Annotated in this window: 52 protein-coding genes and 2 other RNA genes (2 of these 54 cut by a window edge); 37 read left to right on the forward strand and 17 right to left on the reverse strand. The window is 71.0% G+C overall.

What is annotated here, in order from left to right; genetic code table 11:
• Window positions 1-269 carry the beginning of a tRNA (adenosine(37)-N6)-dimethylallyltransferase MiaA gene (gene miaA / locus ACTIF1_RS15545; RefSeq protein WP_439597348.1) on the reverse strand. It extends 712 nt beyond the left edge of the window, so 269 of the gene's 981 nt are visible here — the first part of the coding sequence; its start codon is at window positions 267-269; its stop codon lies off the left edge, out of view.
• A gap of 23 nt (window positions 270-292) precedes the next feature.
• Here miaA and serB point away from each other — a divergent pair, with 23 nt between their 5' ends.
• Window positions 293-1186, forward strand: coding sequence for a phosphoserine phosphatase SerB (serB, locus tag ACTIF1_RS15550; protein WP_439597349.1), 894 nt, complete (start codon window positions 293-295; stop codon window positions 1184-1186).
• Between the two features lie 62 nt (window positions 1187-1248).
• Here the strand turns inward: serB and ACTIF1_RS15555 are convergent, their stop codons facing one another.
• From ACTIF1_RS15555 to hflK, 4 genes are all read right to left on the reverse strand, one after another.
• On the reverse strand, window positions 1249-2769 hold the full coding sequence (locus tag ACTIF1_RS15555; protein WP_439597350.1) for a DegQ family serine endoprotease: 1521 nt from the start codon (window positions 2767-2769) through the stop codon (window positions 1249-1251).
• Window positions 2770-2947: 178 nt separating this feature from the next.
• Entirely contained in the window at window positions 2948-3145 is a 198-nt protein-coding gene (locus tag ACTIF1_RS15560) for a DUF2065 family protein (protein WP_439597351.1), read from the reverse strand.
• Window positions 3146-3148: 3 nt separating this feature from the next.
• The gene (hflC, locus tag ACTIF1_RS15565; RefSeq protein ID WP_439597352.1) at window positions 3149-4141 is read right to left on the reverse strand and encodes a protease modulator HflC; all 993 of its coding nucleotides are present in this window, start codon (window positions 4139-4141) and stop codon (window positions 3149-3151) included.
• Window positions 4138-5205 carry an FtsH protease activity modulator HflK gene (gene hflK / locus ACTIF1_RS15570; protein ID WP_439597353.1) on the reverse strand — a complete coding sequence of 356 codons (1068 nt, stop codon included), beginning with the start codon at window positions 5203-5205 and terminating at the stop codon, window positions 4138-4140. Before hflK ends, hflC begins: the two co-directional genes overlap by 4 nt.
• A gap of 408 nt (window positions 5206-5613) precedes the next feature.
• On the opposite strand from hflK, the gene ACTIF1_RS15575 reads away from it, so the two are divergent.
• Window positions 5614-6732 (forward strand): P-loop NTPase, encoded by a 1119-nt coding sequence (locus ACTIF1_RS15575; protein WP_439597354.1) that lies wholly within the window; start codon window positions 5614-5616, stop codon window positions 6730-6732.
• On the opposite strand, the gene ACTIF1_RS15580 is transcribed toward ACTIF1_RS15575, so the two are convergent.
• The 4 genes from ACTIF1_RS15580 to thyX form a co-directional block, all read right to left on the reverse strand.
• Complete coding sequence (locus ACTIF1_RS15580) at window positions 6722-7612, reverse strand: PfkB family carbohydrate kinase (protein WP_439597355.1); 891 nt, start codon at window positions 7610-7612, stop codon at window positions 6722-6724. The genes ACTIF1_RS15575 and ACTIF1_RS15580 overlap by 11 nt on opposite strands.
• The gene (locus ACTIF1_RS15585) at window positions 7609-8205 is read right to left on the reverse strand and encodes an HD domain-containing protein (protein ID WP_439597356.1); all 597 of its coding nucleotides are present in this window, start codon (window positions 8203-8205) and stop codon (window positions 7609-7611) included. The genes ACTIF1_RS15580 and ACTIF1_RS15585 overlap by 4 nt, the downstream gene beginning before the upstream one ends.
• The gene (locus tag ACTIF1_RS15590; protein WP_439597357.1) at window positions 8202-8351 is read right to left on the reverse strand and encodes a hypothetical protein; all 150 of its coding nucleotides are present in this window, start codon (window positions 8349-8351) and stop codon (window positions 8202-8204) included. The genes ACTIF1_RS15585 and ACTIF1_RS15590 overlap by 4 nt, the downstream gene beginning before the upstream one ends.
• A gap of 85 nt (window positions 8352-8436) precedes the next feature.
• Entirely contained in the window at window positions 8437-9375 is a 939-nt protein-coding gene (gene thyX / locus ACTIF1_RS15595) for an FAD-dependent thymidylate synthase (protein WP_439597358.1), read from the reverse strand.
• Between the two features lie 59 nt (window positions 9376-9434).
• On the opposite strand from thyX, the gene ssrA reads away from it, so the two are divergent.
• The 4 genes from ssrA (at window position 9435) to ACTIF1_RS15615 (ending at window position 12335) form a co-directional block, all read left to right on the forward strand.
• Window positions 9435-9747: a transfer-messenger RNA gene (gene ssrA / locus ACTIF1_RS15600) on the forward strand.
• A gap of 59 nt (window positions 9748-9806) precedes the next feature.
• Window positions 9807-10328 (forward strand): SspB family protein, encoded by a 522-nt coding sequence (locus ACTIF1_RS15605; RefSeq protein WP_439597359.1) that lies wholly within the window; start codon window positions 9807-9809, stop codon window positions 10326-10328.
• A 151-nt stretch (window positions 10329-10479) separates the two neighbouring features.
• On the forward strand, window positions 10480-12081 hold the full coding sequence (locus tag ACTIF1_RS15610; protein ID WP_439597422.1) for a fumarate hydratase: 1602 nt from the start codon (window positions 10480-10482) through the stop codon (window positions 12079-12081).
• Between the two features lie 2 nt (window positions 12082-12083).
• Window positions 12084-12335 carry a DUF1272 domain-containing protein gene (locus ACTIF1_RS15615; RefSeq protein ID WP_439597360.1) on the forward strand — a complete coding sequence of 84 codons (252 nt, stop codon included), beginning with the start codon at window positions 12084-12086 and terminating at the stop codon, window positions 12333-12335.
• Window positions 12336-12343: 8 nt separating this feature from the next.
• Here the strand turns inward: ACTIF1_RS15615 and ACTIF1_RS15620 are convergent, their stop codons facing one another.
• Together ACTIF1_RS15620 and ACTIF1_RS15625 are read right to left on the reverse strand one after the other, a co-directional pair.
• Window positions 12344-12817, reverse strand: a complete 474-nt coding sequence (locus ACTIF1_RS15620; RefSeq protein WP_439597361.1) for a hypothetical protein — start codon at window positions 12815-12817, stop codon at window positions 12344-12346.
• Window positions 12818-12832: 15 nt separating this feature from the next.
• Window positions 12833-14371 (reverse strand): ABC transporter substrate-binding protein, encoded by a 1539-nt coding sequence (locus ACTIF1_RS15625; RefSeq protein WP_439597362.1) that lies wholly within the window; start codon window positions 14369-14371, stop codon window positions 12833-12835.
• Window positions 14372-14566: 195 nt separating this feature from the next.
• Here ACTIF1_RS15625 and ACTIF1_RS15630 point away from each other — a divergent pair, with 195 nt between their 5' ends.
• From ACTIF1_RS15630 to ACTIF1_RS15645, 4 genes are read left to right on the forward strand one after another with little or no spacing between them, the layout of a single operon-like run.
• Window positions 14567-14965 (forward strand): RidA family protein, encoded by a 399-nt coding sequence (locus ACTIF1_RS15630; RefSeq protein WP_439597363.1) that lies wholly within the window; start codon window positions 14567-14569, stop codon window positions 14963-14965.
• 4 nt (window positions 14966-14969) lie between these two features.
• Window positions 14970-15380 carry a VOC family protein gene (locus tag ACTIF1_RS15635; RefSeq protein WP_439597364.1) on the forward strand — a complete coding sequence of 137 codons (411 nt, stop codon included), beginning with the start codon at window positions 14970-14972 and terminating at the stop codon, window positions 15378-15380.
• A gap of 59 nt (window positions 15381-15439) precedes the next feature.
• Complete coding sequence (gene fumC, locus ACTIF1_RS15640) at window positions 15440-16855, forward strand: class II fumarate hydratase (protein ID WP_439597365.1); 1416 nt, start codon at window positions 15440-15442, stop codon at window positions 16853-16855.
• Window positions 16852-17073, forward strand: a complete 222-nt coding sequence (locus ACTIF1_RS15645; protein WP_439597366.1) for a ribbon-helix-helix domain-containing protein — start codon at window positions 16852-16854, stop codon at window positions 17071-17073. Before fumC ends, ACTIF1_RS15645 begins: the two co-directional genes overlap by 4 nt.
• 3 nt (window positions 17074-17076) lie before the next feature.
• Here ACTIF1_RS15645 and ACTIF1_RS15650 read toward each other — a convergent pair whose 3' ends face one another.
• From ACTIF1_RS15650 to ACTIF1_RS15660, 3 genes are all read right to left on the reverse strand, one after another.
• Entirely contained in the window at window positions 17077-17352 is a 276-nt protein-coding gene (locus ACTIF1_RS15650; RefSeq protein ID WP_439597367.1) for a hypothetical protein, read from the reverse strand.
• A 125-nt stretch (window positions 17353-17477) separates the two neighbouring features.
• A complete protein-coding gene (locus ACTIF1_RS15655) occupies window positions 17478-20324 on the reverse strand; it encodes an AsmA family protein (protein ID WP_439597368.1) in 2847 nt (948 codons plus the stop codon).
• On the reverse strand, window positions 20321-23941 hold the full coding sequence (locus ACTIF1_RS15660; RefSeq protein WP_439597369.1) for a hydantoinase B/oxoprolinase family protein: 3621 nt from the start codon (window positions 23939-23941) through the stop codon (window positions 20321-20323). The genes ACTIF1_RS15655 and ACTIF1_RS15660 overlap by 4 nt, the downstream gene beginning before the upstream one ends.
• A 131-nt stretch (window positions 23942-24072) precedes the next feature.
• On the opposite strand from ACTIF1_RS15660, the gene ACTIF1_RS15665 reads away from it, so the two are divergent.
• The 26 genes from ACTIF1_RS15665 (at window position 24073) to ACTIF1_RS15790 (ending at window position 53502) form a co-directional block, all read left to right on the forward strand.
• Entirely contained in the window at window positions 24073-24579 is a 507-nt protein-coding gene (locus tag ACTIF1_RS15665) for a winged helix DNA-binding protein (protein WP_439597370.1), read from the forward strand.
• Between the two features lie 71 nt (window positions 24580-24650).
• Window positions 24651-25424, forward strand: coding sequence for a TerB family tellurite resistance protein (locus ACTIF1_RS15670; RefSeq protein ID WP_439597371.1), 774 nt, complete (start codon window positions 24651-24653; stop codon window positions 25422-25424).
• Window positions 25421-26125 (forward strand): N-acetylmuramoyl-L-alanine amidase, encoded by a 705-nt coding sequence (locus tag ACTIF1_RS15675; RefSeq protein WP_439597372.1) that lies wholly within the window; start codon window positions 25421-25423, stop codon window positions 26123-26125. Before ACTIF1_RS15670 ends, ACTIF1_RS15675 begins: the two co-directional genes overlap by 4 nt.
• 35 nt (window positions 26126-26160) lie before the next feature.
• Window positions 26161-26572, forward strand: an RNA gene (rnpB, locus tag ACTIF1_RS15680) — RNase P RNA component class A.
• A 357-nt stretch (window positions 26573-26929) separates the two neighbouring features.
• Complete coding sequence (locus ACTIF1_RS15685; RefSeq protein ID WP_439597373.1) at window positions 26930-27406, forward strand: division/cell wall cluster transcriptional repressor MraZ; 477 nt, start codon at window positions 26930-26932, stop codon at window positions 27404-27406.
• Window positions 27403-28353, forward strand: coding sequence for a 16S rRNA (cytosine(1402)-N(4))-methyltransferase RsmH (rsmH, locus tag ACTIF1_RS15690; RefSeq protein WP_439597374.1), 951 nt, complete (start codon window positions 27403-27405; stop codon window positions 28351-28353). Before ACTIF1_RS15685 ends, rsmH begins: the two co-directional genes overlap by 4 nt.
• Complete coding sequence (gene ftsL, locus ACTIF1_RS15695) at window positions 28350-29246, forward strand: cell division protein FtsL (protein WP_439597375.1); 897 nt, start codon at window positions 28350-28352, stop codon at window positions 29244-29246. The genes rsmH and ftsL overlap by 4 nt, the downstream gene beginning before the upstream one ends.
• A gap of 8 nt (window positions 29247-29254) precedes the next feature.
• On the forward strand, window positions 29255-31198 hold the full coding sequence (locus tag ACTIF1_RS15700) for a peptidoglycan D,D-transpeptidase FtsI family protein (RefSeq protein WP_439597376.1): 1944 nt from the start codon (window positions 29255-29257) through the stop codon (window positions 31196-31198).
• Window positions 31185-32678 carry a UDP-N-acetylmuramoyl-L-alanyl-D-glutamate--2,6-diaminopimelate ligase gene (locus ACTIF1_RS15705; protein WP_439597377.1) on the forward strand — a complete coding sequence of 498 codons (1494 nt, stop codon included), beginning with the start codon at window positions 31185-31187 and terminating at the stop codon, window positions 32676-32678. Before ACTIF1_RS15700 ends, ACTIF1_RS15705 begins: the two co-directional genes overlap by 14 nt.
• The gene (locus ACTIF1_RS15710) at window positions 32675-34045 is read left to right on the forward strand and encodes a UDP-N-acetylmuramoyl-tripeptide--D-alanyl-D-alanine ligase (protein WP_439597378.1); all 1371 of its coding nucleotides are present in this window, start codon (window positions 32675-32677) and stop codon (window positions 34043-34045) included. Before ACTIF1_RS15705 ends, ACTIF1_RS15710 begins: the two co-directional genes overlap by 4 nt.
• Window positions 34042-35130: a phospho-N-acetylmuramoyl-pentapeptide-transferase gene (gene mraY, locus ACTIF1_RS15715; RefSeq protein ID WP_439597379.1), complete on the forward strand. Its 1089-nt coding sequence runs from the start codon at window positions 34042-34044 to the stop codon at window positions 35128-35130. Before ACTIF1_RS15710 ends, mraY begins: the two co-directional genes overlap by 4 nt.
• A 2-nt stretch (window positions 35131-35132) precedes the next feature.
• Window positions 35133-36527, forward strand: a complete 1395-nt coding sequence (gene murD, locus ACTIF1_RS15720) for a UDP-N-acetylmuramoyl-L-alanine--D-glutamate ligase (RefSeq protein ID WP_439597380.1) — start codon at window positions 35133-35135, stop codon at window positions 36525-36527.
• Complete coding sequence (locus tag ACTIF1_RS15725; protein ID WP_439597381.1) at window positions 36524-37654, forward strand: FtsW/RodA/SpoVE family cell cycle protein; 1131 nt, start codon at window positions 36524-36526, stop codon at window positions 37652-37654. Before murD ends, ACTIF1_RS15725 begins: the two co-directional genes overlap by 4 nt.
• The gene (gene murG / locus ACTIF1_RS15730) at window positions 37654-38793 is read left to right on the forward strand and encodes an undecaprenyldiphospho-muramoylpentapeptide beta-N-acetylglucosaminyltransferase (protein ID WP_439597382.1); all 1140 of its coding nucleotides are present in this window, start codon (window positions 37654-37656) and stop codon (window positions 38791-38793) included. The genes ACTIF1_RS15725 and murG overlap by 1 nt, the downstream gene beginning before the upstream one ends.
• Complete coding sequence (gene murC, locus ACTIF1_RS15735) at window positions 38793-40235, forward strand: UDP-N-acetylmuramate--L-alanine ligase (protein ID WP_439597383.1); 1443 nt, start codon at window positions 38793-38795, stop codon at window positions 40233-40235. The genes murG and murC overlap by 1 nt, the downstream gene beginning before the upstream one ends.
• A gap of 14 nt (window positions 40236-40249) precedes the next feature.
• The gene (gene murB / locus ACTIF1_RS15740) at window positions 40250-41149 is read left to right on the forward strand and encodes a UDP-N-acetylmuramate dehydrogenase (protein ID WP_439597384.1); all 900 of its coding nucleotides are present in this window, start codon (window positions 40250-40252) and stop codon (window positions 41147-41149) included.
• Window positions 41146-42066, forward strand: a complete 921-nt coding sequence (locus ACTIF1_RS15745) for a D-alanine--D-alanine ligase (RefSeq protein WP_439597385.1) — start codon at window positions 41146-41148, stop codon at window positions 42064-42066. The genes murB and ACTIF1_RS15745 overlap by 4 nt, the downstream gene beginning before the upstream one ends.
• A complete protein-coding gene (locus tag ACTIF1_RS15750) occupies window positions 42056-42946 on the forward strand; it encodes a cell division protein FtsQ/DivIB (protein ID WP_439597386.1) in 891 nt (296 codons plus the stop codon). The genes ACTIF1_RS15745 and ACTIF1_RS15750 overlap by 11 nt, the downstream gene beginning before the upstream one ends.
• A complete protein-coding gene (ftsA, locus tag ACTIF1_RS15755; protein ID WP_439597387.1) occupies window positions 42943-44235 on the forward strand; it encodes a cell division protein FtsA in 1293 nt (430 codons plus the stop codon). The genes ACTIF1_RS15750 and ftsA overlap by 4 nt, the downstream gene beginning before the upstream one ends.
• Before the next feature lie 76 nt (window positions 44236-44311).
• Window positions 44312-45829 carry a cell division protein FtsZ gene (gene ftsZ / locus ACTIF1_RS15760; protein ID WP_439597388.1) on the forward strand — a complete coding sequence of 506 codons (1518 nt, stop codon included), beginning with the start codon at window positions 44312-44314 and terminating at the stop codon, window positions 45827-45829.
• A 266-nt stretch (window positions 45830-46095) separates the two neighbouring features.
• On the forward strand, window positions 46096-47043 hold the full coding sequence (gene lpxC / locus ACTIF1_RS15765) for a UDP-3-O-acyl-N-acetylglucosamine deacetylase (protein ID WP_439597389.1): 948 nt from the start codon (window positions 46096-46098) through the stop codon (window positions 47041-47043).
• Between the two features lie 148 nt (window positions 47044-47191).
• Window positions 47192-48034: an outer membrane protein assembly factor BamD gene (locus ACTIF1_RS15770; RefSeq protein ID WP_439597390.1), complete on the forward strand. Its 843-nt coding sequence runs from the start codon at window positions 47192-47194 to the stop codon at window positions 48032-48034.
• 22 nt (window positions 48035-48056) lie between these two features.
• Entirely contained in the window at window positions 48057-49736 is a 1680-nt protein-coding gene (gene recN, locus ACTIF1_RS15775; protein ID WP_439597391.1) for a DNA repair protein RecN, read from the forward strand.
• Window positions 49733-50209, forward strand: a complete 477-nt coding sequence (locus ACTIF1_RS15780; protein ID WP_439597392.1) for a GNAT family N-acetyltransferase — start codon at window positions 49733-49735, stop codon at window positions 50207-50209. The genes recN and ACTIF1_RS15780 overlap by 4 nt, the downstream gene beginning before the upstream one ends.
• Window positions 50206-52806, forward strand: coding sequence for an NAD-dependent DNA ligase LigA (gene ligA, locus ACTIF1_RS15785; protein WP_439597393.1), 2601 nt, complete (start codon window positions 50206-50208; stop codon window positions 52804-52806). Before ACTIF1_RS15780 ends, ligA begins: the two co-directional genes overlap by 4 nt.
• Before the next feature lie 75 nt (window positions 52807-52881).
• The gene (locus tag ACTIF1_RS15790) at window positions 52882-53502 is read left to right on the forward strand and encodes a LysE family translocator (protein ID WP_439597394.1); all 621 of its coding nucleotides are present in this window, start codon (window positions 52882-52884) and stop codon (window positions 53500-53502) included.
• Here ACTIF1_RS15790 and ACTIF1_RS15795 read toward each other — a convergent pair.
• Window positions 53499-53969 carry a hypothetical protein gene (locus tag ACTIF1_RS15795; RefSeq protein ID WP_439597395.1) on the reverse strand — a complete coding sequence of 157 codons (471 nt, stop codon included), beginning with the start codon at window positions 53967-53969 and terminating at the stop codon, window positions 53499-53501. The two genes, ACTIF1_RS15790 and ACTIF1_RS15795, sit on opposite strands and share 4 nt — an antisense overlap.
• A 57-nt stretch (window positions 53970-54026) precedes the next feature.
• Between ACTIF1_RS15795 and ACTIF1_RS15800 the strand changes: the two genes are divergently transcribed.
• On the forward strand, window positions 54027-54356 hold the full coding sequence (locus ACTIF1_RS15800; protein WP_439597396.1) for a hypothetical protein: 330 nt from the start codon (window positions 54027-54029) through the stop codon (window positions 54354-54356).
• Here the strand turns inward: ACTIF1_RS15800 and ACTIF1_RS15805 are convergent.
• Together ACTIF1_RS15805 and ACTIF1_RS15810 are read right to left on the reverse strand one after the other, a co-directional pair.
• Window positions 54347-55135, reverse strand: coding sequence for an N-acyl homoserine lactonase family protein (locus tag ACTIF1_RS15805; protein WP_439597397.1), 789 nt, complete (start codon window positions 55133-55135; stop codon window positions 54347-54349). The genes ACTIF1_RS15800 and ACTIF1_RS15805 overlap by 10 nt on opposite strands.
• A 4-nt stretch (window positions 55136-55139) precedes the next feature.
• On the reverse strand, window positions 55140-55341 hold the 3' portion of the coding sequence (locus tag ACTIF1_RS15810; protein ID WP_439597398.1) for an NAD(P)-dependent oxidoreductase. The gene runs 692 nt beyond the window's last position; only the last 202 of its 894 coding nucleotides appear in the window; the start codon falls outside the window, past its right edge — the gene reads right to left on this strand; the stop codon is at window positions 55140-55142.

A 55341-nucleotide genomic window follows, 5' to 3' on the forward strand; every position in this document is an offset into this window, starting at 1 on the left:
TGGTCCATGGCCGCCAGCGCGGCCTGCCGCCACCAGGCCACGGTGCCGGCCTCCGCCGCCGGGCGGACGCCGTAGAGAAGGTGCGGGATGCGGGCCTCCTCCGCCGGCGTCGGGCGGGCGGTGATCACCCGCAGCTCGGCATAGACCTGCATGGAATCGGCATTGATCACCGCCCCGCCCAGGCGTTCGGCCAGGGCGAGGGCCAGGGCGCTCTTGCCGCTGGTGGTCGGGCCCGCGACCAGAATCGCGGGCGGTTGTGCTGCGCTCATCGCAATGGCACAGGGCGGGGGCGATGCCCCATATCCTGACCCTGGTCGCCGCGCCCGGCGGCCTCGAATCCGTCCTCGTCTCCCGCTGCCGCGCGGCGCTGTCGGCATTGGGCGCCAATCCCGGCGCGCCGGACTGGCTGGCGGAGGCGGAGGCGGTGGACATCCCCTTCGTCAATGCCCCGGCCGAATTGGCCGCCGCCGCCGCGCGCACGGCGCTGGAGGATGCGCCGGTGGATGCCATCGCCCAGCCGGCCGAGGGCCGCCGCAAGCGGCTGCTGGTCGCCGATATGGACAGCACCATCGTGACCTCCGAGACGCTGGACGAGTTGGCGGCCTATGCCGGGCTGAAGGACCAGATCGCCGCCATCACCGCACGCTCGATGAACGGGGAGCTGGACTTCGCCCAGGCGCTGCATGCCCGCGTCGGCATGCTGGCGGGCCTCGACATCTCGGCGCTGGAGGCGACCTGGCAGGCGACGGAGATGATGCCCGGCGCGGCGACCCTGGTGGCCACCATGCGGGCGAATGGCGCGGTGTGCTGCCTGGCCTCCGGCGGCTTCACCTTCTTCACGGGCCGCGTCGCCCAAAAACTCGGCTTCGATCACCACGTCTCCAATATCCTGCTGATCGAGGACGGCAAGCTGGCCGGCAAGGTGGCCGAGCCGGTCTTCGACCGCAACGCCAAGCTCGCCACGCTGACGCGGCTGGCCAGCGAGAACGGCCTGCCCATGGCGGCGACGCTGGCCGTGGGCGATGGGGCGAATGACCTCGACATGCTCGGCGCCGCGGGCCTGGGCGTCGCCTTCCGCGCCAAGCCGATCGTGGCCGCGGCGGCCCGCGCCCGGGTGGACCACACGGACCTGCTGGCACTGCTTTATGCCCAGGGCTATCGGCGGGCGGAGTTCCGGGAGGGCTGAGCGCCCAAGAAAAAACCCCCACCCTTGCGGGAGGGGGTTCCTGGTCTTTCAGCCCCGTCCGGTCAGCCCGGGCTGCCGCGCGGCGCGGCGAGGCGCAGCGGGACCCAGCGCTGGCCCTGGGCGCTTTCGATCAGCAGCAGCGCGGTGGCGCGGCCCTGGCGGCGCAGCGCCTCCAGCCGGGCCTGGACCTCGGCCGGGGTGTTCACCCGCTCCTGCTGCACTTCCACGATGACATCGCCGGGGCGCAGCTCGCGCTCCGCGGCCGGGCTGCCGGGGGAGACCTCGGTGATCACCACGCCGCGGCTTTCCGGGCGCAGGCTGAACCGCTCCCGCGCCTCCGCCGTGATCGGGCCGACCTTCAGGCCGAGGCCCGCGAGCTCCAGGGCCTGCGGCCGCGCCTCGGGCGCGGGCGCCTGGGCGCCGGCCTGGGCGGCCTCGGCGGGCAGTTCCTGCACCGTCACGGTCAGCGTCTGCTCGCGACCCTCGCGCCAGACCACCACCGGCGCCCGGCTGCCCACCGCGGTATCCGCCACGATGCGCGGCAGGTTGCGCATCTCCCGCACCTCCTGGCCGTTGAAGCGCAGGATCACGTCGCCGGCCTGGATGCCGCCGGCCGCCGCCGGGCCATCCTCCTGCGCGCGCGCCACCAGCGCACCGCGGGCGCCGCCCTGCAGGCCGAGGCTTTCGGCGATCTCATCCGTCACCTGCTGGATGTTCACGCCGAGCCAGCCGCGCCGCACCCGGCCGACATCGCGCAGCTGCGCGGCGATATTGCGGGCGAGGTTGGAGGGGATGGAGAAGCCGATGCCGATGGAGCCGCCGGAGGGCGAGTAGATCGCGGTATTGATGCCGATGACCTCGCCCGCCAGGTTGAACAGCGGGCCGCCGGAATTGCCGCGGTTGATGGCGGCGTCCGTCTGGATGAAGTCGTCATAGAGGCCCTGGCGGATATCGCGGCCGCGGGCGGAGACGATGCCGGCGGTGACCGACCCGCCGAGGCCGAAGGGGTTGCCGATGGCCAGCACCCAGTCGCCGACCAGCGCCGTGTCGCTGTCGCCGAAGGTGACGAAGGGCAGCGGCCGCTCCGGGCGCACCCGCAGCACGGCCACGTCGGTGCGCGGGTCGGCGCCCACCAGCTCCGCGCGCAGCGTGGTATTGTCGGACATCACCACGTTGATCTCGTCGGCGCCCTCGATGACGTGGTTGTTCGTCACGATGATGCCGGAGGCGTCGATGATGAAGCCGGAGCCGAGCGACTGGCCGCGGCGCGTCGGCGGCTGCGGCCGGTTCGGCTGGGCCTGGCCGCCAGGGGGCGTGCCGGGCGGCCGGTTACGCTCCAGGAAATCCCGAAAAAATTCCTCGAAGGGGCTGCCGGGCGGCGCCTGGGGCACGTCGGGCGCGCCGGGGCGGCGCTGCGCCTGGGCCTGGGCGGCGGCCTGGCTGGTCTGGATATTCACCACCGCCGGCAGCAGGCGCTGCGCCAGGGGGGCGAATGTCATGGGCGCGCCCGGCGGCGGGATCTGCGCGGAGGCGGGGGCCGGCGGCAGGGCGGCGAGCGGCGCGGCCAGCACTGCTACCATCATCAGGGGGGCAAAGCGCAATTGCGGCGACCTTCTTCGGGATGGACTCGACACCAGGGCCGGGGCCCGGGGCGGCATGATGCATGAGATTGGCATGGGAGGCGTGAATCGGAAGCCCGGGGCGGCATGACGAGCCCGTCACGTGCCCGGTGCTCGGTACCAGCCGCCCGGCCTCGTCCCCTCAGATGGAGACGATGATCCAGGCGGCCGCCACCCCGATGGCCGCCGCCACCAGCCCGCCCTGCCGAAGCCGCAGCTCCGGCAGGGTGGCGAGGCTGGCAATCATCCGCTGCATCGCGGCGGGGAAGAGGGCGTAGCAGAGCCCTTCCACCGCCAGCACGACGGCCATGCCCGCGAGGACATGGCGGAGGTCCAGCACCGCCTATTGCGGCGCGGGAGTCGGCGCCACCACGGCCGGCGGGGCGCTGGGGGCGGCCGGCGCCGGGGCCTGTGCGGCTGCCGGTGCCGGTGCCGGTGCCGGGCGGCTGCCATTGCCCTGCGGGGAAAGGCTCGCCGGCATGCTTTCGCGGAAGAAGCGGAAGAACTCGCTGTCCGGCGACATCAGCAGGCGCGTCTCGCCACCCGAGAAGGCTTCCCGATAGGCCTGCATGCTGCGGTAGAACTGGAAGAACTGCGGGTCCTGCTGGAAGGCCTCGGCGAAGATGCGGATCGCATCCTGCTCGCCCTGGCCGCGCAGGATATCGGCCTGCGCCTGGGCTTCCGCCAGCAGCACGGTGCGCTCGCGATCCGCGCCAGCGCGGATGCGGGTCGCCTCCTCCTGGCCGCGGGCGCGTTCCTCGGCGGCGACGCGCTGCCGCTCGGACTGCATGCGGGACAGGATGGCGTCCGTGTTCTGCTCCGGCAGGTCGGCGCGGCGGATGCGGACATCCAGCACCTCGATGCCGAAGGCGCGCATCTCCTCGTTCACCAGGCGGCGGATCTCGCCCATGATCCGGGCGCGGTCGTTCGACAGCACCGAGAGCAGCGGCTCATTGCCCAGCACCCGGCGGACGGCGGAGGTGACGACGGAGTTGATGCGGCCGCGGATGCCGGATTCGGCCACGCCCACCGTCTGGTAGAAGCGTAGCGGGTCGGTGATGGAATAGCGGGTGAAGCTGTCCACGCTCAGCCGGCGCTGGTCGCCGAGGATGACCTCCTCCGCCGGCGCGTCGAATTCGAGCAGGCGGCGATCGAAGGCGATCACCGACTGCACGAAGGGAATCTTGGCGTGCAGCCCCGGCTCGCGGATCACGCGGACCGGCGCGCCGAACTGGGTGATCAGCACCTGCTGGGTCTGGTGCACGGTGAAGAGGGTCGAGACGGCCAGGACCAGGACGATGGCGGCGGCAGCGCCGAGGGCAACGAGCTTGTTCATCGGATGGCTCCCACCGGGCGCTGCGCAGTGGGTGGCGCGGGGGGCTGCGGCATCGGCTGCCCACCCTGGCGCTGCGGCTGAATCGGATTCGGGCGGGCGCTGTCCAGGTTCAGGAAGGGCACCATGCCCTGCAGGTTGTTGTCGATCAGGATGGTGGGGTTGCGGCGCAGCACCTCCTCCATCGTCTCGATGTACATGCGGCGCACCGTCACGTCCTGCGCCACCTGGTAGGCAGACAGAACGGAGAGGAAGCGCTGCGATTCACCGCGGGCGCGGGAGATCTGGCTCTCCCGGAAGCCCTCGGCCTCCTGCACCAGGCGCTGGGATTCGCCGCGGGCGGCGGGGATGATGCCGTTGCGGTAGCTCTCGGCCTCGTTCCGCGCGCGCTCGCGGTCGGCGCCGGCGCGCTGTACGTCGATGAAGGCATCCACCACCCGGGCGGGCGGCTGCGCGTTCTGCAGCTGCACCTGGGTGATCTCCACCCCCGCGCGGTACTGGTCCATGATCGCCTGGGTGCCGGTGCGCACCGCCTGCTCGATCTGCGCGCGCGCCTCGGTCAGCGCCGGCTGGATCGGCGTGCGGCCGATGACCTCCCGCATCACGCTTTCGGCGGCGGATTTCACCGTGGCCTCGGGGGTGCGCGTGTTGAACAGGAACTCGCCGGCGTCGCGGATGCGCCAGAAGACGGCGAAGTCGATGTCGATGATATTCTCGTCGCCGGTCAGCATCAGGCTTTCCTCCAGCACGTCGCGCGCCGGAACCGGACGGACGACGTTGCCGGCATCGGCGGCGGCGCGGAAGCCGACATCGACACGGTTGATGCGGGTGACACGCGGCGTGGTGACGCTCTCGATCGGCCAGGGCAGGTGGTAGCGCAGGCCGGGCTGGGTGGTATCCACGTAGGCGCCGAAGCGCAGGACGATGCCCTGCTCATCCGCCTGCACACGGTAGATGCCGGAGGCGAGCCAGGCGCCCCCCAGCAGCAGCGCCAGCAGGCCGAGCCCGGCACCGCCCATGCCGCGCGGCAGCATGCGCCGCGCCGCGTCCTGCGCCTGGCGAATCATGTCATCGAGATCGGGTCCGCGGCCACCGCCGCCGCCCTGGCCTCCGCCCGAAGGCGGCTGCGGCTGCCCCCAGGGACCGCCGGGCCTGGGATTGCCCCAGGGGCTGGGTCCGCCGCTGTTGTTCCACGCCATAGGGCTTTAGGCCTCCTCCGAACTCAGCAAAAACATTGCCACGCCCGACCCGGCAAAGGGAGGGGTGCGGCGACCGTGGCGACGGTCCATATGGGGGCGAGCATGCCCCGGTGAAACTGTCCGAACTGTAACCCGGACACTACACCAGGGGACGGAACCAGGAAAATCGGCCGGGACCGCCGGCGGGGATCGTCGGCGCGCCGGCCTTCGGCTGCGGGCGCACCGGATCTCCGCCCGCCGGGCGCGATATCGTAGGAAGAAAGGGCTTTTCAAGCAATGAGCGATGGGCTGGAGCAGGCGGTGCGCGCCGCGCTGGGCAGGGTGCTGGACCCGGCGAGCGGCCGGGACGTGGTCAGCGCCGGCATGCTGGACGGCCTGACGGTGAAGGCGGGCATGGTGCAATTCGCCCTGCAGGTGCCGCGCGAACGGGCACGGGAGAGCGAGCCGCTGCGCGCCGCCGCCGAACGCGCCGCCGCCAGCGTGCCGGGCGTGCTGTCCGCCACCGCAGTGCTGACCGCGCATCGGGCCGAGCCGCCGAAGCCCGCAGCCCCCGCCCGCAAGGCACCACCCGGCGGCACACCGGGCCAGGGGCAGATGCTGCTGCCCGATGTCGGCGCCATCGTCGCCGTCGCCTCCGGCAAGGGCGGCGTCGGCAAGTCCACCACCGCGGTGAACCTGGCCGTGGCGCTGGCGCTGCAGGGGCTGAAGGTCGGGCTGCTGGATGCCGATATCTACGGGCCGTCGCTGCCGCAGATGCTCGGCACCCGCGAGCGCCCGCGCACCGAGGGGCAGCGCATCATTCCGCTGTCCCGCTGGGGGCTGAAGGCCATGTCGATCGGCTTCCTGGTGGAGGAGGAGACGCCGATGATCTGGCGCGGCCCCATGGTGATGGGCGCGCTGGAGCAGCTGATGGGCCAGGTGGAGTGGGGGGCGCTCGATGTCATGATCGTCGACATGCCGCCGGGCACCGGCGATGCGCAGCTGACGATGAGCCAGCGCGTGCCGCTGGCCGGCGCCGTCATCGTCTCCACCCCTCAGGATGTGGCGCTGCTGGATGCGCGAAGGGGCGTGAAGATGTTCGAGCGGGTGGGCGTGAAGGTGCTCGGCCTGATCGAGAACATGGCCTTCTTCTGCTGCCCGAATTGCGGCCACCAGACCGATATCTTCGGCCATGGCGGGGCGAAGGCGGAGGCCGCGCGGCTGGGCGTCGAATTCCTCGGCGAGCTGCCGCTGAAGCTGGCGATCCGGGAGCTGGCGGATGCCGGCACGCCGATCGTGGCCGCCCGGCCGGAGACGCCGGAGGCGCAGGCCTACCAGGCCATCGCGACGCGGCTGCGGGCGAAGCTGGCGGAGGGCGCCGCCGCGGCGGAGGGGCCGAAGATCGTCATCGCGTAGCCAGCATCGCATCCGTCTCGGCGGCCACCGGCATGGCCGGGGCGGCGCCGGGGCGGGTGCAGGCGAGCGCCGCGGCGGCCGCGGCGCGGCGCATCGCCTGGATCAGCGGCAGGCCGCGATCCAGCCCCGCCGCCAGCACGCCGCACCAGGTATCGCCGGCGCCGGTGGTGTCCACCGGCACGATGGGGAAGCAGGGCATGCTGGCGAGGCCGGCCTCGGTCGCCGCCTCCGCCCCCGCCTCGCCGCGCGTCACCGCCACCGCGATGCCGAGCGCGGCATGCAGCGCGGCGGCGGTGTCCTCGGTGCCGAGGCGGGTGGCGAGCACCGCCGCCTCATGCTCGTTCAGCACCAGCAGGTGCAAAGCGCGCAGCACCTCCAGCGGCAGGTCGGCGGGTGGCGCAAGGTTCAGGATGCACTGTGCACCAAGGCCGGCAGCGCGCAGCACCAAGTCGGAAATTTCCTCGGCCGGGACTTCCATCTGCATCAACAGGATGACGCCGGGATGCAGCGCCGCATCCTCCACCTGCGCCGCGCGGGTCATCAGGTTGGCGCCGGGCGCGACGGCGATCTGGTTGCGGCCCTGGCCATCGACGCAGATGCTGGCGCAGCCGGTCGGCGCATCCACCGCCAGAAGGCGGCTGAGATCCACCCCGGCCTCCCGCATCGCCTGCGTCGCCACTAGGGCCAGCCCATCCTCCCCGACGCAGCCGGCGAAGGCGACAGCGGCGCCGTCCCGCGCCGCGGCCACCGCCTGGTTGGCGCCCTTGCCGCCCGAAAGTTGCTGGAAGCCCTGGCCCAGCACCGTCTCCCCGGGCGCGGGCAAGGCGGGGACACGGAAGACGAGGTCGGTATTGGCCGAACCGAAGACGAGGATGCTCATTCGGCGAACATGCGCCCGGCGCGGGCGCGGTCATAGAGTGTGGCGATCAGCGTCTCGAAGACCGGGGCGACCTGGCGGGCCGGGCTCATGCGGCCATGCGTCGCGGCCTCCGCGATGCCCGCATCCCGCCAATGCCCGGTGCCGATGACGCCCTGGAGAAAACCCTGGGCGCGGTCGCAGGCCATGGCGAAGCGGGCCTCGGGGGTCTGGCCCTCCTCGAACTCCTCCCAGAGGCCGCGCAGCCGGGTGCCGAGGTCGGGGGGCAGCAGGCCGAAGACCACGTCGGCGGCCGCCTGCTCCCGCGCCGCCTGGGTCAGCAGATGCGCCTCGTCATAGGCAAAGGTGTCGCCGGCCTCGATCTCGACCAGATCGTGCGCCGCGATCATCGCGAGCGTGTGGCCGAGGTCCGGCCGCGGCTCCGGCATCTCGCCATGCAGCAGGACGGCGACCAGGGCCACGTTCCAGCAATGCTCGGCGGAATTCTCCCGCCGCGCGGTGCCGTTCGGATCGGCGGTCTCGCCGCGGCGCTCGATGTGCTTCAGGCGGTCGGCCAGCGCCAGAAAATCGATCAGGGCGGCGGTGCGGTCGCTCACAGCCCGGCGGTCCAGCGGCCGAGCAGGAAGCCGAAGAGCACGGCGCCGCCGAGCAGCGCGATGACCTCGCCGAAGAGCGCGTGCGCCACGGGCAGGCCGATGGTGACCAGCGCCACCAGCAGCGCCACCTTCCACCAGCGGGTCAACCAGTCGAGCCGAGGGGCCGCCGCCGGTTTGCCGCGCGGCCGGGCGGCAGCCGGGCGTGGGCGCGGGCCGCGCCGCGCCGCCGGACTAGTCGCCACGGCCGAGGGTTTCCATCAGCTCCCGCCATTCGCGCTTGGTGAGGCCGGAGGACGCCTGGTCCACCGCCTCCCCCGCCAGCATCCGGCGCAGGATGCCGAGCATCTGGGCGGAGAAGGTGACGGCGCCCAGGCGGTAGTCGCGGAAGGCCTGGGCGGCGATCGGCACCCAGGCCTCGGCGCTGGCCATCATCGCCTCGGCATAGACGCGGATCTCGTATTGCGCATGGGCATCGGCGCGCAGGGACAGGAAGTGGAACAGGTTGTGGAGGTCGGTCTTCCAGTACCACTGGGTATAGGCGTTCAGCGTCAGGTTCATCCGGGCCAGCTCCCGCGCCAGGCCGGCGCGGCCGGGGTCGATCGGCTGGCCCTGCTCGTCCTCGTTCAGCATGTCGAGGTAGTGGTCGTAGTTCCGGGTCGCATCCTCCCGCAGCAGGTCCAGCACGCGGGCGGCCTGGTCTCCCTCCAGCACCGCGCCACGGCCCTGTCGGTTGATGGCGGATTGCGCGGCCAGGTGCTCGGGCGCGGGGATGTAGAATTCGCGGTCCAGGATCGAATAACGTGCTGAGTATTCGTTCACATTCGCCGTGCGATGGCGGATCCATTGCCGCGCCACGAAGATCGGCAGCTTCACATGGTACTTGATCTCGCACATCTCGAAGGGGGTCGAGTGGCGATGGCGCATCAGGTAGCGGATCAGGCCACGATCCTCGGTCACCGCGCGGGTGCCGCGGCCATAGGAGACGCGGGCCGCCTGCACGATGGCGGCATCGTCGCCCATATAGTCCACCACCCGGACGAAGCCGTGGTCGAGCACCGGCGTCGCGGTGAACAGCATGTCTTCCAAGGCCGGCACGGTCGGCCGCCGGGTGGCATGGGCGGCGCTGCGCGCGGCCTCGATTTCCTGCTGCTGGGCGTCGGTCAGCGCCATTCGGAGTCGTCCATCGATCAGAGGTGGCGCTTCACTAGCCTGTCCGACCGATGCGGGCACCCCTGGATTTCGGGCGGCGATGCGCCTACATAGGTCGTGTCGCCTCGGCGACTATGGTGATAAACGCGGCCTGGAATAATCGTTGCGGACCCGGGGGCAGTGCCCGGCGCCTCCACCAATCTTCCTCGGAAGAACATGGGGGCGAAACAGCTTCGACGCGCGTGGTAAAGAGGTCGTTTTTGCCCGGCATTGTACCGCCGTTATCGGGCTAATCTCTAAGTGCGAACGACAATAGCCGCGAGGCTTACGCACTCGCTGCCTGAATAAGGTAAGCGCGGTTCGGGGGGCACCGGGCAACAGAAGCCCCCCACTTGAACCTTGCCGAGACTTGCAACCCGCCCCGCCTCTTTCGCGTCCCTGCCCGCCGGCTTATGGTCCGGTCAAAGGATGCATGCATGAGCGACGACGCCCGCCCGGCCGAAAGCCTGATCCCCTATGAACGCTGGACCGACGACGCCTTGCGCGAAGTGGTCATGCGCGCGCTCGAACTCGCGGCCACCGCCGGCCTGCCGGGCGAGCACCACTATTACATCACCTTCCGCACGGACCATCCGGGCACCCGCGTGCCGGGCCATCTGAAGGCGCGCTACCCGCAGGAAATGACGGTGGTGCTGCAGCACCAATATGAGGGCCTGGCGGTGGACCGCGCCGCCGGCACCTTCACCGTGCGGCTGCACTTTGGCGGCGTGCCCGCCACCCTGCTGGTGCCCTTCGCCGCCCTGACCGGCTTCGCCGACCCCGCGGTGCGCTACGGCCTGCGCTTCCAGGCGCAGATGGAGGCCCCGGCCGAGGAAGCCGCGCCCGCCGAGCCCGAGGCCCCCGCCGCGGCGCCGGAGGCCCCGGCGCAGGTGGTCAGCCTGGACGCCTTCCGCCGGCGCCCCGCGCGGGACTGATTTCGCTTCTGCCTGGGCCCACTGCTGAACGATGTGCCGCCCGCCCCGACACGGGCGATGGCGTGCACGGAGAATGACCGTGACCGCACCGCTCGACCTCGATTCGCCCGTGATCGCGCCGACCCGGCCCGACGCCTTCCGCTACAGCCCGATGTACCCGCTGGGCGCGGATGCCACGCCCTATCGCAAGCTGGACATCCAGGGTGTCAGCACCTCCACCTGCGACGGCAAGACGGTGCTGAAGATCAAGCCGCAGGCACTGGAGGAGCTGGCCTTCGCCGCCTGCAAGGACGTCTCCCACCTGCTGCGCCCCGCGCATCTGGCCCAGCTGGCAAAAATCCTGCAGGACCCGGAGGCGAGCCCGAACGACCGCTTCGTGGCGCTCGACCTGCTGAAGAATGCGAATATCGCCGCCGGCGGCGTGCTGCCGATGTGCCAGGACACCGGCACCGCCATCGTCTTCGGCAAGAAGGGCCAGCGCGTCTGGGTCGAGGGCGATGAGGAGGAGGCGCTGAGCTACGGCGTCCACCGCACCTATACCGAGACCAACCTGCGCTATTCCCAGATGGCGCCGCTGACCATGTGGGACGAGGTGAACACCGGCAACAACCTGCCGGTGGAATTCTCCATCATGGCGGAGCCGGGCGAGCACCACGCCGACGAGATGAAGCTGATGTTCGTCCTGAAGGGCGGCGGATCGGCCAACAAGACCTTTCTCTATCAGCAGACCCGGGCCGTTTTGAACCGGACCAAGCTGCTGGCTTTCCTGGAAGACAAGATCAAGACGCTGGGGACCAGCGCCTGCCCGCCCTACCACCTGGCCATCGTCATCGGCGGCACCAGCGCGGAGGCGAATCTCAAGACGGTGAAGCTGGCCTCCACCAAATGGCTGGACGCGCTGCCCACCGAGGGCAGCAAGGCCGGGCACGCCTTCCGCGACGTGGCCTTCGAGGCGGAGGTCCATAAGCTGACCCAGAACCTCGGCATCGGCGCGCAATTCGGCGGCAAGTACTTTTGTCATGATGTGCGGGTGGTTCGCCTGCCGCGGCATGGGGCCTCGCTGCCGATCGGCATCGGCGTTTCCTGCAGCGCGGACCGGCAGATCAAGGCCAAGATCACGCCTGAGGGGGTGTTCCTGGAGCAGCTGGAGCAAGACCCGGCGCAGTACCTGCCGGCAGCCACGGACGAGATCCTGGGCGGCGACGTGGTACGGATAGACCTGAACCAGCCGATGGACGCGATCCGGGCCGAGCTTTCGAAGCACCCGGTGAAGACCCGCGTGTCCCTCACCGGCACGGTGGTGGTGGCGCGCGACATCGCGCATGCCAAGCTGCAGGAACGGCTGGACCGCGGCGAGGGCCTGCCCGACTACCTGAAGAACCACCCGGTCTATTATGCCGGCCCCGCGAAAACCCCCGAGGGCTACGCCACCGGCAGCTTCGGCCCGACCACGGCCGGGCGCATGGACAGCTATGTCGAGGCTTTCCAGAAAGCCGGCGGGTCGCTGGTGATGCTGGCCAAGGGCAATCGCAGCAAGGCGGTGCTGAACGCCTGCAAGACCTATGGCGGCTTCTACCTGGGCAGCGTCGGCGGCCCCGCCGCCCGGCTGGCGCAGGACTGCATCCGCAAGGTCGAGGTGCTGGAATATCCGGAGCTCGGCATGGAGGCGGTCTGGCGGATCGAGGTCGAGGATTTCCCGGCCTTCATCGTGGTCGATGACAAGGGCAACGACTTCTACGAAGGCCTGGAATAGCCATGCTGGAGCTTCGGCCGAATTGCGAGTGCTGCGGGCGTGATCTGCCGCCCGCTTCGGCCGAGGCGCTGATCTGCTCCTTTGAATGCACCTGGTGCCGGGACTGCGCCGCGACGCGCCTGCCCGGCGGCCTCTGCCCGAATTGCGGCGGCAATCTGGTGCCGCGGCCGATCCGGCCGGCGGGCAAGCTGGAGCGCTTCCCCGCCTCGACGGCTCGCAAGCGCAGTGCGCTTCCGGCCTGCACGGCGGGCTGACGTCCGGATCAGGGCCGCCTGAACGAAGCGCTCTGCTTCAGGTCAACGAATCTCCCGTTATCCCAATACTGCCGGGAGGTCAGCTCAACCGTGACCTCGCCGCCCGCCTGCCGCTCAACCGCGATCTCATAGCGGTTGTCGGTGAAGTGCGAGAAGGTGAGGTCATTAAAGCGAAAACCGATCCAGGCGGTGCAGGGCCGCGACGTCTCTGCTGAGCGGTGACAATCCGAGGCCTCGACCGGCAACGCCGCCAACCTCTCGCCGATGCAGGCCATGACCGCATCTTGCCAGGGATGCTGGAAGGCGCCGAAACGCTCTCCGACCTCGCGCAGGCAAGCTTCCAGGACGGGATGTGACACCCCGCGCGCAGTCTCGACCACCAAGGGTCTGAAGGCATGCAGCGCGCACCCTCCCGGCAGCAGAACAACAAGCGCCAGGAAGCTGAGCCGGGATGCGAAAGGCCACGGCCAGGCGTGCCACATTGTCACCGCTCCACTTCAGCGCGGCCGGATATCCACCGCCTGCACTTCCTCATCCGCCCGCGCGGTGAAGCTGAGCCCGGCCTTCCCGGCGTTCACCGAACGCAGGATGCCGACGCCGATGATCAGCGCCTCATCGGCCGCCTGGCGCACCAGCGCGGAAAGCTGGCGCGCCCGGTCGGTGTCATCCAGCGTGCCGCGGGCGCGGTCGATCAGCGCGTCCATCGCCTCCGTCCCTGCCCCCGTGAAATTCAGCGCGCCGAGACCCGGCACCACGCCCCGGCGATGCAGCTGGGAGCCGATGAGGTAGGAGGTCTCGCCGGTCAGCGACCCGAAGACCGTGACGAAGACGCCGTAGTCCCGCCGGTTGCGGCGCGGCAGGAAATTGGCCTGGGGCACCACCTCGACCGAGGTGCGGATGCCGATGCGGGTCCAGGCGGCGGCAATGGCCTGGCAGATGCGCGGCGTCCGGTTCGGCGAGCAGAACAGGGTCAACCCGAATCCCTGGCCCCAGCCGGCCTCCGCCAGCAGGGCCCGCGCCGCGGCCAGGTCCGCCGTCGGCACCGGGCGGTCCGCCACCGCGCCAAAGATGAAGGGCGGCACCGCCTGGTCCGTCGGGTCGGCCAGCCCCTCCAGGATCGTCCGGGAAATGCCCTCCCGGTTCAGGGCCAGCGACATGGCCCGGCGCACCCGCACTTCCTTCATCGGATTGCGGCCACCGGCCTCGATGCCCGGGGCATCGTCCCGCTCCACATCCGGATAGATGTTCACGGCATAGATGGAGGGACCGGCAAAAAGCGCCACGCGCTGGTCGCCGCGGATCCGCTCCACATCCTGCAGCGGCACGTTGTTGATGAAGTCGACATCACCCGCCAGCAGCGCGCCCACGCGGGCGGCGTCGTTCGGGATGGGCGTCATGCTGACGGTGTCCCACGGGACAGCGCCGCCCCACCAGCTCTCGTTCCGCCGCAGCACCAGCGGATCGTTGGCCCGCCAGCTGCCGAGCCGGAATGGCCCGGTGCCGATCGCGGCCTGGCCGGCGTTGAACTCGGCATTGCCCAGACCGGCGACGGAGCGGGGCACGATGAAGATTTGCGTCAGGTTGGTGGGCAGGATCGGCGTCGGCCCGCTGGTGCGGATGCGGAAGGTCAGGTCGTCCACCACCTCCACCCCGGTCACCCCGGCCAGGTAGATGGTATAGGGGTTCGGATTGCCCGGCACATTCGGCACCCGGGCGAAGGAGGCTGCGACATCCGCCGAGGTCAGCGGCGCGCCGTCATGGAAGCGCACGCCGGGGCGCAGCTTGAACTCCCAGGTCGTGTCATCCACCACCCGCCAGGACTCGGCCAGGCCCGGCTTCAGCGCCATGCTGGCATCGCGCGCCACCAGCGTGTCGTAGATGTTCCGCAGCGCGCCGGTATTGGACAGGTTCAGCAGCCAGTGCGGGTCCAGCGTGCTGGGTGGGGACTGGATGCCGATGCGCAGCGTCTGCGCCTGCACGGTGGGAACCCCCGCCAGAAGGGAGGCAGCCAGGGCGAGGCGGGTGAGGAGGCTCATGCGGCGCAGTCCTTGCAGCGGTTTTGGGCGGCGGTTCGGGCCGCAGAGTGGCACTGCCCGGCCCGCCGCGCATCCGGGGGTGGCGCGGTTTTCGCTTCGGTTGCAGGGGGCCGCCGAACGCAACCCTTCCTGCCGCGGCGCCGCTGGGATATGGCTTCGGCGACAGCCAGCCACTCACCGGGGACCGACCTCTGCATGGCCCGAAGCCGCTTCTCCTCCGGCAGCCGTTTTGAAGAAGAAATCGGCTATTCGCGCGCCGTCATCGACGGCGACTGGATCTTCGTCTCCGGCACCACCGGCTACGACTATGCCACCATGACGATCGCCCCTGGCGTGGTCGAGCAATGCGACCAGACCTTCCGGAATATCGAGGCGGCGTTGCGCCAGGCCGGCGGGCGCATGGATGATGTGGTGCGCGCCACCTTCATGGTGCCGGACCGCGCGGACTGGCCGCTCTGCTGGCCGGTGGTGAAGAAGTGGCTGGGCCGCACCCGCCCCGCCTCCACCATGATGGTGGTGGGCCTGCAGGCGCCGGAGATGCGGATCGAGATCGAGGTCACGGCCCGGCTGCGCCGGCGCGAAGGGGACAAGTAGGCCCATGCGCTTCGCTGTCGACCGGCTGGACCACCTGGTCATCACCTGCGCCGAGGTGGAGATCTCCGCCAATTGGTACCAGCGCGTGCTGGGCATGGAGCGCGACAGCTTCGGCGAGCCGCCGCGCGTCGCGCTGAAATTCGGCGGCCAGAAGATCAACCTTCGGCCGCGCGGCGCGACCCAGGCGGAGTGGTTCTCCTCCGTCGTGGCGGAGCCCGGCACGCAGGATCTGTGCTTCGTGGTCACCGTCTCGGCCGAGGATATCGCGGAGCATCTGCGCAGTTGCGGCGTGACGGTGGAGCTGGGGCCGGTGGCCAAGCAGGGGGCGCTGGGGCCCATCACCTCGGTCTATTGCCGCGATCCGGATGGCAACCTGATCGAGATCGCGACCTATGGCGACCGATTCACGGAATAACCAGCCGTGATGGGCATGCGGGGCCTCGCCCACCCATCTCTCCGGCCAAGGAGACCCGCATGACCCAGGCCACACGCACCGAGACCGACAGTCTCGGCACCATCGAGATCCCCGCCGAGCGCCTCTGGGGCCCGCAGACCGAACGCGCGCGGCGCCTGTTCCGCATCGGGACGGAACGCTTCCCGCCCGGCCTGATCCGCGCCGTGGGCCTGCAGAAGCAGGCGGCGGCGCTGGCGAATGCGAAGCTGGGCGAATTGCCGGCCGAGATCGCGGAAGCCATCGCCCGCGCGGCGGCGGAGGTGGCCGCGGGCCGGCATGACGCCGAATTCCCCCTGCCCGTCTGGCAGACCGGTTCCGGCACCCAGACCAACATGAATGCCAACGAGGTTTTGGCGAACCTCGCCAACCGCGCGCTCGGCCAGCCATTGGGCAGCCGCAAGCCGGTTCATCCGAACGACCATGTGAATCGCGGCCAGTCCTCCAACGACAGTTTTCCGACCGTGATGCATGTGGCGGCGGCGGAGGCGGTGGCGGGGCGGCTGATCCCGGCGCTCAGCACGCTGCATGCGAGCCTGGACCGGCGGGCACAGGAATGGGCCGATGTGGTCAAGATCGGCCGCACCCATATGATGGATGCGGTGCCGGTCACCCTCGGCCAGGAAGCCGCCGCCTGGGCCTGCCAGGTGGAGATGGGCCTGGCGCGGCTGCGGGACGCGCTGCCGCGGCTGATGCCGCTGGCGCAGGGCGGCACGGCGGCCGGCACCGGGCTCAATACCCATCCCGATTTCGCCGAAACCTTTGCCGCCATCATGGCCGAGCTCACCGGCCTGCCCTTCACAGCCGCCAAAAATCCCTTCGAGGGGATGGGCGCGCATGACGCGCTGGTGGAGCTGTCCGGCGTGCTGAACACCCTGGCCGTCTCGCTGAACAAGATCGGCAATGACGTGCGCCTGCTCGGCAGCGGCCCGCGGGCAGGCATTTCCGAACTAGTGATCCCGGCCGATGGGCTGTCCAGCAGCATCATGCCCGGCAAGACCAACCCGACCCAGTCCGAGGCGCTGACCATGGTGGCGGCACAGGTCATGGGAAATCATGTGACGGTGACCATCGGCGGCGCCCAGGGGCATCTGGAGCTGAACGTCTTCAAGCCCGTCATCATCCACAATGTGCTGCAGTCCATCGGCCTGCTGGCGGATGCTTCGGAGAGCTTCGCCGCGAATATGGTGGACAAGCTGGAGCCGAACCGGCCGAGGATCGCCGACAACCTCCAGAAGTCGCTGATGCTGGTCACCGCGCTGAATCCGCGGATCGGCTACGACAAGGCGGTCGCCATCGCCAAGAAGGCTTTGGCCGAGGACATCACCCTGAAGGCCGCCGCTGTGATGCTGGGCCATGTGACCGAGGCCGATTTCGACCGCTGGGTAAGGCCGGAGGATATGCTGCGCCCCGGCGGAACGCTGGATGGCGGCGGGTGAAGCATCTGCGGAAGCGCTCCTTCCGCCTGGCCGGCCATCGCACCTCCGTCGCCCTGGAGCCGGATTTCTGGGCGGCGCTGGAGGCGCTGGCGGCGCGTCAGGCGCTGAGCCTGGCGGCGCTGGTCGCCAGGGTGGATGCGGCGCGGCCAGACCCGGACCTCCCGCTGGCCAGCGCGCTGCGGGTGCATGCGCTGCGCGAGGCCGGCCTTCCAGGCTGAGGCTCAGTCAACCTCCGCCATCGCCGCGACGCCGGCCGCGTCCTTGTTGCGCAGGAACCACAGGCGCTCATGCGCCGCGCAGAGCGTCTCCGCGCCGCGCCGGCGGTCGCGCATCGGCTGGGCCGAATTGCGCATGGCGGTCTCGCAGCAGACAAGCAGCATCCGCGCCGTCTCCAGGTCGCCCTGGTCGCAGGCCTGGTGGAAGGCGATCAGGATCTTGTCCGACAGCCGCCGCGTATAGGGCGCGCGTTGCGGCTGGGTCTCGGCATTTTCGTCCACGGTCTCATCCCGATGCAACTGGCGTCATGGCTATCGCCATGAAAGCGTAAATCGGCTGCATCACAGCGCCGCGATTGTTAACATCACATTGACGACGGGCCGCATGGCGCGGCAGCGGAGGCCTCTCAGCCGCGCTCCGCCCGCCAACGTGCCCAGGCCGAGGTTTCGGGCAGCCTGCGCGGCGCATCCGCCGGACCGGTCAGGCGCAGGCCGAGGTCCGGCGCCTCCGGCATGGCAGGCCGGGCCAAGACCTGCAGGTCCAGCGTGGCGCGCGGCAGGTCGATCTCCCCGGTCAGCGTCGCCGCCCCGCCACCCTCCGCCGCCATATGGCCAGAGGCCAGCCGCAGCCGCCCGCCGCCCAGCGTCGCCTCCGCCTCCAGCCGATCGAAGGCCGTGGCGCCGGAGAGCAGGGCCGCACGGATCGCGGCCTCCGCCGCCACGGCATCAGGCCCCGCCGAGGCCTGCGCCGCCGTGGCCAGGTCGAAGCCGGCCAGCACGCCGTCCCGCAGGTCCAGCTGCAGCCGGCCGTCGAGCGAGGCCATCAGCGCCGCCGGCGCATGGCCCGTCGCCTCCAGCGTGAAGCCGAGCGTGCCGCGCGCGGCGGTGAGATCGACCGGCAGGCCGAAGAGCGGCGCACCGAGCGTCGCCTCCGCCAGCCGGCCCGCCAGGGCCAGGCGCGGCGCCAGGCCGGGCTGGGTCTCGGCCGTCAGGGTCGCCTCCAACTGCCCGCCGGCCAGGCGTGCGCGCAGATCCTCCAGCCGCAGCCGACCCTCCGAAAGCCGCAGGGTGGTGGCGAGGTCCTCCGCGGTGGCGCCGCCGATGGCGAGCCGCGCCGCCTGCAGCGTCAGCTCCGCATCCAGCCCCAGCAGCGCCTGCAGGCCGAGCGGATCCGCGGCGCGCCAGCCGGGGAAGGGCAGCGGCAGGCTTTCGGCCGCGATCTGCCCGGTCAGCCGCGGCCGCCCGGCGGGGCGTGCCAAGGCCAGGGCGCCGCGGGCGCGCAGCGCCGCCGCCACCAGTTCGAAGCTTTCGGCGCTGAGCCCCTGCGGCCCGGCGGCGAGCTGGGCGATCAGGGAAAAGGACCCCTCCCCCAGCCAGTCGCCGGCATCCAGGCCGAAGGCTTCGGACAGCAGGCGTGGCGCGCCGGGGTGGCGCAGGGTGAGGCCCATCGTGCCGCGGCGCTGCGGCGCATCCAGCGTGCCGGAGGCCTCGAGCCGCAGCTCCCCCATCTCCGCCGAGCCGCGCAGCGCCAGCGCCTCCATCGTGCCGCCGCCGGACAGGCGCAGCGCGAAGGGCAGGTCGACCAGCGCCATGCCATCCGGCCAGCCACCCGGCACCAAGCCGGCCAGGCCCCGGGCGGAGGGGCCGGTGGCTTCCAGCGTCAGGTCCTGCAGCCGCATCTGCGGCGCCATGGCCAGCACGCCGGAGGCGGCCACATCGAGTTCCGCCAGCCGCCCGGAAAGGCGCCTCAGCGTCAGCCGCCCGCCTTCCAGCGCGCCATCCAGCGCCGCGCGCTGCAGCACGGCCTCCCCCAGCACCACGCGTTCCGCCGCCAGCCGCAGGTTGAGATCGACCGTGCCGAGCGCGCGGCCGGCACGCTGCGGATCGAAGCCCTGCGGCAGCCAGCGTGCCAGGTCCAGCGTGTCGATGCTTAAACCCAGCCCCAGCGCGGGCCGCGGCCCGTAGCGCAGCACCCCAGCGCCGGAGAGCTGGAGATCGCCGAAATTCGCGGCGAATTCCGGCATGGCCGCCTGGGCGTCTTCCAGCACCAGGCGTAGCCGCCCCTCCCCCCGCCGCAGCAGGGTGGGGTCGAGTTCCTCCACCGGCAGGCCGAGCGCGGCGAGACTGGTGCGGATATCCGGCCCGGCGAAGCGCGCGCCGAGTTCCAGCCGCTGGCCGGCCGTGGCGCCGGCGAGGTCCAGCTGGGTCTCGCCCGGCAGCAGGACCGAAATGTCGGACAGCGTCAGGCGCCCTTCCTCCAGGAAGGCGGCGCCGCGCAGGCGGCGCAGCGTCATGCCGCGGAACTGGCCGGCCTCCGCCGAAAGGTCGATCGAGATCGGCCAGGGCCGCGTGCCGCCGGCGCGCAGCGCGCCGACCCAGCCATCCAGGTCCAGCCGGCTGGCGACCAGCGCGATATCCAGCCGGGGGGCCGGCAGCAGCCGCAGCGCCACGGCGCCGCGCGCCGGGTTGCCGGCGATCTCGATGGCGAGCTCATCCGCCGCGATCAGCTCGGCCGAGGCATTCAGCCGGCCGGCGGCGCGGAAGGGGCCGGGCGGGCTGGGCAGCAGGGCGGCCAGGTCCGGGCCGCTGGCCTCCACCGTGCCCTCGAAGCCGGTGCCGGGGATCAGCACGCCGCGCGCATTGCCGAGGATCTCGGGCAGCACGAGCGCCACCTCGAAGGTGGCGATGCCGTCCCAGCCGGGGCGGCCGAGGCTGGCGGTGAAGCGGGTGGCGCGGCCGTTCCAGGTGAAGGCGCCGGTCATCTCCAGCGCCTGGGCGGGGCCGCCGGAGGTGAGCCGGGCCGAGACGCCCTCCAGCACCGCATCGCCGAGGCGGAGGCGGCCATCCTCCAGATTGGCGTCGAGCTGCGTGATCCAATCCGGCGGCCGCAGCGCCAGCAGCGGGCCGGGCGGCCAGGGCAGCGTGACATCGGCGCCGACCAGCGCGATCTCCCGCGGCGAGAGGCGGCCGCCGAGCAGAGCGGCCAGGCCGAGGCGCACGCGCAGCAGGCGCGCGGTGAAGCTGTATTCCTCGCCCGGCTCGCCCACCGCCACGCCACCGGCGCGCACCACCGGCTGCGGCAGCAATTCCAGCTCCACAGGCCCTTCCAGCGTGACGGTGCGGCCGAGCTGGGCGGAGGCCAGTTCCGCCAGCCGCGCGCGCCAGGGCTCCCAGTCCACGAAGCGCGGCCCGAACCAGAGGCCGCCGAGGAGCAGCAGCAGAAGGAGCGCCAGCGCGGCGAGAAGGCGCTTCATGCTGCCGAGGGGCTGCCCCAGCCGCCGCCGCCGGGGGTTTCCAGCGCCAGCACGTCACCCGGGTTCAGGCTGGCGCGGTCGCAGCCCGCCATCTCCTGCCGCGTGCCATCCACGCGCTCCACCCATTGCCGCCCCGGCGCGCCGGCGGCGCCGCCATGCAGGCCGTGCGGCGGGACGCGGCGGCGGGAGGCGACGATGACGGCCTCCATGGGCCGCAGGAAACGGATGCGCCGGCGGCTGCCATCGCCACCGGGCCATTGGCCGGCGCCGCCCGAGCCGCGGCGGATCGCGAATTCCTCGAGCCGCACGGGGTAGCGGAGTTCCAGCACTTCAGGGTCCGTCATGCGCGTGTTGGTCATATGCGTCTGCACGGCGGAGGTGCCGGCAAAGCCGGGGCCGGCGCCGGTGCCGCCGCAGACGGTCTCGTAGTATTGGTAAACCGCATCGCCGAAAAGCAGGTTGTTCATCGTGGCCTGGGCGGAGGCGCAGGCATCGAGTGCCGCCAGCAGCGCATTGGCGGTCATCTGGCTGACCTCCGTATTGCCGGCGACCACCGCCGCGCCGCCACCGGGGCCGCCCGACCGCGGCGCGAGGAAGCTGCCCTCCGGCACCACGATCTCGAGCGGGACGAGGCAGCCATCGTTGAGGGGGATCTCCTCACCCACCAGGCAGCGGAAGCAATAGAGCACGACGGCGCGGCAGACGGCGGCGGGGGCGTTAAAATTGTCCGGCCGCTGCGGGCCGGTGCCGGTGAAATCGATGGTGGCGCTGCGGGTGGCGCGGTTGACCCGGACGGCGACCTTCAGCGGGGTGCCGTCATCGATGGTGGTCTCGAATTCGCCATCGGCCAGGCGGTCGAGCACGCCGCGGACGGCTTCCTCGGCATTGTCCATCACGTGGCGCATATAGGCGCGCACCGTCTCCAGCCCGAAATCGGCGACGGCCCGGCGCAGCTCCTGCACGCCCTTCTCGTTGGCGGCGACCTGGGCGGTGATGTCGGCGACGTTCACGTCCGGGCTGCGCGCGGGGTAGCGCGCGGAGGCCAGCAGGGCGCGGAACTCGGCCTCCCGCATCCTGCCTTCGGCAACCAGCAGGAAATCGTCGATGACGACGCCTTCCTCCTCCAGGGTCTTCGACCCCGGCGGGGTGGAGCCAGGGGTAAGGCCGCCGATATCGGCGTGGTGGCCGCGGGAGCCGACGAAGAACAGGATTTCCGTACCGGCCTGATCGAAGACGGGCGTGATGACGGTGACATCCGGCAGATGCGTGCCGCCGTTGAACGGGTTGTTCAGGGCCACGACATCGCCCGGCCGCAACGTGGCGCCGCGGGTGCGGATGACGGTGCGCACGCTCTCGCCCATGGCGCCAAGATGCACCGGCACATGCGGCGCATTGGCGACGAGGCGGCCGCTGGCATCGAAGATGGCGCAGGAGAAGTCGAGTCGTTCCTTGATGTTCACGGAGAGCGAGGTGTTCTGCAGCACCGCGCCGGTCTGCTCGGCGATCGACATGAAGAGGTTGTTGAACAGTTCGAGCATCACCGGGTCCACGCGCGTGGCATCCGCCACGCGAGCGGCCTCACGCTGTTCCGTGCGGCGCAGGATCATGTGGTTGCGCGGGGTGACCTCGGCGGTCCAGCCGGGCTCGATGACGGTGGTGGCGATGGCCTCGCGGATCAGGGCCGGGCCGGCGATGCGGTCGCCGGCGCGCAGCGCGTCGCGGTCGAGCACCGGGGCTTTCCGGAGGGCGCCGGCGGCGAAAACCTCAACCATGGCCAGCGGTTCCGGCTCGCCGGTCCCGCGCGCGGCCAGCGCCTCCTCCTCCACCTGCTCGCCGGGCGAGGTCACTTCGACGACGCAGGCTTCCACCACCACCTGGCGTTCCGGCGTGGCGAAGCCGAAGCGCTGGCGATGTGCATTGGTGAAGGCGTCCAGCACCTCGGCATGGGTGCCGAAAGGAACGGGCAAGAAGCTGTCGGTGCCGGCATAGCGCAGATGCAGGCGGCGGGCGGTGCGCAGCGCGGGGGCGGCGGCACCCTGGCGCGCCAGCTCCTCCCGCCCCGCCTGGTCCAGCGCATCGAGGCGCGTGGCGAGGTCGTCCATAGAGTCAGGCGTCAGCGGCGCCTCGACCGCAGCCTCGCGGATCGCGCTCTGGTCGGCCAGGCCCATGCCATAGGCCGAAAGCACGCCGGCGAAGGGGTGCAGGAAGACTGTCTCCATGCCGAGCTCATCCGCCACCAGGCAGGCATGCTGGCCGCCGGCGCCACCAAAGCATTGCAGGGCGTAGCGGGTGACGTCGTGGCCCTTCTGGATCGAGACCTGCTTGATGGCATTGGCCATATTGGCGACGGCCACGCGCAGGAAACCTTCCGCGACGGCCTGCGGATCCTGGGGCTGGCCGGTGGCAGCTTCGATCTCGGCGGCGAGTTCGGCAAACTTTGTGCGGACAATATCGGCGTCCAGCCGCTGGTCGCCGTTCGGGCCGAAGATGGCCGGGAACTGGCTCGGTTGGATCTTGCCGACCATGACATTCGCATCCGTCACGGTCAGCGGGCCGCCGCGGCGGTAGCAGGCCGGGCCGGGCACGGCGCCGGCGCTTTCCGGGCCGACGCGGAAACGGGCGCCATCGAATTTCAGGATGGAGCCGCCACCGGCCGCCACGGTGTTGATCGCCATCATCGGCGCGCGCATCCGCACGCCGGCCACCTGCGTCTCGAAGGCGCGCTCGAACTCGCCTGCATAGAGCGCGACATCGGTGCTGGTGCCGCCCATGTCGAAGCCGATGATTTTTTCGAAGCCTGCCATCGCCGCGGTGCGCGCGGCGCCCACAATGCCGCCGGCGGGGCCGGAGAGGATGGCGTCCTTGCCCTGGAAGCTGCGGGCCTCGGCCAGGCCGCCCGAGCTCTGCATGAAGTACAGCTTCACCCCCGGAAGCTCGCCAGCCACCTGCTCCACATAGCGGCGCAGGATGGGCGAGAGATAGGCGTCCACCACGGTGGTATCGGCACGCGGCACGATGCGCGGCAGAGGGCTTGCCTGGTGGCTCAGGCTGACCTGCGAAAAGCCGGCCTCGCGCGCCAACTCGCCGACGCGCAGCTCATGCGCCGGATAGGCCCAGGCATGCATGAAGGCGATGGCGACGGCGCGGATGCCCCTGGCATGGGCGGCGGCCAGCGCCGCGCGGGCGGCGTCTTCGTCCAGCGCCTCGATCTCGGTGCCGTCCACGGCCATGCGGCCGCCGATTTCCGCCACGTCTTCCTGCAGCAGTTCTGGCAGCTTCACCTGCAGGTCGAAGAGGCGCGGGCGGGCCTGGTTGCCGATGCGGGTCATGTCCGCAAAGCCGCGATTGACCAGCAGCAGCACGCGCTCGCCCTTGCGCTCCAGCAGCGCATTGGTGGCGACGGTCGTGCCCATCTTCACCGCCTCGATCGTGCCGGGTGGGATCGGCGCGTCCACGGCGAGGCCGAGGCAGGCGCGGATGCCGGCCACCGCGGCGTCGCGATAGCGGCCGGGATTCTCGGAGAGCAGCTTGCGGGTGGAGAGGCGCCCCTGCGGGTCGCGCGCCACGATATCGGTGAAAGTGCCGCCGCGATCGATCCAGAACTGCCAGCCGCTCATGTCCAGACCCCTTTGCGCCATCGCTGATCACATCCGGGACCCGGCGGCGCAAGGCCGGGGAAGCCCCGCGGATTCATTGACAATTCGTCGATAAATCGTCAACGTTTTTCCCGATGCCCATGGAGAATGCCATGCCCGCCGAACCCGTGGTCTCCTCCGCCCATCTCGCCGCCGGCGCCTCCCCGGGGCTGTCGGAGGTGGAATACGGGCTGATCCTGGCGGGGCACGGGTTCAACCGCTGGATGGTGCGCTGCATGGCCGCCGCCGGGCGGCCCGGGATGTCGGTGACGGAAATCCTCATCCTGCACACGGTACGCCACCGCGACCGGCCGAAGCGCCTGGCCGATATCCTGCTGGTGCTGGATATCGAGGATACGCACATCGCCAGCTATGCCATCCGCAAGCTGGAGGAGGCCGGGCTGGTCGCCACCGGCCGCGCGGGGAAGGAAAAGCTGGTGGCGGCGACGGAGGCCGGGGCCGCGCTCTGCGCGGCTTACGCCGAGGTGCGGGAGCGCCTGCTCGCCCGCCCGCTGCGCGCGGCCGGCCCGGCGGAGGCGCAGCTTTCGCAGGTGGCGGAGCTGCTGCGCGGCCTGTCCGGCTTCTACGACCAGGCGGCCCGGGCGGCCGCGACCATTTAGCCGGAGCGGCCGCGACCATTTAGAATGGGCGGGCCCCATGCTAGGACCGACGGGACAGTGGCGAGGCGGTCTTGAGCATCTGGGGCAAATTGCTGGGCGGCGTCGCCGGCTTCGTCACCGGCGGGCCGCTCGGCGCGGTGATGGGCGCGGCGCTGGGCCATGCGGCGGACCAGGGGCCCGGGGGTGGGCGCATCGGGCCCGGCGCGGCGGACCTCGCCGCGCTGCTTGGCAATAAGGAAACGCTCTTCGCGATCTCGGTCATCGTGCTCTCGGCCAAGCTGGCCAAGGCGGATGGGCCGGTGCAGCGGTCGGAGATCGACGCCTTCAAGGCGATGTTCCGCATCCCGCCGCAGAACCTGCGCGAAGTGGCGCAGATGTTCGACGAGGCGCGGCGCGACACCGGCGGCTGGGAGCCCTTCGCGGAACGCCTGGGCGAGGCCTTCGCCGACAATCGCGCGATGCTGGAGGATGTGCTGGCGGCGCTGTTCTACATCGCCCGCGCCGATGGCCCGATCACCAATGGCGAGCTGCGCCTGCTGCAGGGCGTGCACCAGCGCTTCGGGCTGGATGCCCCGGCATGGGACCGCGCCAAGGGCGGCCAGGCGGGCCAGGGCGGCGCGGCCCAGCGGCGGGTGGAGGAGATCGACGCCTATGCGGTGCTCGGCCTGCCGCCCACGGCCAGCGATGAGGAGGTGCGCCTGGCCTGGCGAAAGCTGATGCGGGAGAACCACCCGGATGGCCTCGCCGCGCGCGGCGTGCCGGCCGAATTCGTCGACCGCGCGACGCGCAAGGTGGCCGACATCAATGCCGCCTGGGACAGGATCAAGCGGCAGCGCGGCCTGTGATCCACGAAGCGCCCAGCCCGAACCACGACGAGCGCCCCGGGCCCGTGGACATGCTGGTGCTGCACTACACCGGCATGCGCAGCGGCGCGGAGGCGATCGCGCGGCTGCGCGACCCGGCCTCGCGCGTCTCCAGCCACTATGTGGTGGAGGAGGATGGCGCCGTGTTCCGGCTGGTGCCGGAGGACCGGCGCGCCTGGCATGCCGGAATCTCCCACTGGCGCGGCCACAGCCTGCTGAACGGCCGCTCGATCGGCATCGAGATCGTCAATCCCGGCCATGAATTCGGCTACCGCCCCTTCCCCGCGCTGCAGATGGCCGCGGTCTGCGACCTGTGCCTTTCCATCCTGTCCCGCCACGCCATCGCGCCGCGCGACGTGGTGGCGCATTCGGATATCGCCCCCGATCGCAAGGAGGATCCGGGCGAGCTCTTCGACTGGCCGGGCCTCGCCGCCAATGGCGTCGGCCTCTGGCCGGAGGGCGTGGCCAGGCCGGAGGCGGATGCGCTGACGCTGCTCGGCCGCATCGGCTATCGCACGGACCTGCCGCCGCCCGTGCTGCTGCGCGCCTTCCAGCGCCGCTGGCGCCAGGGGCGGGTGGATGGCGAGGCGGATGCGGAGACGCTGGGCCGGCTGGCCGCGGTGGCGGCCGCACTGGACCCCGCCAAGGACCGGCGCGCCGGATTTGCCGCCGAAGCCGATTGACCGCGGGGCCCGCACGCGCGATGTGACGCGCGGCGCCGGGTGGCTGGGCGACCGCTGGCTTCGCAAGAGGCTGGAGGAAAGTCCGGGCTCCACGGGAATACGGTGCCGGTCAACGACCGGCGGGGGTCAAACCCCAGGGAAAGTGCCACAGAAAGCAAACCGCCTCGGCCTGCGCCCAATGGGTTCAGCCCGCGGTAAGGGTGAAAGGGTGCGGTAAGAGCGCACCGCTCCCCCGGCAACGGGGGAGGCAGGGCAAACCCCACCGGGAGCAAGGCCGAATAGGGGCGGCCGGCGTGATCCCCTTCTCGGAGGGGGTGGACGCAGGGGCATTCTCGCCCCGCAGCCCGGGTTGGCCGCGTGAAGCCTGCGGCGACGCAGGCTCCAGAGGAATGGTCGTCCACCGTCGCAAGGCGGGGACAGAACCCGGCTTACAGGCCGCCCGGCGCCACCGAAGCCGACACGAAGCGCCCCTGGCGCGCGTCGGAACAAGAACAAACCAAGAATTTCTGGTCCAGAACGTCATCACGCGCAGTTTTCTCCGCCCTTCCGGGAGAACTCGCCGCTAATCATCTGTTAAGGCGTGATTTTTTCCGCGCAGCCATGCGCTGGAAGCCCGGATTTAGCTTGCTCACCCAGAAAATCCCGGGTATTCCCTGGTTATCCCATGCGGGGCCCTGCTCGGGGGGGCAAATAGGGGCTTCGAACGGGATGGTCGGGCGAGCCGGCGAGGTCGGGGGGCCTCGCCGGCCGCTGAGCGGGGAACGGCGGCCCAGCGGCCGCCTTTGGGGGCAACAGCATCGCGCGATGACCCAATTCGTGGGCACGCATACTGGAAAGCTGGACCGCAAGGGCCGCATTTCCGTGCCCGCGCCCTTCCGCGCAGAGCTGGAGGCTGCCGCCACCAACCAGCTGGTCTTTCGTGTCTCCCACACCCATCCCTGCATCGAGGCACGTTCGCGCCCGGTTTTCCAGCAGATCGTCGACAGTATCGAGGCCCTGCCGCATTTTTCCGAGGAGCGCGAATTGCTGGAATCCACGCTCATCGCCGGCAGCGAGATGCTGAAGCTGGATGGCGAGGGCCGCCTGGTGCTGCCCGAGGATCTGATCGCCGATGCCGCCCTCGGCGACCAGGTCGTCTTCCTTGGCAAGGGAAATCGTTTCGAGATCTGGAATGAGGCAGCCGGCCGCGCCCATGTGCTGGAGTCGAAGCAGAAGGCGCGCGAAATGCGACTGACGCTTGCTGCAACAGGGCTCAACACGACTCCGAAGAGCGTGCCATGACCGGCCATATCCCCGTCATGCTGGAGGAAGTTCTGGCGTTACTGCAGCCGCGCGACGGCGCCATCTACCTCGATGCCACCTTCGGCGGTGGCGGCTATGCCGCCGCCATCCTGGCCGCGGCGGATTGCACGCTCTGGGCGCTCGATCGCGACCCGGATGCCATCGCGCGCGGTGCGGCGCTGGCCGCCAAGTATCCGCGACGGTTGCATCTGGTGCAGTCCTGCTTCGGCGACATGCTCGACAGTCTCGCCGCCCATGGCATCGGCGCGCTGGATGGCGTGGTGATGGACCTCGGCGTCTCCTCCTTCCAGATCGACCAGGCGGAGCGCGGCTTCTCCTTCCGCCATGACGGGCCGCTCGACATGCGGATGGGCCGCGACGGGCCGACGGCGGCGGACCTCGTGAACACGCTGCCGGAGCGCGAGCTGGCCGCCATCCTCTCCGATTTCGGCGAGGAACGGCATGCCCGCCGCGTCGCCCGCGCCATCCTGCGCGAGCGCGCGGCCGCGCCCATCACCACCACCGCGCGGCTGGCCGAGATCGTCCGCGGCGCGGTGCCGCGCGACCCTTCGGGCATCGATGGCGCCACGCGGTCCTTCCAGGGGCTGCGCATCGCGGTGAATGACGAGCTGGGCGAGATCGAGCGCGGCCTGGCCGCGGCGCAGGCGCTGCTGGCGCCCGGCGGGCGGCTGGTCGTCGTCTCCTTCCACTCGCTGGAGGATCGGCTGGTGAAGCGCGCCATGGTGGGCGCCGCCGGCCGTGCCGGCGCGGCCTCCCGTCACGATCCCGCTGCGCTGCTGCCGCCTTCCGTGCCGGACTTCGACCTGCTGACCTTCCGCGCGCTGCGGCCCGGGGATGCGGAGCTTCACGCCAATCCGCGCGCCCGGTCCGCCCGCCTGCGGGCCCTCGAACGCCGCGACCCGACGAGCCAGGGAATCACCGCATGATCCGGCCCTTCACCATCCTCTGCTTCTGCGCCTTCGCCGGGGCCGGGGCCTGGCTGTACCAGGTGAAGCACCAGGTCGCGACCCAGGACCGGGAGCTGCGCGAGATCTGGCGGCAGATCGAGGCGGCACGCGACCGCACCTCCATCCTGCGCGCCGAATGGGCACTGCTGAACGAGCCGGGCCGGCTGCGCGAGGTGGCGCTGCGCCACCTGCCGCTGGAGCCGATGCAGCCGCAGCAATTCACCCGCCTGCCGGACATGGTGCGCCGCCTGCCGACCGCGGTTGCCTTCGCCGGCCCGCCGAACCTTTTCGTGCCGGAGACACCGCGTGGCGCCCCGGTGATGCTGGCCGCGGCGCAGACCCCGGTGCCGGCCACGCCGGCCCCTGCCCCTGCCCCTGCCCCCGCCACGGCCGCGGCACCGCCGGCCCGCGCCGCCGCGCCCGCGCCCAGCCGCACGGCGGAGGCGCCGCGCCGCGCCGCCACCGATGACCTGCGCCAGACCGAGGAAGCGCCCGCCCCGCAGGCCCTGGCCGCCACCCTGGCCGCGCAGCGCGCGACGCCACGCATGACCCCGCCGGTGCCCGCCCGCGCCGCGCCGCTGCGCGATGCGGCCCCACGCCCCACGCCCAGCCCCACCCCCAGCGCCCAGGCCGCGGCGCCGGCCCCGAGCCGAGCGGTGCAGCCGGCCATCCATATCGCCCCTGCCCCCAGCACGCCGACGATCCGCACCACCCAGGCGGCCCCGCCGGCGCCGACCTATGTCTCCGCGCTCGGCGGGGCCTCCTCCCTCGGCATCGGCCGGCCGATGATGGCGCCGCCGGTGCCCTTCTCCTCCGCCGCCGCCGCGACGCTCGACCGTGGCAGCGACCTTGCGCCGCCGCGCGCGCGCTGAGCCGCCGCATGTCCCCCCTCCCGCCCGCCCCGGACGCCCTGCCCGCCGGCCGCACCCTGGGCCAGGCCGCCGCCCCGCGTACCGATGTGGTGCGGGTGGGCCAGCCGGAGCTGGTCCGGCGTGCGGTGATGGAACGCACCCGGTCGCGCCTGCTGATCGCGGCCGGCGGCTTCGCGCTGCTGTTCGGCGCCGTGGCCGCGCGGCTGGCCGATGCCACGCTGATCTCCCCGGCGGAGCCGAAGCGGCTGGCCGCCATGGTGCGGCAGAACACACCCCCCGCCGAGCACCTGCCTGGCCGTGGCGCCATCACCGACCGCAATGGCGAGCTGCTGGCGGTGACGCTGCCGATCACGGCGCTCTATGCCAATCCGAGCGAGATCACCGACCCGGCCGGCGTGGCGCGCCGGCTGGTGCGCGTGCTGCCGCAGCTGAATGAGGAGCGGGTCGCGGCGCGGCTGAGCGGGGAGCGTCAATTCGCCTACCTCGCCCGCGCCCTGACGCCGCGCGAGCAGCAGGCGGTGAATTCGCTGGGCATCCCGGGCCTCTACTTCGAGGAGGCCGAGCGCCGCATCTATCCGCAGGGCCGCTCCGCGGCCCATATCCTCGGCGGCGTCGATGTGGACGGCAACGGCACGGCGGGCGTCGAGCGCTATTTCGACGAGCGCCTGCGGCTGCGGCGCGGCGAGGATCTGCGCCTGTCCGTCGATGTGCGCGTGCAGCTGGCGCTGCGCGATGCGGTGCAGCACGCCATCACCGACTATAACGGCATCGGCGGCGCCGGCATCCTCATGGATGTGCAGAGCGGCGAGGTGATCGGCATGGTCTCCCTGCCCGACTTCGACCTGGCCGAGCCGGCGCGGGTGGAAGCAGTGACGCCGGGCGCCGACGAGCGCGGCCACAATCCGCGCTTCAACCGCGCCACCGTCGGTGTCTATGAGCCGGGCTCCACCTTCAAGCTGCTCACCGCCTCCATGGCGCTGGATCTGGGCACGGTGAATATCTGGGGCGGCTACGATGCCTCCCGCCCGATCCGCTTCGGCCGCTTCACCATCAACGACTATCGCGGCAAGAATCGCTGGCTCGCCCTGCCGGAGATCCTGGCCTATTCGTCTAACCTCGCCTCCGCCCATATGGCCGCCGCCGTGGGGCCGCAGCGGCACCGGGAATTCATGGTGCGCATGGGCATGGGCTCGCGCATCGGCATCGAACTGCCGGAAACCGCGGTGCCGCTGATCCCGCGCCCGAATGCCTGGCGTGAGATCAACACCATGACCATCGGCTTCGGCCACGGCATTTCCGTGACGCCGCTGCATGTCATCACCGGCGCCAGCGCGATCGCCAATGGCGGCATCCTGCGGCAGCCGACGCTGCTGGCGCAGCCGCCCGGCACCGTCGCCGAAGGCACCCGCGTGATCAGCGAGGGGACATCTGCCACCATGCGCCGGCTGATGCGGCTGGTGGTGACGGATGGCTCCGCCCGCAGCGCCGATGTCCCGGGCTATTTCGTCGGCGGCAAGACCGGCACGGCGCAGAAGACCGGGCCGAATGGCGGCTATCTGCAGAACAAGCGCATCGCCGCCTTCGTCGGCGCCTTCCCGATCCATGCCCCGCGCTATGCGGTCTATGTGATGGTGGACGAGCCGACGCCGAATGCGCGCAGCCACGGCTTCGCCACCGCGGGCTGGGTGGCCGCGCCGGCGGCAGGCGAGATCGTGCGTCGCGTCGCCCCCATCCTCGGCATGGCGCCGGAGACGGAGCGGATGAACGAGATCCAGGCGGCGCTGTCCATCCCGATGCAGCCCGGCCGGCCGCGCGGCACCTCCCCGGTCGCGCCGGCCCGCGCCGCAACCACGCCGGCCCCTGCCACCCCGCCCAGCCGTGCCGCCGAGGCCCCCGGACGCCCGACGCAGAGCCCCGCCTTGTTGCGGGAGGCGAGCATTGCGCCCCGATGAGACCCCTGCCGCGCGCCGCCTGGACGATCTGCTGCGCGCGATCCCCGACCTTTCCGTCCCGGCCGCGCTGCCGGCCCTGGGTGGGCTGACGGCGGATAGCCGCCAGGTCGCGCCAGGCGATCTTTTCGCCGCCCTGCCCGGCGCCCAGGCCGATGGCCGCCGCTTCATCGCCCAGGCCGTGGCGGCCGGCGCCGCCGCCGTGCTGGCGCCGGAAGGCACGGAATGGCCGCAGGAGGTGCCGGCGCGGCCGCTGCTGCTGGCCGCCGATCCGCGCCGCGCGCTGGCGCTGATCGCGGCCGCCTTCCACGGCGCGCAGCCGCGGGTCTGCATCGCCGTCACCGGCACCAACGGCAAGACCAGCAGCGTGGATTTCCTGCGCCAGCTCTGGACGCTGGACGGCCATCGCGCCGCCTCGCTCGGCACGCTCGGCCTGCGCGCGGCAGGCTTCCCGGAAGGCCCCTCGCTGACCACGCCGGATCCCGTGGCGCTGCAGGCGATGCTGGCCAGGCTGGCGCAGGCGGGCTTCGAGGCAGCGGCGCTGGAGGCTTCCTCGCATGGGCTGGAGCAGCGGCGGCTGGATGGCGTGCGGCTGGCGGCCGCCGGCTTCACCAATCTGACGCGCGACCACCTCGACTATCACGGCGACATGGACCACTACCGCGCGGCCAAGCTGCGGCTGTTCGATACGCTGCTGCCGGAAGGCGCCGCGGCGGTGGCGAATGCGGAGATGGACGGCGCGACGCTGCAGGCGCTGCGCGCCATCGCCGCCGCGCGCGGGCTGCGGCTGCTGACGGTGGGCGAGGCCGGCGAGACGCTGCGCCTGGTGGCGCAGGCGCCGCTGCCGGAAGGCCAGGACCTCATCATGGAGGGGTTCGGGCTGCGCGAACGGCTGCGCCTGGCCCTGCCGGGCCGCTTCCAGGCGGATAACGTGCTGATGGCGGCGGGGCTCGCGATCGGCACCGGGATGGCGCCGGCGCGCGTCTTCGAACTGCTGCCGCGCCTACAGGGCGTGCGCGGGCGGATGGAACTGGCGGCGCGGCTGGCGAATGGCGCCGCCATCTACGTGGACTACGCGCATACGCCGGATGCGCTGGAGCGACTGCTGCGCGCGCTGCGCGCACATGTGGCGCCCGGTGGGCGGCTGCATGTGCTGTTCGGCGCCGGCGGCGACCGGGACCCGGGCAAGCGCCCGCTGATGGGCGCAGCCTGCGCGGCGCAGGCCGATGTCTGCTGGGTGACGGATGACAATCCGCGCAGCGAGGATCCGGCCGTGATCCGCGCCGCGGTGCTGGCCGCCTGCCCCGGCGGCATCGATGCCGGCGACCGCGCCGGCGCCGTCCTCCGCGCCGTCGCCGCGCTGCGGCCGGGGGATGTGCTGGCGGTGGCCGGCAAGGGCCATGAGAGCGGCCAGACCATCGGGCGGGAAACGCTGCCCTTCGACGATGCCGCGGTGGTGCGCGCGGCGGCGGGGCTGGCATGAGCGCGCTCTGGACCAGCGCGGAACTTCGCGCCGCGACGGGCGGGACGCTTGCGGCGGAGCTTTGCGTCAGCGGCGTGTCGATCGACAGCCGCAGCGTGGCGCCGGGCGAGTTGTTCGTCGCGCTGCGCGATGCGCGCGACGGGCATGATTTCGTCGCCGGCGCCCTGGCGCGCGGCGCCGCGGCGGCACTGGTGGACCATGTGCCGGCGGAGCTGGCCGGCGATGCTCGGCTGCTGCGTGTGGCGGAGACGCTGGAAGGGCTGCGCGCCCTGGGTGCGGCGGCGCGGGCGCGCTGCGCGGCCCAGGTCGTGGGCGTGACCGGCAGCGTCGGCAAGACGACGACGAAGGAGATGCTGCGCGCGCTGCTCTCCACCGCCGGCGCCACGCATGCGGCGGTGGCCAGCTACAACAACCATTGGGGCGTGCCGCTGACGCTCGCCCGCATGCCGCGCGAGAGCGCCTTCGCGATCATCGAGATGGGCATGAACCATCCGGGCGAGATCGCGCCGCTCTCGGCCCTCGCCCGGCCTCATGTGGCCGTCATCACCACCATCGCCGCCGCGCATCTCGGCCATATGGGCAGCCTGGAGGCGATCGCGCGGGAGAAGTCCGCGATCCTGTCCGGGCTGCTGCCCGGCGGCACGGCGGTGCTGCCGGCGGAGAGCGAATTTCTGGGGCTGCTGCGCGCTGCGGCCGGCGCCGCGAAAGTCCTGACATTCGGTGAGGGCGGCGACGCGCGCGCCACCCGCTTGGAGACGGATGCGGAAGGCAGCGATGTCACCGCCGAGGTTGCAGGGACGCGGCTCGATTTCCGGCTCGGCACGCCTGGGCTGCACATGGTGCATAATGCGGTCGCCGCGCTGGCGGTTGTCGCGGCGCTGGGCCTCGATGTCGCGCAGGCGGCCGGCGCGCTGCGGGATTTCCGCGCGCTGCAGGGGCGCGGCGACCGGCGCCGCATCGCCACCGCGGATGGCGGCAGCGCCACGCTGCTGGACGAGGCCTATAACGGCCAGCCGCCCTCGATGCGCGCGGCGCTGGCACTGCTCAAGCTGCTGCCGGCGCGGCGGCGCGTGGCGGTGCTGGGGCAGATGGGTGAACTCGGCGATTTTTCGCGCGATGAACATGCGGGTCTCGCGCCGCATATCGCGGAGGCGGCGGATCTGGTCTTCGCCTGCGGCCCGATGATGCGCCACGCGCTGGACGCCCTGCCCGCTTCCCGAATTGGCGCCTGGGCCGAAAAATCGGCCGAGCTCGCGCCTCTCGTCGTCGCCGCCCTTCGCGATGGCGACGCCGTTCTTGTCAAAGGCAGTCTCGCGACGGGCATGAAGACCGTGGTGCAGGCACTGACTGAAGGCCCGACTGCATGATCTTCCACCTGCTCGCCCCCATGGCCGAGAGCTTCGCGCTGTTCAATGTGGTGCGCTACGTCACCTTCCGGGCCGGCGCGGCCTGCATCACCGCGCTGATCATCGCCCTGTTCTTCGGGCCGATGCTGATCCGCTGGCTGCGCGCCAAGCAGAATGGCGGCCAGCCGATCCGCGAGGACGGTCCGGCGAGCCACCTGCTGACCAAGAAGGGCACGCCCACCATGGGCGGCATGCTGATCCTGCTGGCCCTCACCGGCTCCACGCTGCTCTGGGCCGATCTGCGCAACGGCTTTGTCTGGTGTGTGCTGATGGTGACGCTGGGCTATGGCGCGCTGGGCTTCGCCGATGACTGGCTGAAGGTGACCAAGCGCAACACCAAGGGCGTGTCGGGCCGCGCCAAGCTGATCGCCCAGGCGGTGATCGGCCTGGTGGCCGCCGTGTGGCTGGGCTGGCTGATGCCCGAGGCGCTGTCCGACAAGCTGGCCGTGCCGGTCTTCAAGGAAGTGCTGATCTCGCTCGGCTACGCCTTCCCGATCCTCGCCATGCTGGTGATGATGGGCGCCTCCAACGCCGTGAACCTGACGGATGGGCTGGATGGCCTGGCCATCGTGCCGGTGATGATCGCGGCCGGCGTCTTCGCGCTGATCGCCTATCTCGTCGGCAACCGCATATTTGCCGATCATCTGCAGCTGCATGCGGTGGCGGGGTCCGGCGAACTGGCGGTGTTCTGCTCGGCGCTGATCGGCGCGAGCCTCGGCTTCCTGTGGTTCAATGCGCCGCCGGCCGCCGTGTTCATGGGCGATACCGGATCGCTCGCCCTGGGTGGCGCGCTGGGTGCGGTGGCGGTGGCCACGAAGCATGAGATCGTGCTGGCGATCGTCGGCGGGCTCTTCGTGGTGGAGACGCTGTCCGTCATCATCCAGGTCTTCTGGTTCAAGCGCACCGGCCAGCGCGTCTTCCTGATGGCGCCGCTGCACCACCACTTCGAGAAGAAGGGCTGGGCGGAGCCCACCATCGTCATCCGCTTCTGGATCATCGCCATGATCCTCGGCCTGATCGGCCTTTCGACGCTGAAGCTGCGATGAACATGGAAAGCCGCCCCGGCACGGGCTTTCGGCCATTTGCCGGCCAGCGCATCGCGGTGGTCGGCCTCGGCCGCGCCGGGCTGCCGGCGGCGGCGCGGCTGCTGGAATGGGGCGCGGAGGTCACCTGCTGGGACGACGGCGCGCCGGCCCGCGCGGCGGCGGAGGCGGCGGGTTTTGCGTTAAGTGATCCTGCGCAGGGCCGCATGACGGCGGATGCGCTGCTGCTCTCGCCCGGCATCCCGCACACCCTGCCGAGGCCGCATCCGGCCGCGGAGGCGGCGCGGGCGGCCGGCGTGCCGATCCTCTGCGACGTGGAATTCCTGTTTCGCGCGGTGCGCGCGGCGGGCAGCCGGGCGGCCTTCCTCGGCATCACCGGCACCAATGGCAAGTCCACCACCACCGCGCTGCTGCACCATATCCTGACCGGCGCGGGGCGGATCTCGGAGGTCGGCGGCAATCTCGGGCCGGCCGCTCTCGGACTCAACATGTTGGGGTCGGAAGGGTTCTACACCCTCGAAATGTCCAGCTATAGCTTGGAGCGAATCGCGACGGTCGGCTTCAAGGTGGGGGTCATGCTGAACCTGAGCCCTGACCACCTCGACCGCCATGGAAGCATGGCCGGCTATGCTGCTGCGAAGATGAATATCTTCGCGCGGCAGGGCCGCGAGGATTTTTGCGTGCTCGGGCAGGACGATGATTTGTCCACAGCCATGGCCGCGGGACTGGCCGGAAAGATGATCCCGATTTCAGGTTTTCGCCCCGTGCCGGGCGGCATCTGGGCCGAGGGCCGCAGCCTGCGTGACGAGGCCGGCGAGATCGCCGATCTCGGCGCGGCCCCTGCCCTGCCAGGTGCACACAATGCACAAAATGCCGCAGCCGCGGCGGCCACCGCCTTGGCCCTCGGCCTGACGCGTGCCGATGTCGCGCGCGGCCTGCACAGCTTCGCCGGGCTGCCGCATCGGCAGGAGCAGGTGGGGCAGATCGGCGGGCTGCGCTTCGTCAATGACAGCAAGGCGACGAATGCCGAGAGCGCGGCGCGTGCGCTGGCCTCCTATGACCGCGTCGTCTGGATCGCCGGCGGCACCGGCAAGGAAGGCGGCATCGAGAGTCTCGCGCCGTATTTCCCGCGCATCGCCCGCGCCATCCTGATCGGCCGCGACGGCCCCGCCTTCGCGGCGACGCTGGCCCACCACGGCGTGCCGCATGAGGTCGCGGGCACGCTGGAGGAGGCCGTGCCGGCCGCCGCCGCCGCGGCACGGGCCACGGGGGCGGAGGTGGTGCTGCTCTCGCCGGCCGCGGCTTCCTGGGACCAGTTCACCGGCTTCGATGCACGCGGCGACCGCTTCCGGGCGCTGGTGCAGGCCATGGCATCCGCGGAGAGGGGGAAGGCGGCATGATCCAGGTCTCGCGCGCGGATACCTCGACGCTCGGCCGCTGGTGGTGGACGGTCGATCGCTGGACCTTGGCGGCCCTGCTGACGCTGATCGGCTTCGGCTATGTGATGATGCTGGCGGCGAGCCCGGCGGTGGCGGAGCGCATCGGCGCGGCGTCGCGCAACATGTTCTTCATGCGGCAGATCGCCTATCTGGCGCTGGCGGCCAGCGTGATGGTGCTGGTCTCCATGCTGACGGTGAAGCAGGTGCGGCTGCTGGCCTGGCTCGGCCTCGGCGGCGCCATCGTGATGGTGGCGGCGACGCTGGTGGTGGGCGCCGAGATCAAGGGCGCGCGGCGCTGGATCTCCCTGCCCGGCATCGGATCCCTGCAGCCCTCCGAATTCCTGAAGCCCTGCTTCGCCGTGGTGGCCGCCTGGCTGATCTCGGAGGGCAAGCTGAACAAGCGCTACGGCGCCACGGCGCTGGCCGTGCTGCTCTTCGTCATCATCGCGCTGCTGCTGCAGCGGCAGCCGGATATCGGCATGCTGCTGGTGGTCACCGCCGTGTTCTTCGCGCAGTTCTTCGTGGCCGGGTTGAACATGGTGATCGTGGCGGTGGCCGGGGCCTGTGGCGTGGCCGGTGCGGTCGGCGCCTATTTCCTGTTCCCGCATGTGCAGTCCCGCGTGGCCCGCTTCCTCGACCCCAATGCCGACAACTACCAGGCGGAGGTGGCGCTGGAGGCCTTCGGCAATGGCGGGCTGCTGGGCCGTGGCCCCGGCGAGGGCCGCATCAAGAACGTGCTGCCGGATGCGCATGCGGACTTCGTCTTCGCCGTGGCCGGCGAGGAATTCGGCCTGGTGGTCTGCCTGGTGATCCTGGCGCTCTTCGCCTTCGTCGTGGTGCGGGGACTGGTGCGGCTGCTGGGGGAGACCGATCTTTTCGTGGTGCTGGCCTGCGCCGGGCTGCTGACGCAGTTCGGGCTGCAGAGCTTCATCAACATGGCCTCCACCCTGCACCTGATCCCGACCAAGGGCATGACGCTGCCCTTCGTCTCCTATGGCGGGTCCTCGGTCATCGCCATCGCGCTCGGGATGGGCATGCTGCTGGCGCTGACGCGCCGCCGCCTGTCGCGCGCCGAGGACGATCGATGATGCGCGGTCCTGCCGTCCGCCCCATCGTCATCGCCGCCGGGGGCACCGGCGGCCATCTGTTTCCGGCGGAGGCGCTGGCGGCGGAGCTGGTGGCGCGCGGCGAACGTATCGCGCTGATGACCGATGCGCGCAGCGCGGCCTATGAAAGCCCGGCCTTCGGCAATGCGGAACGCTTCGTGCTGAAGGGCTCGGGCCTCGCCGGCCGCGGTGTGCGCGGCGCGGCGCGCGGTGCGCTGGCGCTGGCCGCTGGCACCATCGAAGCGCGCAGCATCCTGATGCGGCTGGATGCCGCCGCGGTCATCGGCTTCGGCGGCTATCCCTCCGTCCCGCCGCTACTCGCGGCGCGCACGCTGCCGAGTGCGACGCGGCCGGCAACGGCGCTGCATGAACAGAACGGCGTGCTCGGCCGCGCCAACCGGCTGCTGGCGCCGGGCGCCGATCTGCTGGCGCTTTCGGCCGCGGATACGGCGCGCGTGCCGTCCTCCGCCCATGTCGAGGTGGTGGGCAATCCTGTGCGGCCGGCGCTCGCCGCGCTGACCGGCCAGGGTTTCGCGGCACCGGGCGAGGATGGCGCGATCCGCCTGCTGGTGCTGGGCGGGAGCCTCGGCGCGCGCATCTTTGCGGATATCGTGCCGGGCGCGGTGGCGCTGCTGCCGGAGGGGCTGCGCCAGCGCCTGGTGGTGACGCAGCAGACGCGGGCGGAGGATCTGCCGCGGGTCGAGGCCGCCTATCGGGAGGCTGGCGTGCCGGCGGATCTCTCGCCCTTCTTCGGCGACATCGCGGTGCGGCTGGCCATGGCGCATCTGGTGGTGGCGCGCGCTGGCGCCTCCACCGTGGCGGAGCTGGCCTGCGCCGGGCGGCCTTCCGTGCTGGTGCCGCTGCCGCATGCGATCGACGACCACCAGACGGCGAATGGCCGGCTGCTGGAAGGCGCCGGCGCCGCCTGGATCATGAAGCAGCCGGCCTTTACGCCGGAGGCCCTGTCGCGGCAGATGCAGGCGATGTTCACCACCCCCGCCGTGCTGGCCCGCGCGGCCGCGGCGGCCGCCACGCTGGCGCGCCCGGATGCGGCGCGACGGCTGGCGGATCTTGTACAGAATTTGGCCCATCGCACCGACGCGATGGCGGAGTCCCGCTGATGCGCGCGCTGCCCCTTTCCATCGGCCCGATTCACTTCGTGGGCATCGGCGGCATCGGCATGTCCGGCATCGCGGAGGTGCTGCACAACCTCGGCTATTCCGTTCAGGGCAGCGATATCGCGGAGGGCTACAACGTCACCCGGCTGCGCGAGAGCGGCATTCCGGTGATGGTGGGGCATGACGCCGCCAATCTCGGCGCGGCGCAGGTCGTGGTCACCTCCACCGCCGTGAAGAAGGACAATCCGGAAGTGCAGGCCGCGCGTGCGCGCCTCATTCCCGTGGTGCGGCGCGCCGAGATGCTGGCGGAGCTGATGCGGCTGAAATGGGCTGTCGCCATCGGCGGCACCCATGGCAAGACCACCACCACCAGCCTGGTCGCCTGCGTGCTGGAGGCGGCGAAGCTCGACCCGACCGTGATCAACGGCGGCATCATCAATGCCTATGGCACCAATGCGCGCCTCGGCTCTGGCGACTGGATGGTGGTGGAGGCGGATGAGAGCGACGGCAGCTTCCTGAAGCTGCCCGCGGTCTGCGCCGTGGTCACCAATATGGACCCGGAACACCTGGACCATTGGGGCACGGCGGAGGCGATGAAGGAGGGTTACGCCCAGTTCGTCGGCAATATTCCCTTCTACGGCTTTGCGGTTCTGTGCGCCGACCACCACGAGGTGCAGGCGATGATCCCGCGCCTGTCGGACCGGCGCATCATCACCTATGGCTTTTCGCCGCAGGCCGATGTGCGGGCGGAGAAGCTGATCACGGATCGCATGGGCGCGACCTTCGAGGTGGCGGTGCGCGACCGCGCCACGGGCCGCAGCCGCACGCTGAAGCCGATGCGCCTGCCGATGCTGGGCAGCCACAATGTGCAGAATGCGCTGGCCGCCATCGCCATCGGCCTCGAGATGGATGTGGATGAGGCGACCATCCGCACCGCGCTGATGGGCTTCAAGGGCGTCAAGCGCCGCTTCACCCGCACCGGCGATGCCGGCGGCATCACCGTCATCGACGACTACGGCCACCACCCGGTGGAGATCGCGGCGGTGCTGAAGGCGGCGCGGCAGGCGGGCGCGCGCGACGTGGTCGCGGTGGTGCAGCCGCACCGCTATTCCCGCCTCGCCTCGCTCTTCGAGGATTTCTGCACCTGCATGAACGACGCCGGGACGGTGATCGTGGCCGATGTCTATGCCGCCGGCGAGCAGCCGATGCCGGGCTATGACCGGGATGCGCTGGTCGAGGGTCTGCGTGCCCGCGGGCATCGCAGCGTGGTGCCGCTGCCCGGGCCCGACAGCCTGGCGGAGATGGTGAATGCCATCGCCAAGTCGGGCGACTATGTCGTGTGCCTCGGCGCCGGCACCATCACGACCTGGGCGCATGCCCTGCCGGAACAGCTGCTGGCGCTGCAGTCCCGCACCCGGCCGCGGCTGGCCGGGGGCCAGAAGTGACGGCGCCGCGCGACATGGCCCCGCACGCCACCCTGCCGCCGCTGCGCGGGCGCGTGACGCAGGATGCGCCGCTGGCCGCCTTCACCTGGTTCCGCGTCGGCGGGCCGGCGGAGTGGCTGGTGCGGCCGGCGGATGTGGACGACCTGCTGCTGCTGCTGCGCGACCTGCCGGAGGCCACGCCGCTGACGGTGGTGGGCGCGGCTTCGAACCTCATCATCCGCGATGGCGGCGTGCGCGGCGTGGTGCTGCGCCTGGCGGGACGTGGCTTCGGCGAAGTGGTGGTCGAGGCCGACGGAATCATGGCTGGCGCCGCGGCGCTGGATGCGGTGGTGGCGGAACATGCCGCGGCCGCCGGCCTCGCGGGGCTGGAATTCCTCTGCGGCATTCCGGGCAGCATCGGCGGCGCGGTCGCGATGAATGCCGGCGCCTATGGGCGCGAGGTGGGGGATGCGCTGGATTGGGCGGAGGTGGCCACGCCGCAGGGCCTGCTGCGGCTGAGCGCGGCGGAGCTGCACTTCGCATATCGCCGCGCCACGCTGCCGGCACGCGGTGTGGTCGTGCGCGCGCGTTTTCGCGCGCAGCCCGGCGATGCCGCAGCGATCGCGGCGGAAATGACGAAAATCCGTACAGCTCGGGAAGCGTCGCAGCCCGTGCGCGCCCGCACCGGTGGCTCCACCTTCAAGAATCCGCCGGGCCAGAAGGCCTGGGCGCTTGTGGATGCGGCCGGCTGCCGTGGGCTGGTGCGCGGTGGCGCACAGGTCTCGGAGCTGCACGCGAATTTCCTGCTCAATACCGGCGGCGCCACGGCGGCCGATCTGGAAGGGCTGGGCGAGGAGGTCCGGGCACGGGTGCTGGCGACATCCGGCATCGACCTGGAATGGGAAATCAAGCGCATCGGCGAGGTGGCGGCATGACGCGCGTATCGGTGCTCTTGGGTGGCGTCTCCGCGGAACGCGAGGTCAGCCTGGCCACGGGTCAGCAGGTGGTCGCGGCACTGCGCGCGGCGGGCTTCGACGTGACGCCGATCGAAGTCGGCGGCGACCTCGGCGCCGTCATCGGCGCGCTGCAATCCGCAAAGCCCGACGTCGTCTTCAATGCGCTGCACGGCCGCTACGGCGAGGATGGCTGCATCCAGGGCGTGCTGGACTGGATGGGCCTGCCCTATACGCATTCCGGCGTGCGCGCCTCCTCCGTTGCCATGGACAAGGCTGCCGCCAAGGCAGTGTTCCTCGCGGCCGGCCTGCCCGTCGCGGAAAGCCGGCTGGTGACGCCGGAGGAGCTGGAGGCGGCGGACCCGCTGCCGCTGCCCTATGTCGTCAAGCCGGTGAACGAAGGCTCCTCCGTCGGCGTCGAGATTTTTCGGGAAGGCAGCAATCGCCGCGCCGAGGTGGCGCGCGGCTGGAAGTTCGACAAGCGGATCATGGCGGAGGCCTTCATCCCGGGCCGCGAGTTGACCGTCGCCGTGATGGGCGACCGGGCGCTGGAGGTGACGGAGATCGACACCGGCCACGTCTTCTACGACTACGACGCGAAATACGCCGATGGTGGCAGCCGCCACACCCTGCCGGCGCCGGTGCATCCCGAAACCCGCGCGCGGGCGATGGAGATCGCGCTGCGGGCGCACCAGGCGCTGGGCTGCCGTGGCGTGTCGCGCGCCGATCTGCGCTACGACGACAGCGCCGGCGAACCGGGGCGCCTCGTGCTGCTGGAGGTGAATACCCAGCCGGGCATGACGCGCACCTCGCTGGTGCCGGAACAGGCGGCGCATGTCGGCATCGGCTTCCCGGAGCTTTGTGCCTGGATGGTCAGGGAGGCGCGTCATGGCCCGTGAACCCCTCGCCGCGCGCCGCACGCCGGTGCGCTCGACCCCGCGCAAGGAACCGGACCGGCCGAGCCGGCTGCGGCTCTGGCTGAAGCGCCGGCGCGGCCTGATGCGGCCGGCGGCGCTGTGGCTGATCGGCTGCAGCCTGCTGGGTGCCGGTGGCTATGCCGTCTATGCCGTGGACCCGGCCGGGCGCGTGCGCGCGGTGGTGGACAATGCGGCGGAGCTCGGCCTCGCCGCGGGGTTGCAGGTGGCGGAGGTGGTGGTCGAGGGCCGCCAGAACACGCCGCCCGACCTGATCCGCGCGGCGATCGGCGCGGAGCTTGGCGACCCCATGCTCGGCTTCTCGCCGACCGAGGCGCGGGAACGGCTGGAGACCATCGCCTGGGTCGAGTCCGCGCATGTCGAGCGCCGCCTGCCCGGCACCATCCTGGTGCGGCTGACCGAACGCGCACCCTTCGCCATCTGGCAGCACCAGGGCCGTTTCGCGGTGATCGACCGCGAGGGGCTGGTGGTGGAGACGGAGACGCTCGACGCCTTCGGGCCGCTGCCCCTGGTGGTGGGCGCGGGGGCGGAGAAGCACGCGGCGGCGCTCTATGACCTGCTGCTGGCGCATCGCAATATCCTGGCCCGCACCCAGGCGCTGGTGCGTGTGGGTGAGCGGCGCTGGAACCTGCGGCTGCATAGCGGCACCGATGTGCTGCTGCCGGAAGGGCAGGAGGCGCCGGCGCTGAACCGGCTTTCGGAATTGCAGGCACGCAATGCGCTGCTGGACCGGCCGCTGCTCGCCGTGGATATGCGGCTGCCGGATCGCCTCGTGGTGCGGCAGCAGCCGCCGGCCGAGGAGACGCCGGCGCGCCGCAATGCGACGCGGAGCACGCGCGGATGAATGCGCTCTCGCGCCTTCCCGCGGGCGTGGAGCCGCCCAGCGAACGCCGCCGCCGCGGCGCGCGCAGCGGCGTCTTCGGCGTGCTCGATATCGGCACCACCAAGGTGGTCTGCCTGATCGCGCGCATCGAGGGCGATGGCGAGCCGCGCGTGCTGGGCTTCGGCTGGCAGCGCGGCCGCGGCGTGAAGGGCGGCTCCATCATCGACCTGGAGGAGGCGGAGCGCGCGGTGCGCGCCGCCGTCGGCCAGGCGGAGGAGATGGCGGATACGCAGCTGTCCGGCGCCATCGTGAACCTGTCCTGCGGCCAGCCGGATTCGCGCCTGCTGCATGTGCAATGGCCGATCGGCGGCCGCGCGGTGACGGAGCCCGACCTGCGCGCCATCCTGACGGAAGGCCGCCGCCGCGGCACCGAGGATGGGCGGGAGACGGTGCATGGCTCGCCCGTCTCCTTCACCGTGGATGCGACGCCCGGCGTCGAGGATCCGCGCGGCATGGTCTGCGACACGCTGGGCGCGCGGGTGCATCTGGTGGACGCCTCGCAGGCCGCGCTGCGCAATCTCGGCGCCTGCCTGGCACGCTGCGACCTGGAGGTGGAGGAGCTGGTCTCCTCCCCGCTCGCCGCCGGCCTCGCCACGCTGGTGGAGGATGAGAAGCGCATCGGCTGCACCGTCATCGACATGGGCGGCGGCACCACCTCCATCGCCGTCTTCAGCGAGGGGCAGCTGATCCATACCGCGCAGATCCCGGTCGGCGGCTGGCAGGTGACGAACGACCTGGCGCGCGTGCTGTCCACGCCGATCAACCACGCCGAGCGGCTGAAGACGCTGCATGGCGGGGCGATGGCGGCCGCCGATGACGACCGGGAGATGCTGCCCGTGCCGCTCGTGGGCGAGGATGAGGACCACATCGCCCGGGTGCCGCGCGCGATGATCGTCAATATCATCCGTCCGCGACTCGAGGAGACTTTCGAATTCGTGCGTGAGCGGCTGGAGAATGCGGGCGTGGCGAAGGAGGCCGGCACACGCGTGGTGCTGACCGGCGGCGCCAGCCAGCTGATCGGCGCGCGCGAGTTGGCGGCGCGCGTGCTGGACCGCCAGGTGCGGGTCGGTCGCCCGCGCAACGTGCGCGGCCTGCCGGAGACCGCTGGCGGCCCGCCCTTTGCCACCGCCATCGGGCTGCTCGCCTGGGGCGCAGGCGAGGGCCGGCCGCTGATCGACATTGCCCCAGGCGCTGACCGGCATGGTGGCCGCTTGCGCCGCTTCATCGAATGGCTGCGGGTGCGGGTCTGACGATGCGCCCCGCCTGCTTCCCCCACACCCTCCTTTGGCCTGACGCAAGGCTGAGCTTCCAGGAAAGGCCCCCAGCATGACCCTCAACCTGACGATCCCGAATCAGCAGCACACGGATTTCAGCCCGCGCATCACCGTGGTCGGCGTCGGCGGCGGCGGCACCAATGCGGTGAACAACATGGTCACCATGGGCCTCGAAGGCGTCGAGTTCCTGGTCGCCAATACCGATGCGCAGTCGCTGCAGCACAGCAAGGCGGACCGCCGCGTGCAGCTCGGCTCCTACCTGACGCAGGGCCTCGGCGCCGGCGCCAAGCCCGAGATCGGCCGCGGTGCGGCGGAGGAGGCGGAGACCGAGCTGGCGCGCCATCTGGAAGGCAGCCACATGGTCTTCGTCACCGCCGGCATGGGCGGCGGCACCGGTACCGGCGCGGCGCCGGTCATCGCCCGCATGGCGCGCGAGCGCGGCATCCTGACGGTCGGCGTGGTGACCAAGCCCTTCGACTTCGAGGGGCCGAAGCGCCGCAAGGCGGCGGATGCCGGCATCGAGGAGCTGCAGCAGTTCGTCGACACGCTGATCGTCATCCCGAACCAGAATCTCTTCCGGCTGGCCAATGAGCGCACGACCTTCGCGGAAGCCTTCCGCATGGCCGACAACGTTCTGTACATGGGCGTGCGCGGCGTGACGGACCTGATGGTCAATCCCGGCCTGGTGAACCTCGACTTCGCCGATATCCGCACCGTGATGGCGGAGATGGGCAAGGCGATGATGGGCACCGGCGAGGCCGAGGGCGAGGGCCGCGCGGTGAAGGCCTCCGAGGAAGCCATCAGCAACCCGCTGCTGGAGGACACCTCCATGCACGGCGCGCGCGGCGTGCTGATCAACATCACCGGCGGCCTCGACATGACGCTGTTCGAGGTGGACGAGGCGGCCAACCGCATCCGCAAGGAAGTGGACGAGGATGCCAATGTGATCTTCGGCTCCTCGGTCGACGAGTCCATGAACGGCCGCCTGCGGGTGTCCGTGGTGGCGACCGGCATCGATGCGCGCGAGGCGCGCGAGGCGGAGCGGCCGAAGCTGGTGGCGGTGGGCGGCGGCGGCATGCTGCAGGCGGTGGCCAGCGCGCCGGTGCCCCAGGCGCATGCCCCGGCGCCGCAGCCGGCGACCGGCATGCGCGCGCCGGCCGGCTTCACGCCGCGCGTCGCGGCGCAGCCGCAGCCGGCGGCGATGCGCCCGGCGCAGACCTATGCCGCGCCGCAGCCGGCCCAGCCGGCCCCGGTGCCGATGGCGGCCCCGGTGGTGGAAGCCCCCGTGGCGGAAGCGCCGGTGACCATGGCGCAGGCGGAGCCCGCGCTGCGCGCCTCGGTCGGCACCCGCCAGCCGGCGCCGATGCCGCCCGCCCAGCCGGGCGGGCTGAACAACCTGTTCCGCCGCGCCACCGGCCTGATGCGGCGGGACCTGCCGGAGGCGCCGGTGCAGCAGGCGCCGCAGGCGCGGATGGAGCCGGCCGGCGCGCCGCGCCCGGTGGCGGCACCCACGCAGCAGGATGAGATGGGGCTCGATATCCCGACCTTCCTGCGGCGCCAGAGCAACTGAGGCAAGGATGGCGAAATGCGGCGAAATTGGGGCCTCGCCGCAACGCAATAAGTCATTTGAAACAATGGCTTGCGACGTAATACGGAGAAACAAGGCTTGAATGGCACCTCCCGGCGCCCGGTGGCAGTAACGCACTGGGACGCCGGGTCTGGACGCCCCTCGGTCACCTGCCCCCTTCGGGCAGGTCCGATTCTGAAGGACACGTCGGGGTGATCGGCCACTTTGTGTGGCCAGGCACCCGGCGGGGTCAGGGGCACAAGACGCGCATGGACGGTTTCCTCCCGATCGATCTGAGACGGCGCAAGACGCTGAAGACGGCGATCGGCTGCGTCGGCGTCGGCCTGCATAGCGGGCGCCGCGTCTCCCTCACCCTGCGCCCGGCCACCGCCGGCACCGGCATCCTGTTCCGCCGCAGCGACCTCGGCATCGATATTCCCGCCCGCTTCGACCGCGTGGTCGATACCCGCCTCTGCACCGCCCTCGTCGCCGAAGGCGCGCCGCATGCGCGCATCGGCACAGTGGAGCATGTGATGGCGGCGCTGGCTGGCGCCGGGGTGACGGATGCGATCCTGGAGCTGGACGGCGCGGAAGTGCCGATCCTGGACGGTTCCGCGGCACCCTTCCTGTTCCTGATCGACTGCGCCGGCACCATCAGCCTGGATGCCCCGGCCCCGGTGATCGAGGTGCTGCGCCCCATCCGCGTCGAGGAGAAGGACGCCTTCGTCGAACTGCAGCCGGCCCATGTGCCGGGCTTCGAGGCGACGATGAGCATCGACTTCCCCTCCACCGCCATCGGCAGCCAGACGGTGCAGATGCGCCTGACTCCGGCGGCCTTCCGCGCCGGCGTGGCGGATGCCCGCACCTTCACCCTGGCCGAGGAAATCGCGCGGCTGCGCGCTGCCGGCCTGGCCCAGGGCGGCAGCCTGGAGAATGCCATCGTGGTGGATGGCCCCCTGGTGCTGAACCCGGGCGGCCTGCGCCGGCCGGATGAATTCGTGCGGCACAAGCTGCTCGACGTGGTGGGGGACCTGGCGCTCGCCGGTGCCGCCCTCTCCGCGCGCTTCGTCGGCCATCGCTCCGGCCATGCGCTGAACAACAAGCTGCTGCGGGCGCTGTTCGCCGAGCGCGCCGCCTGGCGCATGGTGGATGGCGAGCTGCCGATGGACGGAGTCGCGACGCGGCTGCCGGCCGCCGCCGCCCCCGCCATGGCCTGAAGGCCAGGCTCGCGGCCGCGCGCCGCGGTGAAGTGACACCGCGGCCGCTATGGCATAGGACAGCGTGAGACACACGGCGGCGACCCGCGCCTTGCCGTGACCATGCCGCGGCATGGTATAGGGAAGCCCCATGCCTGACCGGTGCGCGATGCTTCGACGCCTTCTGCCTCTCCTCCTCATCCTGCCCATGGCCGCCTGCACGGCGTGGGATGGGCGCATGAACTCGCTCGGCGCGCCGCCACCCGGCACGCCCGGCGCCAGCGGCCAGGACAGCTCCGCCGAGGGTCTCTACGCCCAGGGCATGGAGGCGCTGACCGCCGAGCGATACCAGCGCGCGGTCGAGCTGTTTGACCGGGTGGAGCGCGAGCACCCCTATTCCGCCTTCGCCACCAACGCCAAGCTGATGTCCGCCTATGGCGAGTATATGCGCAACCGCTATACGGAGGCGCTCGGCGCGCTGGACCGCTTCATCCAGCTGCATCCGGCGCATCGCGACATCGCCTATGCCTATTACCTGCGGGCGCTGAGCTATTACGAGCAGATCAACGACATCCAGCGCGACCAGCGCACCACCGAACAGGCCATGGCGGCGCTGCAGGATGTCTCGAACCGCTTCCCCAATACGCCCTATGCGCGCGATGCCCGGCTGAAGATGGACCTGGCGCGCGACCATCTGGCAGGGCGCGAGATGACCATCGGCCGCTTCTACCAGACGCGCCGCCTGAACACCGCCGCCATCGGCCGCTTCCGCCGCGTGGTGGATGAATACCAGACCACCAACCATGTGCCGGAGGCGCTGCACCGGCTGACGGAGCTGTACCTCTCCATGGGCCTGGTGGATGAGGCGCGGCGCACCGCCGCCGTGCTCGGCCACAACTACCCCGGCAGCTCCTGGTACCAGGACAGCTACGCCCTGCTGGTCGATGGCGCCGAGGGCACCGAACCGAACCGCCCCGGCTTCTTCCGCCGCGTGGTCGGATCCATCTTCTGACGCCAACCGCGCCCGCCGCGCGATGCTGACCTCGCTCGCCATCCGGGACGTGGTGCTGATCGAGCGCCTCGATCTTGGCTTCGGCCCGGGGCTGACGGTGCTGACCGGCGAGACCGGGGCGGGCAAATCCATCCTGCTGGACAGCCTCGGCCTCGCGCTCGGCGCGCGGGCCGAGAGCGGGCTCGTGCGATCCGGCCAGTCCCAGGCCAGCGTCGCCGCGGCCTTTGCGCCCGGTGACCAGCACCCGGCCCGGGCGCTGCTGGTGGACCAGGGGATCGAGGCCGAGGACGAGATCGTGCTGCGGCGCATCGTCACCGCCGATGGAAGGTCCCGCGCCTTCGTCAACGACCAGCCGGTGGGACTCGCCTTGCTGCGCCGCCTGGGCGCGCTGCTGGTCGAGGTGCAGGGCCAGCACGACCAGGTGGGGCTGACCGATTCCACCAACCATGCCGGGCTGCTGGATGCCTCCGGCGGGCTGGAGAAGCTGCGCGCCAGCACCGCCGTTGCCCACAAGGCCTGGCGCGAGGCGGAACGGGCGCTGGCGGAGGCGCGGGAGCGCATCGCCGCCGCCCAGCGCGACGAGGAGTTCTTGCGCCACGCCGTGGCCGAGCTTGATTCGCTGGCCCCCGTCGAGGGCGAGGAGGATGACCTCGCCGCCGAGCGCCAGCGCCTGCAGCAGGGCGAGCGGCGTGGCGAGGCGATTGCCGAGGCCCTGGCCAGCCTGCAGCCGCGCGACCGCCGCAGCGCCAACCCCGCCGCCGCCCTGCGCAATGCCTCCCGCGCCCTGGAGCGCCTGCCCGCCCCGAATCCCGAGGCCGAGCCGGCGCTGGAGGCGATCGGCCGCGCGCTGGATGCGCTGGGCGAGGCGGAGACGGCGCTGGAGCGGCTGGTGCAGGAGGTGGCGCCGGATCCACGCCGGCTGGAACAGGTGGAGGAGCGGCTGTTTGCGCTGCGCGCCGCCGCCCGCAAGCACCTGGTGCCGGTGGTGGAGTTGCCCGCGCTGCTGGCCACGCTGAAGGACCGGCTGGCGGCATTGGATGCCGGCACCGGCCAGGTTGCCGCCGCCGAGGCGGCCCTGGCCCAGGCCCGCTCCGCCTATCTGGCCGCCAGTGGCCGGCTGACCGAGGCGCGGCGCGATGCGGCGGCGAAGCTGGAGAAGGCGCTGGGGCGCGAATTGCCGCCGCTGAAGCTGGATCGCGCGCGACTGGTGGTGGATGTGGCGCCGCGGCCGGAGGCGGCCTGGGGGCCGGATGGCGTGGACCGGGTGACCTTCCTGGTCTCCACCAACCCCGGCCAGGCGCCCGGCGCGCTGGACAAGGTGGCCTCGGGCGGCGAGCTGTCCCGGCTGATGCTGGCGCTGAAGGTGGTGCTGGCGCGCGGATCGCCCGTGCCGACGCTGGTCTTCGACGAGGTCGACAGCGGCGTCGGCGGCGCCACGGCGGCGGCGGTGGGCGAAAGGCTGTTGCGGGTGGCGGAGCGGCTGCAGGTGCTGGTGGTGACTCATTCGCCCCAGGTGGCGGCCCGCGGCAGCCGGCATCTCTCGGTCGCCAAGTCGGTGAAGGCCGGACGGGCCGAGACCCGCGTGACACCGCTGGATGCGCCGCAGCGACGGGAGGAGATCGCGCGGATGCTGGCGGGGGAGCATGTGACGGAGGCGGCCCGGATGGCGGCGGACAGCCTGCTGGCGGGCGGGCTGCTGTGATCCGGGAGGCGGCGCCCGGCGACGCCGGCGCCGTGGCGGGGCTGATCAACGCCATCAACAGCCTGGACGGACCCGGCCCTGACCTGCCGATGACGGCGCAGGTCGTGTTGCGCGACCTGATCTGCGACGCGCCCAAGGCTCTGCTGCGCGTGGCGGAACGGGATGGGCGGGTGGTGGGCTTCGCCACCGCCGGGCTGGTCTATGATGCGGAACGCTGCGGCTGGGCGCTGATGCTGCTGGACCTCTATGTCGATCCCGGGTCCCGCCGCCGCGGCCTGGCGCGCGGGCTGATGGCGGCACTGGCGGCGGAGGCGCGGCGCCAGGGCGCGCTCTGCCTCTGGTGGGGCGTGGACCAGGGCGATGACGAGGCCACCCTGTTCTACCGCTCGATCGGCGCGCGCAGCGAAGGACTGTTCAGCGGCGAATTGCTTGAGGGCGCGGCGCTGGCCCGCCTGGCGGATGAGGGACCATGACCGAGAGCAGCCTGCGCAGCCGCGCCGTCGAGGCGCTGACTGAGGAGGAAGCGGCCGAGGAACTCGCCGCCCTGGCCACCGAGATCGCGCATCACGATGAGGCCTATCACCGGCAGGATGCGCCGGAGATTTCGGATGCCGCCTATGACGCGCTGGTGCGCCGCAACCGCGCCATCGAGGCCCGCTTTCCGGACCTGATCCGCGAGGACAGCCCCAGCCGCAAGGTGGGCGCCGAGGCGGCGGAAGGATTCGCGAAACTTCGGCACGGCGTGCCGATGCTCTCGCTGGACAACGCTTTTGGCGACGCGGACTTTCTCGAATTCACCGCCTCCGTCCGCCGCTTCCTGCGGCTGGGGGCGGAGGAGCAGCTGGCCTTCGTGGGAGAGCCGAAGATCGACGGGCTCTCGATCAACCTGCTCTATGAGAATGGCGTCTTCATCCGCGGCGCCACGCGCGGCGACGGGATGGAGGGGGAGGATGTCACCCGCAACCTCGAAACCCTGCCGGAAAGCGAATTGCCGCGCCGGCTGAAGGGCGACGCGCCGGCGCGTATCGAGATCCGCGGCGAGGTCTTCATGGAGAAGGCCGATTTCCTTGCCTTCCGGGCGCAGCAGGCGCAGGCGGCGGCGGAGCGCGAGGAACGGCGGGAGCGCGGCGAAAAGCTCGGCCCCGCCATCGTGGTGCCGGTCAATCCGCGCAATGCCGCGGCCGGCGCGCTGCGCCAGCTCGACCCCGCCATCACGGCGCAGCGGCCGCTGAAGCTGTTTGCCTATGCCATGGGCGAGGCCAGCGCGCAGCCGGTGGAGACGCATGGCGCCTGGCTGGACCAGCTGCGGAAATGGGGCTTTCGTGTGAACCCGGCCTCCGCGGTGCTGGAGGGTGAGGACGCGGCGCTCGGTTTCCAGAAGCGCATGGCGGAAGGCCGCGCGGCGCTGAGCTACGATATCGACGGCGTCGTCTACAAGCTGGACCGGCTGGACTGGCAGCGCCGCCTCGGCTTCGTCGGCCGCGCGCCGCGCTGGGCCATCGCCTGGAAATTCCCCGCCGAGCAGGCGGAGACGGTGCTGCTGGATATCGAGATCCAGGTCGGCCGCACCGGCGCGCTGACGCCGCGCGCGGTGATGCAGCCGGTCGGCGTCGGCGGCGTGATGGTGACCCACGCCACGCTGCACAACGAGGATGAGATCGCCCGCAAGGATGTGCGGATCGGCGATACGGTGGTGCTGCAGCGCGCCGGCGATGTGATTCCGCAGATCGTCTCGGTGGTGCTGGAGAAACGGCCGGCAGGGGCAAAGCCTTACGTTTTTCCTCACGAATGTCCTGTGTGCCAGAGCCGAGCCATCCGCGATATGGATCAGCATACTGGAGAATTCGATGTCGTTCGTCGCTGCACTGGCACGCTCATCTGCGCAGCTCAGAAATCTGAACGACTAAGCCATTTCGTCTCCAGATTAGCTTTAGACATCGAAGGGCTCGGCGAAAAGCAAATCGAATTTTTTCTCTCGAGGAAGCTCATTGAAGAACCCGCAGACATATTCACATTAGCAGCTCGCGATAAAAACGCCGATCGCCCCCTCAAGACGTGGCCCGGCTTCGGCGAAATTTCGGCGCAGAAAATATTCGGGGCCATTGAACGGCGGCGGAGCGTTCCATTCGATCGGATTATTTTTGGGTTAGGCATACGCCACATCGGAGAAGAACTGTCCAAGAGCGTAGCGCGGAAGTTCGGCGATTTCCCTAGCTTGCTTGAGACAGTGGACAGGGTTCAAGCAGAGCGAAAGGCAGTTTGGCTGAACGCTCTGACGGGGCTGGTAAACCCTGAGACGCTAAGTTCCGAAACAGAGTGGCAGGAGGCGGCTCAGCAGGCGCGTTCCGGCGCACTTCACGAGGTGCAGGCACGCCACTGGATGCTCGCGCCGATTGGTGTTGGCCCTACCACTGCGGGCAAAGTTCTTAGATATTTTGCGCAGAACCATAGGCTTGATGGGGCAGACGCAACAGTCAAAAAGCTGGTCAAACATTATGGTTCCGCTTCCGAAGTAAAAGAGAAACTTGCTGCTACCACTGCCTCGGTAACGCGGACCTGGAACGATGTACTTGAGCACCTCGGACGCCTGGGGAATTCTACATATGAAAAGCCCTGCGTTGCACCATCAGCAGAATGGATCAGCGCCTCTGCGCGCGTAAGCGAAGCATTCCAGGCAGAGGAAGAAGCAATGGCGCCTCTCGGAATCGAAAGAGAACTTGGACCAACCAGACAGTTTGCGCTGCTAGATTTCTTTACCCAATCTCGAAACAGAGAGGCGTTGGATCGTCTACTTGAGCAGGTGCGACCGATTGCACCAATCAGGCCCGCAACTGACGCTATTCTAACCGGAAAGACGATCGTTTTTACGGGCGTTCTACTCACGATGAAGCGTTCGGAAGCCGAAGAACAAGCACGGATCTTGGGTGCGAAGGTTGCAGGGAGTGTTTCGAGGCAGACCGACTTCGTCGTGGTCGGCACCGATGCCGGCAGCAAGGCGAAGAAGGCGGCGGAGCTGGGCGTGCAGGTGCTGACGGAAGCCGCGTGGCGGGAGATGGCGGGCCTCGGCTGAGGCATCAGCGCGGCTGATGCGGCGGATCATGCCTATTCGTTGTCCCGCCGCGCCGGGGCGGCGCAGGCTGCCGCCATGCCGATCGACCCGCAGCTTTTCCTGGGCTTCCTCTTCGCCGCCTGGGTGCTGATCCTGACGCCGGGGCCGGATATGCTCTTCGTCATCGGCCAGAGCCTGGCCGGTGGCGTGGCGCGGGGCTGGGCGGCGATGCTGGGCATCGTCAGCGGCGCGCTGGTGCATGTGGCGCTCGCCGCCTCCGGCGTCGCGGCGCTGATCGCGGCCTCCCCTTCCCTGTTCGAGGCGTTGCGGCTGGTGGGTGCGGCCTATCTGATCTGGCTCGGGGCCGGCGCGCTGCGGGCGGCCTGGCGCGGGGGCGAGGCGCTGCGGCCGGCGGCGCCGGTGGGCGCGGCCTTCCGGCAGGGTTTCGTGACCAACCTGACCAACCCCAAGGTCATCCTGTTCTTCCTGGCCTTCCTGCCGCAATTCGTCGACCCGGCACGCGGCCCGGCCTGGCTGCAGATGGCCCTGCTGGGCCCGCTGGTGCCGCTGATGTCCCTGCCCGCCTATGGGCTGCTGATCCATGGCGCGGGGCGCGCCGCGGCGCGGCTGAACCGCCATGCGCGCTGGCTGGAAGGGGTGGCGGGGGCGCTGTTCCTTGGCCTCGGGCTGCGGCTGCTGGTGCCGGTGCGGGGTTAACGCTCCTCCCACTGGCGGAGCACGGTCACGCCCGCCGCCGTCCCCGGGAAAAGATGCACATCGTAGCGATCCGCCCCCTCCAGCCCATCGGCGCTCAGCGTGCCGAGGCCGGCGAAGGTGACCAGCGCGCACAGCGGCACGGCCGGCACCGCGGCCTGCGCCGCACCCTCCCGCGCATCGGTCAGGCCCAGAATGGCGAGGCGGCCGCTGGGCACGAGCAGCGGTGCCTCTGCCACATGGTCGAAGGCGGCGAGGTCGAGCGCCGGGCGCGCCGCGTGCAGAAGAACCTGCACCGGCACCCGCATATTGCGCAGGGTGGACACCACAAGGATGCCGGGTGCCAGGTTCAGCCGGGCGCGCAGCACCGCCTCCGGCCAGAAGACCGGCGCATCCGGCCAGGCCACGGCGTCGCAGAGCAGGAACTGGTGGTAGTCGGCCAGCAGCGGGCCTTCGAACAGCAGGGTCATCGGCGATATCCTCTCGCGGGCCTTGTCTTTCCCGCCCCGGTGCGGTCAATCGGCGGCATGTCCGCCTTCATGATCGCCGCGCTGCTGCTCTCGGTTGCGGCCTATATCCACACCGTCTCCGGACGGCTCGGCCTGCACCTGCCCAATCCGGCCCTGGAAGTGCTGTGGCGGGTGCTTTCCTTCGCGGCGCTGGTCGCCTGGGTGGTGCTGATCCTGCGCGGCTTCACGACGCGCCACTGGTCGGACCCGACGGCGGCGCTGTTCGGGTCCTTCGCGCTGAACTGGTGGTTCGGCCATCGCGGGCCGAAGCCGGGCTGGCCGATCATCTCCATGCTCTTCGCCCTGGCCGGGCTGGGGCTTGCGACCTATTCCTTCCTCTACGAGTGAGGCGGCAGGTCGAGGCGCCAGGCCTCGGCATCCAGCTCCGAAACCGGAAAGCGCTGGCGCACCAGCGGGTCGTGGCCCGGGATCACCAGGGAGGCATCGCCCCCGGCCAGCACCCGGGCCTTCCGCCAGCCCTGGATCATGGCGCCGAGGTCGAAGACGATCGGGAAGGGAATCTGGCGGTCCATATTGGCGTAGTAGTGGCTGGCGTCGCCGGCGATGACCAGCGGGCCGCGTTCGGTCGCTACCTTCACCATCTGCAGCCCGTCCGAATGGCCGCCGATGCCGTGCAGCGTGACGCCGGGGGCGACCTCGCCTTCCCCGTCATGGAACTGCACCCGCTCCGCATAGAGGGCGCGGATCAGCAGGACCACATCCTCCACCTCAAAGGTCTGGCGGATGCAGATGCTGCACATGTGGCGGCCGGTGGCGAAGGCGACCTCGCGGTCCTGGATGTGGAAGGTCGCGTTGGGGAAGAGGTCCAGGTTGCCGGCGTGGTCGTAGTGAAGATGGGTGATGATGACGTCGCGGATTCTTGCCGGGTCGCTGCCGACGGCGCGCAGCGCGTCCTCCACCGGGCGCAGCAGGCGGCGGTCGCGACGGGCGGCGGTGGCCGCATTGTAGCCGGTGTCCACCAGGATCTCCCTGCCCTCCGGCCCGCGCAGCAGCCAGACGAAGTAGTCCATGGGCATCGCCTCATGCGCATCCGGCACCGGGCCCATGAAATTGGCCGCGGCGGTGCGTTCGTGATGCGCGTAGCGCAGCGCAAGAACCTGCCACATCGCCTCAGCCCTTCTGCTCGGAGATCTGGCCGGCGGCCAGCGCCTCGCTGAAGCGGGCCGCGGCCGTATGGTCCTGGCCCGGGCCGAGCAGCGCGGCGGCCGCGGCCCACAATTCCCGCGTCTGCGCGGCCAGCGGCGCGGGGGTGGCGGTTTCGCGCCCCACCTGCATGGCGATGGTCAGGTCCTTCACCATCAGGTCCAGACCG

It is taken from the genome of Falsiroseomonas sp., from assembly GCF_051860665.1.
Taxonomy (GTDB): domain Bacteria; phylum Pseudomonadota; class Alphaproteobacteria; order Acetobacterales; family Acetobacteraceae; genus Falsiroseomonas.

Bases quoted from the DNA above. Each gene is read 5' to 3' on its own strand.
- serB (WP_439597349.1), top strand. From the start codon at position 293: ATGCCCCATATCCTGACCCTGGTCGCCGCGCCCGGCGGCCTCGAATCC.
- ACTIF1_RS15555 (WP_439597350.1), bottom strand. From the start codon at position 2,769: ATGATGGTAGCAGTGCTGGCCGCGCCGCTCGCCGCCCTGCCGCCGGCC.
- hflC (WP_439597352.1), bottom strand. From the start codon at position 4,141: ATGAACAAGCTCGTTGCCCTCGGCGCTGCCGCCGCCATCGTCCTGGTC.
- hflK (WP_439597353.1), bottom strand. From the start codon at position 5,205: ATGATTCGCCAGGCGCAGGACGCGGCGCGGCGCATGCTGCCGCGCGGC.
- ACTIF1_RS15575 (WP_439597354.1), top strand. From the start codon at position 5,614: ATGAGCGATGGGCTGGAGCAGGCGGTGCGCGCCGCGCTGGGCAGGGTG.
- ACTIF1_RS15580 (WP_439597355.1), bottom strand. From the start codon at position 7,612: ATGAGCATCCTCGTCTTCGGTTCGGCCAATACCGACCTCGTCTTCCGT.
- thyX (WP_439597358.1), bottom strand. From the start codon at position 9,375: ATGGCGCTGACCGACGCCCAGCAGCAGGAAATCGAGGCCGCGCGCAGC.
- ACTIF1_RS15605 (WP_439597359.1), top strand. From the start codon at position 9,807: ATGGTCCGGTCAAAGGATGCATGCATGAGCGACGACGCCCGCCCGGCC.
- ACTIF1_RS15610 (WP_439597422.1), top strand. From the start codon at position 10,480: ATGTACCCGCTGGGCGCGGATGCCACGCCCTATCGCAAGCTGGACATC.
- ACTIF1_RS15615 (WP_439597360.1), top strand. From the start codon at position 12,084: ATGCTGGAGCTTCGGCCGAATTGCGAGTGCTGCGGGCGTGATCTGCCG.
- ACTIF1_RS15620 (WP_439597361.1), bottom strand. From the start codon at position 12,817: ATGTGGCACGCCTGGCCGTGGCCTTTCGCATCCCGGCTCAGCTTCCTG.
- ACTIF1_RS15625 (WP_439597362.1), bottom strand. From the start codon at position 14,371: ATGAGCCTCCTCACCCGCCTCGCCCTGGCTGCCTCCCTTCTGGCGGGG.
- ACTIF1_RS15630 (WP_439597363.1), top strand. From the start codon at position 14,567: ATGGCCCGAAGCCGCTTCTCCTCCGGCAGCCGTTTTGAAGAAGAAATC.
- ACTIF1_RS15635 (WP_439597364.1), top strand. From the start codon at position 14,970: ATGCGCTTCGCTGTCGACCGGCTGGACCACCTGGTCATCACCTGCGCC.
- fumC (WP_439597365.1), top strand. From the start codon at position 15,440: ATGACCCAGGCCACACGCACCGAGACCGACAGTCTCGGCACCATCGAG.
- ACTIF1_RS15655 (WP_439597368.1), bottom strand. From the start codon at position 20,324: ATGAAGCGCCTTCTCGCCGCGCTGGCGCTCCTTCTGCTGCTGCTCCTC.
- ACTIF1_RS15660 (WP_439597369.1), bottom strand. From the start codon at position 23,941: ATGAGCGGCTGGCAGTTCTGGATCGATCGCGGCGGCACTTTCACCGAT.
- ACTIF1_RS15665 (WP_439597370.1), top strand. From the start codon at position 24,073: ATGCCCGCCGAACCCGTGGTCTCCTCCGCCCATCTCGCCGCCGGCGCC.
- ACTIF1_RS15685 (WP_439597373.1), top strand. From the start codon at position 26,930: ATGACCCAATTCGTGGGCACGCATACTGGAAAGCTGGACCGCAAGGGC.
- rsmH (WP_439597374.1), top strand. From the start codon at position 27,403: ATGACCGGCCATATCCCCGTCATGCTGGAGGAAGTTCTGGCGTTACTG.
- ftsL (WP_439597375.1), top strand. From the start codon at position 28,350: ATGATCCGGCCCTTCACCATCCTCTGCTTCTGCGCCTTCGCCGGGGCC.
- ACTIF1_RS15700 (WP_439597376.1), top strand. From the start codon at position 29,255: ATGTCCCCCCTCCCGCCCGCCCCGGACGCCCTGCCCGCCGGCCGCACC.
- ACTIF1_RS15710 (WP_439597378.1), top strand. From the start codon at position 32,675: ATGAGCGCGCTCTGGACCAGCGCGGAACTTCGCGCCGCGACGGGCGGG.
- mraY (WP_439597379.1), top strand. From the start codon at position 34,042: ATGATCTTCCACCTGCTCGCCCCCATGGCCGAGAGCTTCGCGCTGTTC.
- murD (WP_439597380.1), top strand. From the start codon at position 35,133: ATGGAAAGCCGCCCCGGCACGGGCTTTCGGCCATTTGCCGGCCAGCGC.
- ACTIF1_RS15725 (WP_439597381.1), top strand. From the start codon at position 36,524: ATGATCCAGGTCTCGCGCGCGGATACCTCGACGCTCGGCCGCTGGTGG.
- murG (WP_439597382.1), top strand. From the start codon at position 37,654: ATGCGCGGTCCTGCCGTCCGCCCCATCGTCATCGCCGCCGGGGGCACC.
- murC (WP_439597383.1), top strand. From the start codon at position 38,793: ATGCGCGCGCTGCCCCTTTCCATCGGCCCGATTCACTTCGTGGGCATC.
- murB (WP_439597384.1), top strand. From the start codon at position 40,250: ATGGCCCCGCACGCCACCCTGCCGCCGCTGCGCGGGCGCGTGACGCAG.
- ACTIF1_RS15745 (WP_439597385.1), top strand. From the start codon at position 41,146: ATGACGCGCGTATCGGTGCTCTTGGGTGGCGTCTCCGCGGAACGCGAG.
- ACTIF1_RS15750 (WP_439597386.1), top strand. From the start codon at position 42,056: ATGGCCCGTGAACCCCTCGCCGCGCGCCGCACGCCGGTGCGCTCGACC.
- ftsA (WP_439597387.1), top strand. From the start codon at position 42,943: ATGAATGCGCTCTCGCGCCTTCCCGCGGGCGTGGAGCCGCCCAGCGAA.
- ftsZ (WP_439597388.1), top strand. From the start codon at position 44,312: ATGACCCTCAACCTGACGATCCCGAATCAGCAGCACACGGATTTCAGC.
- lpxC (WP_439597389.1), top strand. From the start codon at position 46,096: ATGGACGGTTTCCTCCCGATCGATCTGAGACGGCGCAAGACGCTGAAG.
- ACTIF1_RS15770 (WP_439597390.1), top strand. From the start codon at position 47,192: ATGCTTCGACGCCTTCTGCCTCTCCTCCTCATCCTGCCCATGGCCGCC.
- recN (WP_439597391.1), top strand. From the start codon at position 48,057: ATGCTGACCTCGCTCGCCATCCGGGACGTGGTGCTGATCGAGCGCCTC.
- ligA (WP_439597393.1), top strand. From the start codon at position 50,206: ATGACCGAGAGCAGCCTGCGCAGCCGCGCCGTCGAGGCGCTGACTGAG.
- ACTIF1_RS15790 (WP_439597394.1), top strand. From the start codon at position 52,882: ATGCCGATCGACCCGCAGCTTTTCCTGGGCTTCCTCTTCGCCGCCTGG.
- ACTIF1_RS15795 (WP_439597395.1), bottom strand. From the start codon at position 53,969: ATGACCCTGCTGTTCGAAGGCCCGCTGCTGGCCGACTACCACCAGTTC.
- ACTIF1_RS15800 (WP_439597396.1), top strand. From the start codon at position 54,027: ATGTCCGCCTTCATGATCGCCGCGCTGCTGCTCTCGGTTGCGGCCTAT.
- ACTIF1_RS15805 (WP_439597397.1), bottom strand. From the start codon at position 55,135: ATGTGGCAGGTTCTTGCGCTGCGCTACGCGCATCACGAACGCACCGCC.